Source organism: Marinomonas rhizomae, from assembly GCF_003315485.1.
GTDB lineage: Bacteria > Pseudomonadota > Gammaproteobacteria > Pseudomonadales > Marinomonadaceae > Marinomonas > Marinomonas rhizomae.
In genome coordinates this window covers 115344-171731 of record NZ_QNSE01000010.1, presented here as the reverse complement: position 1 = coordinate 171731, position 56388 = coordinate 115344, and the positions used below count along the sequence as shown (strand labels likewise).

59 protein-coding genes and 2 tRNA genes (2 of these 61 running past the window's edge) are annotated in these 56388 nt (G+C 43.0%); 46 read left to right on the top strand and 15 right to left on the bottom strand.

From position 1 onward, the window contains the following. Positions 1 to 541, bottom strand: partial view of an NAD-dependent succinate-semialdehyde dehydrogenase gene (locus tag DFP80_RS14415; protein WP_113917505.1) — the beginning only. It extends 920 nt beyond the left edge of the window; the window shows 541 of its 1461 coding nt (coding positions 1–541); its start codon is at positions 539 to 541; its stop codon lies beyond the left edge, outside the window. A 241-nt stretch (positions 542 to 782) separates the two neighbouring features. Between DFP80_RS14415 and araD the strand changes: the two genes are divergently transcribed. The 5 genes from araD (at position 783) to DFP80_RS14390 (ending at position 5934) form a co-directional block, all read left to right on the top strand. Further along, positions 783 to 2504, top strand: coding sequence for an L-arabinonate dehydratase (araD, locus tag DFP80_RS14410; protein WP_113917504.1), 1722 nt, complete (start codon positions 783 to 785; stop codon positions 2502 to 2504). Further along, the gene (locus DFP80_RS14405) at positions 2505 to 3272 is read left to right on the top strand and encodes an HpcH/HpaI aldolase family protein (protein WP_113917503.1); all 768 of its coding nucleotides are present in this window, start codon (positions 2505 to 2507) and stop codon (positions 3270 to 3272) included. It begins immediately after the preceding gene. 10 nt (positions 3273 to 3282) lie between these two features. Next, a complete protein-coding gene (locus tag DFP80_RS14400; protein ID WP_113917502.1) occupies positions 3283 to 3831 on the top strand; it encodes a TRAP transporter small permease in 549 nt (182 codons plus the stop codon). Between the two features lie 3 nt (positions 3832 to 3834). After that, on the top strand, positions 3835 to 5121 hold the full coding sequence (locus tag DFP80_RS14395) for a TRAP transporter large permease (protein WP_113917501.1): 1287 nt from the start codon (positions 3835 to 3837) through the stop codon (positions 5119 to 5121). A gap of 66 nt (positions 5122 to 5187) precedes the next feature. Further along, entirely contained in the window at positions 5188 to 5934 is a 747-nt protein-coding gene (locus DFP80_RS14390; protein WP_241560280.1) for a TSUP family transporter, read from the top strand. Positions 5935 to 6031: 97 nt separating this feature from the next. On the opposite strand, the gene DFP80_RS14385 is transcribed toward DFP80_RS14390, so the two are convergent. Beyond that, entirely contained in the window at positions 6032 to 6769 is a 738-nt protein-coding gene (locus DFP80_RS14385) for a GntR family transcriptional regulator (protein WP_113917499.1), read from the bottom strand. A 239-nt stretch (positions 6770 to 7008) separates the two neighbouring features. On the opposite strand from DFP80_RS14385, the gene DFP80_RS14380 reads away from it, so the two are divergent. After that, complete coding sequence (locus tag DFP80_RS14380) at positions 7009 to 8079, top strand: TRAP transporter substrate-binding protein (protein ID WP_113917498.1); 1071 nt, start codon at positions 7009 to 7011, stop codon at positions 8077 to 8079. 144 nt (positions 8080 to 8223) lie between these two features. On the opposite strand, the gene DFP80_RS14375 is transcribed toward DFP80_RS14380, so the two are convergent. Next, positions 8224 to 9114, bottom strand: a complete 891-nt coding sequence (locus DFP80_RS14375; protein ID WP_113917497.1) for a LysR substrate-binding domain-containing protein — start codon at positions 9112 to 9114, stop codon at positions 8224 to 8226. A 103-nt stretch (positions 9115 to 9217) separates the two neighbouring features. Here DFP80_RS14375 and DFP80_RS14370 point away from each other — a divergent pair, with 103 nt between their 5' ends. Both DFP80_RS14370 and DFP80_RS14365 read left to right on the top strand, forming a co-directional pair. Next, complete coding sequence (locus DFP80_RS14370; RefSeq protein ID WP_113917496.1) at positions 9218 to 10429, top strand: Gfo/Idh/MocA family protein; 1212 nt, start codon at positions 9218 to 9220, stop codon at positions 10427 to 10429. 233 nt (positions 10430 to 10662) lie between these two features. Next, entirely contained in the window at positions 10663 to 11604 is a 942-nt protein-coding gene (locus tag DFP80_RS14365) for an AEC family transporter (protein WP_158601366.1), read from the top strand. 97 nt (positions 11605 to 11701) lie between these two features. On the opposite strand, the gene DFP80_RS14360 is transcribed toward DFP80_RS14365, so the two are convergent. Beyond that, a complete protein-coding gene (locus tag DFP80_RS14360; protein ID WP_113917494.1) occupies positions 11702 to 12541 on the bottom strand; it encodes a 2OG-Fe(II) oxygenase family protein in 840 nt (279 codons plus the stop codon). A 101-nt stretch (positions 12542 to 12642) separates the two neighbouring features. Beyond that, complete coding sequence (locus DFP80_RS20695; protein WP_158601365.1) at positions 12643 to 12798, bottom strand: hypothetical protein; 156 nt, start codon at positions 12796 to 12798, stop codon at positions 12643 to 12645. Positions 12799 to 13094: 296 nt separating this feature from the next. Between DFP80_RS20695 and DFP80_RS14355 the strand changes: the two genes are divergently transcribed. The 12 genes from DFP80_RS14355 to DFP80_RS14300 all read left to right on the top strand — a co-directional run bounded on the left by DFP80_RS14355 (position 13095) and on the right by DFP80_RS14300 (position 23595). Further along, on the top strand, positions 13095 to 13667 hold the full coding sequence (locus DFP80_RS14355) for a YqgE/AlgH family protein (RefSeq protein ID WP_241560279.1): 573 nt from the start codon (positions 13095 to 13097) through the stop codon (positions 13665 to 13667). Then, positions 13667 to 14128: a Holliday junction resolvase RuvX gene (gene ruvX, locus DFP80_RS14350; RefSeq protein WP_113917493.1), complete on the top strand. Its 462-nt coding sequence runs from the start codon at positions 13667 to 13669 to the stop codon at positions 14126 to 14128. Before DFP80_RS14355 ends, ruvX begins: the two co-directional genes overlap by 1 nt. 112 nt (positions 14129 to 14240) lie before the next feature. Further along, positions 14241 to 14738 carry a bifunctional pyr operon transcriptional regulator/uracil phosphoribosyltransferase PyrR gene (pyrR, locus tag DFP80_RS14345; protein WP_113917492.1) on the top strand — a complete coding sequence of 166 codons (498 nt, stop codon included), beginning with the start codon at positions 14241 to 14243 and terminating at the stop codon, positions 14736 to 14738. A gap of 238 nt (positions 14739 to 14976) precedes the next feature. Then, complete coding sequence (locus DFP80_RS14340; RefSeq protein ID WP_113917491.1) at positions 14977 to 15978, top strand: aspartate carbamoyltransferase catalytic subunit; 1002 nt, start codon at positions 14977 to 14979, stop codon at positions 15976 to 15978. Position 15979: 1 nt separating this feature from the next. Then, the gene (locus tag DFP80_RS14335; protein WP_113917490.1) at positions 15980 to 17257 is read left to right on the top strand and encodes a dihydroorotase; all 1278 of its coding nucleotides are present in this window, start codon (positions 15980 to 15982) and stop codon (positions 17255 to 17257) included. 117 nt (positions 17258 to 17374) lie between these two features. Next, positions 17375 to 18481: a GGDEF domain-containing protein gene (locus tag DFP80_RS14330; RefSeq protein ID WP_241560278.1), complete on the top strand. Its 1107-nt coding sequence runs from the start codon at positions 17375 to 17377 to the stop codon at positions 18479 to 18481. A 175-nt stretch (positions 18482 to 18656) separates the two neighbouring features. After that, a complete protein-coding gene (locus DFP80_RS14325) occupies positions 18657 to 19385 on the top strand; it encodes a YggS family pyridoxal phosphate-dependent enzyme (RefSeq protein ID WP_113917489.1) in 729 nt (242 codons plus the stop codon). Between the two features lie 94 nt (positions 19386 to 19479). Further along, complete coding sequence (proC, locus tag DFP80_RS14320; protein ID WP_113917488.1) at positions 19480 to 20307, top strand: pyrroline-5-carboxylate reductase; 828 nt, start codon at positions 19480 to 19482, stop codon at positions 20305 to 20307. A gap of 17 nt (positions 20308 to 20324) precedes the next feature. Next, on the top strand, positions 20325 to 20867 hold the full coding sequence (locus DFP80_RS14315; protein WP_113917487.1) for a YggT family protein: 543 nt from the start codon (positions 20325 to 20327) through the stop codon (positions 20865 to 20867). A 167-nt stretch (positions 20868 to 21034) separates the two neighbouring features. Continuing rightward, entirely contained in the window at positions 21035 to 21520 is a 486-nt protein-coding gene (gene coaD / locus DFP80_RS14310; RefSeq protein ID WP_113917486.1) for a pantetheine-phosphate adenylyltransferase, read from the top strand. Positions 21521 to 21587: 67 nt separating this feature from the next. Then, positions 21588 to 21839 carry a YfhL family 4Fe-4S dicluster ferredoxin gene (locus DFP80_RS14305; protein WP_113917485.1) on the top strand — a complete coding sequence of 84 codons (252 nt, stop codon included), beginning with the start codon at positions 21588 to 21590 and terminating at the stop codon, positions 21837 to 21839. A 19-nt stretch (positions 21840 to 21858) separates the two neighbouring features. Beyond that, positions 21859 to 23595: a potassium/proton antiporter gene (locus DFP80_RS14300; RefSeq protein WP_113917484.1), complete on the top strand. Its 1737-nt coding sequence runs from the start codon at positions 21859 to 21861 to the stop codon at positions 23593 to 23595. A gap of 71 nt (positions 23596 to 23666) precedes the next feature. Here DFP80_RS14300 and DFP80_RS14295 read toward each other — a convergent pair whose 3' ends face one another. Beyond that, entirely contained in the window at positions 23667 to 24764 is a 1098-nt protein-coding gene (locus DFP80_RS14295; protein ID WP_113917483.1) for an ion channel, read from the bottom strand. 14 nt (positions 24765 to 24778) lie between these two features. After that, on the bottom strand, positions 24779 to 25252 hold the full coding sequence (gene trmL / locus DFP80_RS14290; protein WP_113917482.1) for a tRNA (uridine(34)/cytosine(34)/5-carboxymethylaminomethyluridine(34)-2'-O)-methyltransferase TrmL: 474 nt from the start codon (positions 25250 to 25252) through the stop codon (positions 24779 to 24781). A gap of 119 nt (positions 25253 to 25371) precedes the next feature. Between trmL and DFP80_RS14285 the strand changes: the two genes are divergently transcribed. The 13 genes from DFP80_RS14285 (at position 25372) to DFP80_RS14225 (ending at position 39373) form a co-directional block, all read left to right on the top strand. Beyond that, positions 25372 to 25447: transfer RNA gene (locus DFP80_RS14285), tRNA-Phe, on the top strand. 83 nt (positions 25448 to 25530) lie between these two features. Then, a tRNA-Phe gene (locus DFP80_RS14280) sits at positions 25531 to 25606 on the top strand. 433 nt (positions 25607 to 26039) lie between these two features. Further along, entirely contained in the window at positions 26040 to 28667 is a 2628-nt protein-coding gene (locus DFP80_RS14275) for an NACHT domain-containing protein (RefSeq protein ID WP_113917481.1), read from the top strand. 80 nt (positions 28668 to 28747) lie between these two features. Further along, the gene (locus tag DFP80_RS14270) at positions 28748 to 28993 is read left to right on the top strand and encodes a hypothetical protein (RefSeq protein WP_113917480.1); all 246 of its coding nucleotides are present in this window, start codon (positions 28748 to 28750) and stop codon (positions 28991 to 28993) included. Next, a complete protein-coding gene (locus DFP80_RS20690; RefSeq protein ID WP_158601364.1) occupies positions 28993 to 29133 on the top strand; it encodes a hypothetical protein in 141 nt (46 codons plus the stop codon). Before DFP80_RS14270 ends, DFP80_RS20690 begins: the two co-directional genes overlap by 1 nt. A gap of 194 nt (positions 29134 to 29327) precedes the next feature. Continuing rightward, a complete protein-coding gene (locus DFP80_RS14260; RefSeq protein WP_113917478.1) occupies positions 29328 to 32501 on the top strand; it encodes an ATP-binding protein in 3174 nt (1057 codons plus the stop codon). Positions 32502 to 32786: 285 nt separating this feature from the next. Further along, complete coding sequence (ugpB, locus tag DFP80_RS14255) at positions 32787 to 34088, top strand: sn-glycerol-3-phosphate ABC transporter substrate-binding protein UgpB (RefSeq protein WP_113917477.1); 1302 nt, start codon at positions 32787 to 32789, stop codon at positions 34086 to 34088. A gap of 99 nt (positions 34089 to 34187) precedes the next feature. After that, on the top strand, positions 34188 to 35066 hold the full coding sequence (gene ugpA / locus DFP80_RS14250; protein ID WP_113917476.1) for a sn-glycerol-3-phosphate ABC transporter permease UgpA: 879 nt from the start codon (positions 34188 to 34190) through the stop codon (positions 35064 to 35066). Next, positions 35063 to 35911, top strand: coding sequence for a sn-glycerol-3-phosphate ABC transporter permease UgpE (gene ugpE / locus DFP80_RS14245; RefSeq protein WP_113917475.1), 849 nt, complete (start codon positions 35063 to 35065; stop codon positions 35909 to 35911). Before ugpA ends, ugpE begins: the two co-directional genes overlap by 4 nt. Positions 35912 to 35913: 2 nt before the next feature. After that, the gene (gene ugpC, locus DFP80_RS14240) at positions 35914 to 36981 is read left to right on the top strand and encodes a sn-glycerol-3-phosphate ABC transporter ATP-binding protein UgpC (protein ID WP_113917474.1); all 1068 of its coding nucleotides are present in this window, start codon (positions 35914 to 35916) and stop codon (positions 36979 to 36981) included. A 7-nt stretch (positions 36982 to 36988) separates the two neighbouring features. Beyond that, positions 36989 to 37765: a glycerophosphoryl diester phosphodiesterase gene (locus DFP80_RS14235; RefSeq protein WP_113917473.1), complete on the top strand. Its 777-nt coding sequence runs from the start codon at positions 36989 to 36991 to the stop codon at positions 37763 to 37765. Positions 37766 to 37779: 14 nt separating this feature from the next. Beyond that, a complete protein-coding gene (locus DFP80_RS14230; protein WP_113917472.1) occupies positions 37780 to 38538 on the top strand; it encodes a DeoR/GlpR family DNA-binding transcription regulator in 759 nt (252 codons plus the stop codon). Positions 38539 to 38545: 7 nt separating this feature from the next. Continuing rightward, on the top strand, positions 38546 to 39373 hold the full coding sequence (locus DFP80_RS14225; RefSeq protein ID WP_241560277.1) for an HAD family hydrolase: 828 nt from the start codon (positions 38546 to 38548) through the stop codon (positions 39371 to 39373). A 7-nt stretch (positions 39374 to 39380) separates the two neighbouring features. Here the strand turns inward: DFP80_RS14225 and DFP80_RS14220 are convergent, their stop codons facing one another. Next, a complete protein-coding gene (locus DFP80_RS14220; protein WP_113917471.1) occupies positions 39381 to 40298 on the bottom strand; it encodes a DUF808 domain-containing protein in 918 nt (305 codons plus the stop codon). A gap of 315 nt (positions 40299 to 40613) precedes the next feature. On the opposite strand from DFP80_RS14220, the gene DFP80_RS14210 reads away from it, so the two are divergent. From DFP80_RS14210 to DFP80_RS14200, 3 genes are all read left to right on the top strand, one after another. Continuing rightward, positions 40614 to 41798 (top strand): GAK system CofD-like protein, encoded by a 1185-nt coding sequence (locus tag DFP80_RS14210; protein WP_113917470.1) that lies wholly within the window; start codon positions 40614 to 40616, stop codon positions 41796 to 41798. 163 nt (positions 41799 to 41961) lie between these two features. After that, the gene (locus DFP80_RS14205; RefSeq protein ID WP_175020617.1) at positions 41962 to 42975 is read left to right on the top strand and encodes a response regulator; all 1014 of its coding nucleotides are present in this window, start codon (positions 41962 to 41964) and stop codon (positions 42973 to 42975) included. A gap of 4 nt (positions 42976 to 42979) precedes the next feature. After that, positions 42980 to 43942: a GGDEF domain-containing protein gene (locus DFP80_RS14200; protein WP_113917468.1), complete on the top strand. Its 963-nt coding sequence runs from the start codon at positions 42980 to 42982 to the stop codon at positions 43940 to 43942. 16 nt (positions 43943 to 43958) lie between these two features. On the opposite strand, the gene DFP80_RS14195 is transcribed toward DFP80_RS14200, so the two are convergent. After that, positions 43959 to 44444 carry an ATP-dependent zinc protease family protein gene (locus tag DFP80_RS14195; RefSeq protein WP_113917467.1) on the bottom strand — a complete coding sequence of 162 codons (486 nt, stop codon included), beginning with the start codon at positions 44442 to 44444 and terminating at the stop codon, positions 43959 to 43961. 191 nt (positions 44445 to 44635) lie between these two features. Between DFP80_RS14195 and DFP80_RS14190 the strand changes: the two genes are divergently transcribed. Beyond that, entirely contained in the window at positions 44636 to 45589 is a 954-nt protein-coding gene (locus DFP80_RS14190; protein ID WP_258546986.1) for a D-hexose-6-phosphate mutarotase, read from the top strand. A 144-nt stretch (positions 45590 to 45733) separates the two neighbouring features. Here DFP80_RS14190 and DFP80_RS14185 read toward each other — a convergent pair whose 3' ends face one another. After that, positions 45734 to 46510, bottom strand: coding sequence for an exodeoxyribonuclease III (locus tag DFP80_RS14185; protein WP_113917465.1), 777 nt, complete (start codon positions 46508 to 46510; stop codon positions 45734 to 45736). 119 nt (positions 46511 to 46629) lie between these two features. Between DFP80_RS14185 and pyrE the strand changes: the two genes are divergently transcribed. After that, the gene (gene pyrE, locus DFP80_RS14180; protein ID WP_113917464.1) at positions 46630 to 47277 is read left to right on the top strand and encodes an orotate phosphoribosyltransferase; all 648 of its coding nucleotides are present in this window, start codon (positions 46630 to 46632) and stop codon (positions 47275 to 47277) included. Positions 47278 to 47318: 41 nt separating this feature from the next. On the opposite strand, the gene slmA is transcribed toward pyrE, so the two are convergent. The 4 genes from slmA to coaBC all read right to left on the bottom strand — a co-directional run bounded on the left by slmA (position 47319) and on the right by coaBC (position 50923). Further along, the gene (gene slmA, locus DFP80_RS14175) at positions 47319 to 47912 is read right to left on the bottom strand and encodes a nucleoid occlusion factor SlmA (RefSeq protein WP_113917463.1); all 594 of its coding nucleotides are present in this window, start codon (positions 47910 to 47912) and stop codon (positions 47319 to 47321) included. A 60-nt stretch (positions 47913 to 47972) separates the two neighbouring features. Then, the gene (gene argB / locus DFP80_RS14170) at positions 47973 to 48881 is read right to left on the bottom strand and encodes an acetylglutamate kinase (protein WP_113917462.1); all 909 of its coding nucleotides are present in this window, start codon (positions 48879 to 48881) and stop codon (positions 47973 to 47975) included. Between the two features lie 322 nt (positions 48882 to 49203). Continuing rightward, a complete protein-coding gene (gene dut / locus DFP80_RS14165; RefSeq protein ID WP_011978451.1) occupies positions 49204 to 49662 on the bottom strand; it encodes a dUTP diphosphatase in 459 nt (152 codons plus the stop codon). 37 nt (positions 49663 to 49699) lie between these two features. Further along, positions 49700 to 50923: a bifunctional phosphopantothenoylcysteine decarboxylase/phosphopantothenate--cysteine ligase CoaBC gene (gene coaBC, locus DFP80_RS14160; protein WP_113917461.1), complete on the bottom strand. Its 1224-nt coding sequence runs from the start codon at positions 50921 to 50923 to the stop codon at positions 49700 to 49702. 137 nt (positions 50924 to 51060) lie between these two features. Between coaBC and radC the strand changes: the two genes are divergently transcribed. From radC to DFP80_RS14145, 3 genes are all read left to right on the top strand, one after another. Further along, positions 51061 to 51735 carry a RadC family protein gene (gene radC / locus DFP80_RS14155; RefSeq protein ID WP_113917460.1) on the top strand — a complete coding sequence of 225 codons (675 nt, stop codon included), beginning with the start codon at positions 51061 to 51063 and terminating at the stop codon, positions 51733 to 51735. Positions 51736 to 51904: 169 nt separating this feature from the next. Then, positions 51905 to 52168, top strand: a complete 264-nt coding sequence (locus DFP80_RS14150) for a CopG family ribbon-helix-helix protein (RefSeq protein ID WP_113917549.1) — start codon at positions 51905 to 51907, stop codon at positions 52166 to 52168. After that, on the top strand, positions 52153 to 52446 hold the full coding sequence (locus tag DFP80_RS14145; protein WP_113917459.1) for a type II toxin-antitoxin system RelE/ParE family toxin: 294 nt from the start codon (positions 52153 to 52155) through the stop codon (positions 52444 to 52446). The genes DFP80_RS14150 and DFP80_RS14145 overlap by 16 nt, the downstream gene beginning before the upstream one ends. Before the next feature lie 333 nt (positions 52447 to 52779). On the opposite strand, the gene DFP80_RS14140 is transcribed toward DFP80_RS14145, so the two are convergent. After that, positions 52780 to 53235 carry an Lrp/AsnC family transcriptional regulator gene (locus DFP80_RS14140; RefSeq protein ID WP_113917458.1) on the bottom strand — a complete coding sequence of 152 codons (456 nt, stop codon included), beginning with the start codon at positions 53233 to 53235 and terminating at the stop codon, positions 52780 to 52782. Between the two features lie 122 nt (positions 53236 to 53357). Between DFP80_RS14140 and DFP80_RS14135 the strand changes: the two genes are divergently transcribed. The 5 genes from DFP80_RS14135 to DFP80_RS14115 all read left to right on the top strand — a co-directional run. Then, on the top strand, positions 53358 to 54275 hold the full coding sequence (locus tag DFP80_RS14135) for a DMT family transporter (RefSeq protein ID WP_113917457.1): 918 nt from the start codon (positions 53358 to 53360) through the stop codon (positions 54273 to 54275). Positions 54276 to 54466: 191 nt separating this feature from the next. After that, a complete protein-coding gene (rpmB, locus tag DFP80_RS14130; RefSeq protein ID WP_024023742.1) occupies positions 54467 to 54703 on the top strand; it encodes a 50S ribosomal protein L28 in 237 nt (78 codons plus the stop codon). 11 nt (positions 54704 to 54714) lie between these two features. After that, the gene (rpmG, locus tag DFP80_RS14125) at positions 54715 to 54885 is read left to right on the top strand and encodes a 50S ribosomal protein L33 (protein WP_011978459.1); all 171 of its coding nucleotides are present in this window, start codon (positions 54715 to 54717) and stop codon (positions 54883 to 54885) included. Between the two features lie 164 nt (positions 54886 to 55049). After that, entirely contained in the window at positions 55050 to 55868 is an 819-nt protein-coding gene (mutM, locus tag DFP80_RS14120; protein ID WP_113917456.1) for a bifunctional DNA-formamidopyrimidine glycosylase/DNA-(apurinic or apyrimidinic site) lyase, read from the top strand. Between the two features lie 237 nt (positions 55869 to 56105). After that, positions 56106 to 56388 carry the start of a BMP family lipoprotein gene (locus DFP80_RS14115; protein WP_113917455.1) on the top strand. The gene runs 710 nt beyond the window's last position, so the window shows 283 of its 993 coding nt (coding positions 1–283); its start codon is at positions 56106 to 56108; the stop codon falls past the right edge of the window.

Sequence of the window (56388 nt, the reverse complement as noted above, 5' to 3'; positions counted from 1 at the left end):
TGATGATCATGGTACAACCCGCTGCAAGCGCTGGGCCTGCTTTACGAGTGATCATGGCGGCAGGGAAGTTCCAAGGCGTAATAGCAGCACATACGCCAACCGGCTCTTTCATTACAAGAATGCGACGATCTGGCGCGTAAGTGGGGATCATGTCGCCATAGATACGCTTGCCTTCTTCTGCAAACCACTCAATAAAAGAAGCAGCGTAGCCGATTTCGCCACGTGATTCTGCTAATGGCTTGCCTTGCTCAGCGGTCATTAGCTTCGCTAAGTCTTCTTGGTTTTCCATTAGTAGGTCATGCCAGCGGCGTAATAATGCAGCACGCTCTTTGGCGGTTTTCTTTTTCCAGATTTTTTGCGCCGCTTCGGCCGCCGCGATGGCTTGCTGTGTTTCGGCAGGACCAACGCTCGCAATGGTTGTTACTAATTCACCAGTCGCTGGGTTGAATACATCTAGCGTGTTGCCTTCTGAAGATTCGATCCACTCTCCATTGATTAAACATTTTGTTTGTAGGAGTGCTTTGTTCTTTAGTTCAAGCATTGCGGTACCTCTTTTTAATGAATGTGTCTTATTTTTAGATTGTTACGGATTGTGTCTGTTTCAAGTCGCTGTTTTTCGCTGCTATTTTGATTCACTATTTTTAATGGGTAATAGGATAGTTCTTGACTTCTCTTATGTCTTATATAAGAGTTATATCATAAGTTTGAAGAAGCCGTAAACAATCATTCTTGGTTAAGCGCTCAAACGATAAAAATAAACACTGAAAGAACAGGACTACATCATGGCAAAACGTATCGAAGACCTACGCAGTCAGCGTTGGTTTGCTCCTGATAACATGCGAGCGTTTGCGCATCGTCAACGAACGCAACAGACTGGTTATAAGCGCAGCGATTTCATGAATCGTCCCGTTATTGGCATTATAAATACGTGGAGTGACATCAGTACTTGTCATACTCATCTTAGAGAACGTGCCCAGTTTGTGAAAGAAGGCATTATTCGCGCCGGCGGTTATCCATTAGAAATGCCTGCCATGTCACTTGGTGAAGTGATGGTAAAGCCAACTACCATGATGTACCGAAACTTCCTTGCGATGGAAACGGAAGAGCTGCTGCGCAGTCATCCGATTGATGGCGCGATTTTAATGGGCGGTTGTGACAAAACCACACCGGGCCTATTAATGGGCGCCATCAGTATGAACATTCCTGCTATTTATATTCCTGCAGGCGCGAGTCTAAACGGTAATTTCAAAGGTGAAAAAATAGGTACGGGTACTCATACCCGAAAATATTGGGATGAAAAACGTGCGGGTAATTTAAGTGATGAAGATTGGCTCGAACTAGAAGCCAAAATGACGCGTTCAGTGGGTACTTGTAACACCATGGGCACTGCGTCTTCATTAACCTCTATGGCCGAAGTGTTGGGCTTTTGTTTGCCGGGTTCGGCAACCATTCCGGCGGCCGATTCTGCTCATCAACGTCTATGTTCCCTTGCGGGTGAACGCATTACCAAAATGGTGTTTGAAGACCTAACACCTAAATCCCTCGCTACCAAAGAAGCCTTTGAAAACGCCATTGTCACTTATGTGGCGCTGGGCGGATCAACGAACGGCATTATTCATTTGATCGCCATGGCGGGACGAGCTGGTATCGACTTACCTATGTCTTTGTTTGATGAATGGGCGCGGAAAGTGCCTGTTATTGCCAATCTAATGCCGGCTGGCGAATACCTAATGGAAGACCTGTTTTACGCGGGTGGCCTGCCTGCTTTATTAACGCGTCTAAAAGATTTTCTCCATCTTGATCAAGGTAACGTGAACGGCCGTACCTTGGGTGAGAACTTGGATGGCGTTGAAATTTACAATGACGACGTGATTCGCTCTCTAGCTAATCCGGTAAATGACCGCGGCACGATTGGTGTGATTACTGGAAACCTCTGTCCTGATGGCGCGGTATGCAAACCGTCTGCAGCTTCCCCACATTTATTAAACCATCGCGGTAAAGCCTTGGTGTTTGAAAACCACGCGCAAATGAACGCACAGATCGATGATCCTGATCTTGATGTGGATGAAAACACCGTTTTAGTGCTGAAAAATGCCGGGCCAATTGGTGGTCCGGGGATGCCTGAATGGGGCGGTTTACCGATTCCGAAAAAGCTTTTGCAGAAAGGCGTGCGTGACATGGTGCGTATTTCGGATGCACGCATGAGCGGTACGCATTATGGCACCTGTATTTTACACGTTGCACCTGAATCTTATGTTGGCGGACCGTTGGCCTTTGTTCAAACCGGCGACTGGATCGCGTTGGACGTAGAAAAGCGCACGCTTAATTTAGAGATTAGTGACGATGAAATGGCGGCTCGGAAAGCGGCTTGGGCACCACCGCCACCTAAGTTTGCCCGTGGTTATGGCGCTATGTTTTCAACCCATGTCACCCAAGCAAACGAAGGGTGCGACTTTGACTTTTTACAAGGTGACGCTGTCATCGATGAACCGGAGATATTCTAAATGAGCAAGACGATTAACCCATTTAAACAGCGTTTACTGGATGGTCAAAAGTTAATTGGTGGCTGGACTTTGTCTGGTAGCCCAACGGTTGCTGAAGCCATGGCGTTTTTGAATTATGACTATTTGGTGGTGGATTTAGAACACAGCCCAGCCAGTATTCATGATACTACGCCGATTTTACGTGCGGTTGAGCAAACGCCAACCGCAGCGGTTGTTCGTATGCCAAGCCACGATCCGATTGCGATTAAGCAAGTATTGGATCAAGGCGGCATGACTTTGTACTTCCCATTTGTTGAATCGGTCGAAGAAGCGAAAGCCATTGTTCAGGCCAGTATGTATCCGCCATTAGGCAAACGTGGTTTTGCCAAAATGCATCGTGCAGCGCGTTATACAACCCGTGAGGATTACCCAGCAGCAGCCAATGAGCAAGTCTGTCTGATCCCTCAATTGGAAACCGTTGAAGCGTTAGAGCTTGCGGTAGAAATCGGCCAGCTTGATGGCGTAAGCGCAGTGTTTATCGGCCCTGGTGATTTGTCGATGACCATGGGCTTGCCTGGTCAAGTTAATCATCCTGATGTGCGCGCTAAAATCGTGGCTTGTGTGACGGCCTGTAATCAAGCGGGGATTCCTGTCGGGACGGTTATGCCTACGCCTGACGATGCAAAATGGGCGTTAGAAGTTGGCTTTAGTTTTGTGTCGATTGCTAATGATCTGGCCAATATGCTGGGTCAGTGTAAGGCGCATTTGGCGCAAATGAAGAACTCGTAAAGGTGTCTCTATGCTTTTATTAACAAGAATAATAACTTTGCTAGGGCAGATAAACTCTGCCTTTGTTTTTGTTTTCAAATACTTAGCAATCACTGCGGTTGCTGTGATGACCGCCTCGATTTTAGTTCAGGTATTTTGTCGTTATGTGCTCAACGATTCATTGCCTTGGTCTGAAGAGTTGGCGCGTTACCTGATGGTTTGGATGACGTTTCTGACGCTGCCTGTGGTCTCTCGTACTAAGCAACACGCGGCGCTCGATATTATTTTGGGGTCATTACCAAGACGCTTGAGCTTGCTGCTGGAGCTAGTGTTGTATGTATTGGTCGGGATTGTCTTGTATTACGCGTTTAATAAAAGCCTAGATTTCGCCTTAAAAGGGACGCGCATGTTAGCCACGGCGCTGCCTATTACCAAAGCTTGGTCATACATGGCGATGCCGATTGGCTTTGGCGTCATGATGCTGGTGTATATCGAACTTTTCTTAATTGGTATTGCGCGCCTTTTTAATGAATCTAATGACGACAATTTTGTGTTGTCTGATAGCGAGAGCGAGGGATAACCCATGGGCATTTCATTTTTCTGGATTTTGCTTTCTGTTATGTTTTTGGGGATGCCTGTTGCGTTTGCTTTGTTGTTTGCGCCGGGTTTGAGTCTATTTCTCGAAGGTAAGGAGATGTTCTATCTCTTGCTGACACAGCGTTTGTACAACGGTATTGATAGCTTTCCTTTGATGGCGATTCCGTTTTTTATGTTGGCAGGTGAGGTAATGAACCGCAGTGGCATAACCTTGTCGCTTGTACAGGTAAGCCAAGCTTTTATCGGGCATCTACGTGGCGGTTTAGCGCAAATTAATATTTTGTCTTCTATGTTGTTTGCAGGCCTTAGTGGTTCGGCTGTGGCGGATTGTTCAGCGCTAGGGAAAATGCTTATTCCAGCGATGGAAAAGAATGGCTACTCGCGTCGCTTTGCCGCCGCTGTTACTGCGGCGTCGTCGGTGATTGGGCCGATTATTCCGCCAAGTGGCATCATGATTTTGTATGCGTTTGTGATGAACGTATCAGTTGGTGGTCTGTTTGCAGCAGGTCTTGTGCCGGGCTTTTTGGTTGGTGTTAGCCTGATGGCAATGACGTGGTTTTTGGCACGTCGTCGCGGCTATAAAGTGGCATCAGAAAAGGCGTCTTGGTCAGAGCGTGGTACGGCGGTTAAGCAAGCTTTTTGGCCGTTGTTGACGCCGGTTATTTTGCTTGGCGGTATTTTGTCTGGTGTGTTTACACCGACAGAAGCGGCAGCGGTTGCGGCGGCGTATGCCTTGGTTGTCAGCTTGTTGTCGAAAACTATGACGGTGAGTAACTTGCCAAGCTTGTTTTACGCTACGGCGAAGTCGTCTGCAGTGATCTTGTTCCTTGTGGGCAGTGCGGTGGCTTTTTCTTCGGTAATTAGTTTGTCTGGTGCGCCACAAAAAGTCGCTGCGATCATGGTTTCTCTTACTGAAAACCCATTGTTGTTATTGCTGATCATTAACCTGCTGCTTTTGTTTGTCGGTATGTTCTTAGATGCTGGCCCTGCGATTCTTATTTTGGGTCCTATTCTTGGGCCGATCGTGACGCAATTTGGTATTGATCCTTTGCATTTTGCCATCGTGATGTGTGTCAACTTAACCATAGGTTTGACGACTCCACCCATGGGCTTGGTGCTGTTTGTTGCTTCCAGCGTGAGTGGTGAGCGAGTCGAGACGATTAGCCGAGAAATGCTGCCCTATTTGGCGGTGCATATCATGGTTATTTTGTTGATTACCTATATTCCAGCATTGACGATGACCTTGCCTCGCTTACTCGGTTTTGCCTCCTGATGGATGGTAAACCACGGTTTTTTGGCATAGTTAAGGACGAAACAAACGAGGGAGGCTTTTATGCTTATGGATAGTTCGAGCCTGCTTTTATTATTGTTTTTTGCGCTCGGCAGTTACATTCAGGCGACGACAGGTTTCGCTTTTGGATTGATTGTCGTGAGCAGCGTGTCTGCATTAGGTTTAGCGCCCATTGAAGTAACAGCGTTTGCGGTGAGTGTGTTAAGTCTTATTAATGCGGGTATAGGGCTTTATGGTGGTGGTTGGCGCAAGATAAATCTGCGTGCTTTTTGGGGATTCACTCTACCTTGTCTCCCTGCTATTTTTCTTGGTGTATGGCTGCTAGGTTATCTTGGTGAAAATGCACTGGGTTGGCTGAAATTTAGTCTGGGTTTGTGCATTGTGGTTAGTAGTTTAGTGATGATGCTACAGGCTCATAGAGTTAGAAAAGAATCCTCAGCTGGTGCCTTTGCTGTCAGTGGTGTCATTGGTGGTGTTATGGGTGGCATGTTTGCCACTTTTGGTCCGCCTATTACCTTCATGATGTATCGACAACCAGATGACCAGGCCAGAATACGAGCAACCTTATTAGGGATATTCTGCTGTACTGCTGCGTTACGGGTGGGATCGGTTGGCATCACTCAAGTCATTGATATCGAGACTTGGTTATTATGTGCGCTTGGCTTTCCCGTGGTGGTCATTGCGACCATAGTGGCTCGAAAGTACCCATTGCCTATTTCAGGTCGAGCGATGCGCTTTGTGGCGTTTAGTTTGTTGTTATTGTCGGGTGTTAGCTTGATGTGGCAGGGTTTATGATCGTAATGCCTAGGTCTTATTGAAGAGAAAAACCATAAAGAAAGAGCGTGCTGGCTTTGTTGTCAGGCGCTCTTTTTGCGTTTGATTTTTCAGCTGATTAATTCAGTTCGACAAGATAGTGCAGGTCTTGGCTGTTAGCTCGGCTGATTCGGTATTCCACGGTGCGTCCATCTAGCGCCCTAGCGGTACGGCCAACTTCTAGGAGAGGTTGTCCTGCCGCTACGTTTAAAACCTCTTGATCCTGTTCGTCAGCTAGGACTGCTTTTAAGCGATCTGTTGCTTTGTGGATCGTGATATTAAAGTGTTGTTGGTAGTAGTGATAAAGTGAATGTGGCAATTTTTCTTCTTTATCTAAATCCGCAAAGTAACGATGGGGCAGGTAGATTAACTCACGAATAGACGCTGAATTGTTAATTGAACGCACACGATGAATTTCAATAACTTTTTCATCTGACGCGAGATCAAATACCGCGCGTAAGCTTTCATCGGGTGTGATTAATTGTGTTTCGAGTAATTGGGCGTAAGGCAGCTCGGGAGTATCACCGTTATCACTTTTAAAATGAAAGAAGTGGAACATCATTTTTTGCAAAGTGTGCTCGGACACAAAGGTGCCAACACCTTGGCGACGAAATAATACGTTATCTTCGGTTAGTGCGTTGAGTGCTTTTCGAACTGTTCCTTGACTGACACCAAGTAGATCCGCCAGTTGAAATTCACTGGGTAAAATTTCACCGGGCTTCCAAGAACCTTCGATAATTCTTTCCGTAATTAACTCTTGAACCTGTTTATACAGAGGTTTGAAGGTTGGTGATGGCTTCGGTGTACTGACTGTCATGGTTGGCCCTGCTGTGTATCGAATCAATTTAGAATACCAGACGTAATAAAAAAATCTGTTCTTTTCTTGTACTTTGTGTCTTATATAAGATATAAAACAAGTTATAACAAGATAAGCGCTCATTTACTATCAATAATCGCATGACGATCCGCTAATAAATGTTCTGTTGGCTTGTTTGACCATTTACATGACTTAAGAATAAAAATACGTGATCCAAGAATAAAAACGGAGCCTTCGAAATGAAAAAAACCGATTTACTAAAAAAGACCACTGCAGCTTTTGTTCCAACATTAATGGCGGCGAGTTTGTCTCTTGCCGCTATTCCTGCGCTTGCGGCGGATTATGACTTCAATATTGTGCATCTTTCGAATACCAGCGATGAAGATTATGATGGCGCTGTGGTGTTGAAAGATTATGTTGAAGCGCAATCTAACGGTCGTATTCACGTTAATATTTATTCTGGTGGTCAGCTATGTGGTAATCCAACAGAGTGTATTGAAGCGCTGCAAGCTAACTTGATTCAGGTGTTTAATACCACGACGGGCGGTTTGTCTAATGTATTCCCAGAGATCCAAGCGCTTGATATTCCTTATATATTCCCAACAGATCGTGTTGCTGAATGTGCCTTGAATAATGAAATGTTGGTCGGGCCAATTCGTAAAGAGTTGCTAGATCGAACCGGCACTATGCGCTTAATGACCATTGGTAATACGGGCGGTTGGCGTAATTTTGCAACAACAGACAAATTGATTAAAACACCTGCTGACGTGGAAGGTTTGAAGATCCGTACGATCAACTCGCCAATTCAAATGCAGCTTGTGAAAGCGATGGGCGGTAGCCCAACGGCAGTGCCTTGGCCAGAAGTGTACACTTCATTAGCAACTGGCTTGGTGGAAGGCACTAAAAACGGCATTACCGATATTATGGGGATGAAGTTTAATGAACATATTAAATACATGACCCTAGATGGTCATGGTTACATGGCGTCCATGTGGTGGATGAATAACGATTCTTTGAAGGATATGCCTGAAGACCTTCAGCACATTATGATGGATGGCTTCGATGCGTTACGTGAAGTGACAACCGTCATGCCGAAACGTCGTCAGATAGAAGCATATAACGAGTTTAAAGCATCTGGCGGTACAGTTTATGCCCCGACTGCAGAAGAAAAAGCTCAGTTCCAAGAAGCGGCGAAACCAGTTCGTGCTTGGTTTGTTAACGAATATGGCGCTAAATGGGTCGAAACCACAGAAAGTGCGGTTAAGTCATGCGAAGCTTCTATTAATGATGCTTACATGGCGCAGAATTAATCCACGATGACCGCGCTAGTGAAATAGTAAATATTCTACTGAACGGTGATTTTCCGTTAGGCCAGTGCTCGCACTGGCTTTTTTTTATCTGTAGTTTTTGAAAGCTTTTTCTGGGGAGATTTTTCGCAAATATGTTGAGCTAGATTAGCTTGGCACTTGTGCTTGAAGGTGAGTGATTAATCTTTCCATTAAGGGCGTTAGGCTGTTTTTACGCCAGATAAAGTGGATATCCAGTTCTGGTAGCTCGCCATCAATTGGACGATAGGTGAGTCCTTCCCGCTGATCGAATTGTGTGGATTCTGGAACAAGTGCGATGCCCACACCCGCGGCGACTAGAGTTCGAGTGGTCTGCGTCAACCGAGCAATTTGCACAATATCAGGCTCGACGCCAGCAGCATGCAGGTGATGCATGATTTGGTCGTACAAAGATGGATGAGCTTGTCTAACAAACGAGATAAACGGCCGCTGGTGTAAGTCACTTAAAGGCACGCTTTCTTTTTGCGCGAGTGGGTGGTTCTCAGGCAAGGCGAGTAGGTGTCTTTGGGTTTCGTAGCCTTGGTTTTCTAGGTCGGTGATGTCCATTAAGGGGTTGAGAAAGATCATTGCCAAATCAATTTTTTCGGTTCTTAGTGCATCTAATGCATGGGTTGTGGTCATTTCTTCTAGATTGAGCGTCACGTCATGATTGTCTTGTTTGAACTGAGCAATGCCTTTGGAAAAATGTGGCGTGCCAGCCGCCCAAACAAAACCAAGAGACAGGTTGCCTGCGGTGCCGTTGGCAATGCTGCGAACTTGTTCTTGTATCTTCTCCCAGTTTTGCAAAAGAGCTCTCGCTTGAGGCAGCAATGCTTCTCCTGCTGGGGTCAGTGAAACTTTTTGGCTGCTGCGCTCAAACAGTACAGCGCCAAGCTCATCTTCAATGGATTTGATTTGTTGTGATAGTGGCGGCTGGGCAATATGCAAGCGAGCGGCAGCGCGTCCAAAATGCAGTTCTTCTGCTACGGTAATAAAATAATTCAGTTTTCTAAAGCGCATGATATCTTTTTCATATTAAGCATGTGATTAATATATATTAGACATAATGATGCGCTTTTCCTATCTTAGCTCTACAAAATAATTCTAAGTTAGGTGAGATACCATGAGCAGAGAAAAAATCGACGGACAACTATTTAGCTACACTGGCCCAGCTTTTCATTACATCAATGAAGAAGAGCGTCACTTCTTCGCCAAAGAGCCAGCGCAGTTTCGTGTGAATCTGATTGGTTGCGGCATGATTGGTATGGAGCACATGCGCGTGGCGACTCGCGTTGGTCGTTCTGCTATTCATGGTGTGTTCGATCTAAACGAGCGCAGCGTTAAAGTAGCCAAAGAAGAATTCGCTAAAATCACCGATGAAGATTTTAAAGTCTACGAAACGCTAGAGGCGGCGTGTAATGACCCAGAAGTTGACGGTATTTTAATTTGTACGCCTAACTTTACCCACCTTGATGTTCTAAAAGTGGCGATCAAATCGGGCAAACACATCTTCATGGAAAAGCCGATGGCGACCAAGTTAGAAGATGCCTACGAAATCACCAAGATGGCGAAAGAATACGGCGCTGTTTTGCAAATCGGTTTGCAGTATCGCTATAAATCTATCTATTCCGAAGCCATTCACGAAGTGCTAGAACGTAAAGCGGTCGGTGACGTGAAGATGATCAACATCATGGAGCACCGTATTCCGTTTCTTGATAAAGTAAATCAGTGGAACAAGTTCTCTAAATTCTCTGGCGGTACGCTGGTGGAAAAATGCTGCCACTACTTTGATTTAATGAACTTGTTTGCTCAGTCTCGTCCAGTACGTGTGTATGCCAATGGTTCCCAGTCTACTAACTTCCGCGACTTCGAATTTAAAGGCGAGAAATCCGACATTCTGGATAGTGCTTTTGTCACGGTAGAATATGAAAATGGCGTTCGGGCTGGCTTCAACCTTTGCATGTTTGCTCCCATGTTTCATGAAGAGCTATTGGTATGCGGTGATGAAGGTCGAGTGAAAGCAGCCGAGATTGAAGATTTCAGTGAAAATGCGCGTTTGCGTACTGAAATGGAAGTTTTCTGTGGTCAGAATCGTCCGTCTAAAACCTCACAGCCAAGCTACCCTAAATTGATCGAAGCGTCTGGCCACAATGGTGCTACTTGGTTCGAACATATTGCTTTCGCTGATCAAATGGCAGGCAAAAAAACCAACAGCGCAACGGTAGAAGAAGGCTTCTGGTCTGTTGTGGTAGGTTGTGCAGCGGAAGAATCCGTAAAAACAGGTAAAATTGTAGAAGTTGCAGAACTGCTTAAATCCAAAGGGATTGATCTTTAGGTGCAAAAACATACTTGTTAACATTGATTTTAAGTCAAAAGGGAGCCGTTGAAGCTCCCTTTTTTATGCTATAAGAAAAATGAGTATATCGAAAAATGGTCTTAGTAAAATCAAAAGCCTGCAAGATTCCACCATTAGTGAATGAAAAATTGGTATAAAGTGTTTTTTCAGTTAATTGATGGAACACTCCATTTATTATAATGGTTTTAGCGTGTTTTTTTTTGAGGGAGTCTATGTTGTTAGATACGCAAAGCGTGATTTTAGATGTGGCCGCGCCAGTGTTGTTAATGATCGTGATGGGTGTGTTTTTACGTCGAATTCAGCTAATCAATGATGGTTTTATTTTAATCAGTTCGCGGTTTGTTTTTCAGGTCTCTATGCCTGCTTTGTTTTTCTTCGGCATGCTCGGAAATAATTTAAGTGGCCTTATTAGTGTTAATTTAGCGGCGTATTTTCTGGCTACGATTGGCTTAACATTTTTGTTTGCGTGGCTAGTCGCTGTAAAATTGAATGTTCCTGAGCGACAGAGAGGTGTTTTTGTTCAAATTGCTTTTCGCGGTAACTGTGGGATTTTTAGCGTCGCGTTAGTGGTTAATATGTTCGGTCAAGATGGGGTTGCGCTTGGCGGTGTTATGTCTGGCTTGAGTGTTTTACTGTTCAATATTCTGGCTGAAATTATTCTTACTCGGTACAGCCATGGTAAATTACAGCTGATTCCGGTATTGAGAAGTTTACTGAAGAATCCTTTGATTTTAAGTATTGTGTTGGGGGTGATAGCAAACCTGATTAGCCTGAAACTCCCTGCCTTTATTGTAAAAACGGGCTCTTTAGTTGGTGGCTTATCTCTACCATTGGCTTTGGTTTGTATTGGTGGTTCGCTGGCGACCAGTGGTTTTTCTTTACCAAAACATTTTTCGATGGCGATTTTATGTAAAGTGGCGTTGAGCCCTATTTTATTTACGGCTTTGGGTTGCTTGCTTGGTTTTAGCCAAAAAGAATTGTTGTTCTTGTTTATCTTTCTTGCCGCTCCAACGGCGGCATCGGCTTATGTTACGGCGGTTGCAAAAGGTGATGATGGTAAATCAACGGCAAACGCCATTGCGACCACAACTTTGGTTTCTTCCATCATTATTGTGGTAGGTATTCCTATTATTATCCGTTTAACTGGCGGGTAGTCGAGCGAAGGTATTTGATTTGAAGTAAGTCGTGACTCACTGCTTTGTTTATCACATTGTTATGAGTCACGACTTTTTTATGAGTTGGAAGTAAATATTAGATAACGCCCAGTTCTACTAATCTCTCATGTAGGTAGCTTTTTGCTGTATGGCGTTCAGATAAAACCACTTCTGGTTTTGGGTGCAAAAACAAAGGCAAAGAAATACGCGATTTGGTTTTATCGGCACCTTCGGGATTAATCACTCGGTGAGATGTGGAAGGAAAATATCCGCCAGACGCTTCTTGAAGCATGTCACCGATATTAACAACCAAAGTCCCAAAGTCACATGGAACATCCATCCAAGTGCCGTCTTTGGCTTTAACCTGTAGGCCTGGTTCGTTAGCGGATGGCAGTATTGTTAATAGGTTAATGTCTTCATGTGCACCCGCACGAATCGCCCCCAGTTCTTCGTCACCTTTAAGTGGTGGGTAGTGCAGTATGCGTAGTAATGTCTGATCGCTGTCTTCCACCATACTAGAAAGGGACTGTGAATAATGCTGCGCTACTTCAGCGGGTGAGTGTGTTTCAACCCAGGCTAATAGCTCGGATGCTAGTGTGTTTGCTTCTGCATAGTATTGTTCTAAAAGTGCTTTTTTATCTTCAGGGCATTGTCCCCATGGATAATAATGAAAGTATTCTTTTATGTCTTTTTTAGTGTGGCCTTTGGCTGTTTCTGAAACGTCAGGTGGGAAAAATCCGTCTTGTGTGCCGACATTGTAGCGATAGTCGTATTTTGACTCGTTATCAAAGAAGGTCTGCCACTCTGTATAAATTGCAGAGACTAAATCTTTTTGAATAGGGTGGTTTTTAAGGACACCAAACCCTGTTTCACGAAGGGATTTTACAAAGTCTTTTGCGGCGGTTGCGCTGGTGTAATCGATTGCTTGTAGTTGCATTTTTGCTTCCTGTGCCAATAGTTGGCGGTGTTGTCTTAATCATTTGGAAAAGCATCTTTACGTATGATGCTGTGGTGTTCTTTAGGACAATACACGGAAAGCTAGGAAGACCAGCCGCTGTGAAAAAAGTAGCGTAAATCAACCGTTTCGGCTTGGTAGTGCTGAATCCATGCCGCTAGACTCATCGCATGTAGACGATCAAACATCTCAGCATGCGCTGATTGTATTTGGACGCTTTGTGATGGTAATAAGGGCATAGCGTGACTCCTAAGCACGAAAAGATGTTCTTACATCCCGTATTAGGGATTATGACTGCTAGTTTACTGTTTGAAATGTGAGTTTTGAAGGGATTCGGTAATAATTTGTAGTTTTGGGGTAGGCAAACGCTCTGTTTGTCCTATACTGCAGAAGTCGGCTGTTTTTATTTGCCGTCTTCTTTTTGCTCTTCTTGTCTATATCTCGCTCTGTTGGCGAGTTTTGTCTTAAGTTCAGGTACTTCTTAGGTTTTAGTAACGAGCGCGATCCTTGCGCTGTCATCAATTAAAGAGGGCTCATGACTATGAATGCATTTTTCGATTCGTTTAAAAATCACTTTTTAATTTCTATGCCACACCTAGACGACCCACATTTTGAACATACTGTTATCTATCTTTGTGAACACACTAAAGCGGGCGCCATGGGGATTATTATCAATCGTCCCTCAAATGTTGATTTTACAGAATTGGCGGATCACCTTGGAATTCAAATTCACAGCCCACGTTTAACATCTGAGCCAATATACACGGGCGGCCCAGTGGAAGCTGAGCGTGGTTTTATTTTGCATACTACCGATAAAGTCTGGAGCAATACTTTGCGAGTGACCGATGAAGTCTCTCTGTCGGCTTCTTTAGAAGCATTAGAAGATATTTCACAGGGGAATGGTCCTGATGCCTTTCGTATCACGCTAGGCTGTGCTGGTTGGGATGCTGGACAGCTTGAAACCGAGATCGCAAATAATGATTGGCTAGTATGTGAGGCGGATTTAGACGTATTATTCCATACACCAAGTGATATGCAGTTTACCGCCGCTACGCGCGTACTGGGAATTGATATGACTAGACTTTCACCGGATATAGGACATGGTTAATGACAGCCTCAGAAACATCGCTAGATGATAACCAGAAGCCCAATACTGTTTGCTCAGTATTGGGCTTTGATTTTGGTACAACACGCATAGGTGTTGCATTTGGCCAGAGCATTACTGGGACTGCCCAGCCGCTTGACCCTCTTAAGGCTAAAGAGGGTATTCCAAATTGGGATGAAATTATAAGCATCGTGGCGGAATGGAAACCAGATGCTTTTGTGGTCGGTTTGCCATTAGATATGGATGGTTCAGAAAATGAGATGTGTCAACGAGCACGTAAATTTGCCAAACGATTGCATGGACGTTTTAACCTTCCTTACCATATGATGGATGAACGGCTATCTTCTTATGAGGCCAAGGGGCAAGTTATTGCTCGTGGAGGTAATCGTAATTTTAAAGAAAATTCGGTAGATGGTTTGGCCGCTCAAATGATTTTAGAGACTTGGTTTGCCGAGTCTTACTAATAAATCACTTATTGATCGGTATTTTATGATGAGGCCTTTAACAAAGTATTGGCAAGCACAGTCGTCGTGCAAAGGTCTCTATGATGAATTTAAGAGCAAGGTTTGAGAGATAATGAAGTTAGATTTAGAGCATTCTCTGGCGTCTATGAAAACGCAATTGGCAGGCTACTGTAAAAAGAACAACATCGAAGATGCCATTGTTGTAGGGATTCATACCGGTGGTGTTTGGGTGGCTGAACGCCTGATGGAAGCGGTGCCAACGAAAGAACCCCTAGCAACGTTGGACATCACTTTTTATCGTGATGATTTCACTAAAGCTGGCTTGAACCCCAAGGTAAATCAAACTTTACTGCCAGCTATTGAAGATCGTCACGTCATCTTAGTTGACGATGTCTTGATGTCTGGTCGTACGATTCGAGCGGCAATGAATGAAATATTTGATTTTGGTCGACCTGCTAGCATCACCTTAGCAATACTTTACGATCTTGGTCAGCATGAGCTACCTATTGCAGCGGATATTGTGGGTGAATGCTTAATGCTTAATCCTGATCAAAGAGTCAAGCTGATGGGGCCAGAACCACTGAATGTTTCTGTGATTGATACCCATTAATATGTATAACAGTGCTTTATTTTTTGTCGAACACGTACGACAATTAACGTATGGATAAGATTGACGGTACAGCGGTTAGAAGACTTAATTCACACCCAAAAAATACGGTGGGACAACCGCTTAGTGTCATGAATGCCCGGACGCAGTTTTTTTGTGCCGGGCATTTTCCTATCTGAACATCCTATTTTAAATAGAGAAAGACGACACCATCGTCTTTGCAGTTTGAGGAAAGCAAACCATGATGCGATCCGAACCTCGGGCATTACAGTTAAATGAACACGGGCAGCTTAAGCACTTTTTAACGCTGGATGGATTGGACAAAGCCATTTTGACGGAGATTCTTGATCGAGCAGATTCTTTTCTCTCAATGGGAGAGCAGTCGGTCAAGAAGGTGCCGCTTCTACGCGGTAAAACTGTGGTGAACTTATTTTTCGAAAACTCTACTCGTACTCGTACCACCTTTGAATTAGCCGCAAAGCGTTTGTCAGCCGATGTTATCAATCTTAATATTGAAACCTCAGCAACCTCGAAAGGGGAGTCCTTACTGGATACTCTGAAAAACCTGGAAGCGATGCAAAGCGATATGTTTATCGTTCGTCATTCTGATAGTGGCGCAGCTCACTTCATTGCTGAACATTGCACGCCAAACGTGGCAATCATCAATGCTGGTGATGGACGTCACGCTCACCCAACTCAAGCTATGTTAGATATGTTGACGATTCGTCGTCACAAAGGCCGCTTCGATGGCCTTAAAGTCGCTATTGTTGGTGATATTTTGCATTCCCGCGTGGCGCGTTCACAACTACAAGCGCTGACTACATTGGGTGTTAGTGATGTGCGTTTAGTCGGACCAAAAACCTTGGTGCCGAGTTTCTTTGAGGAAATGGGAGCAACCATTTGCCATGATTTAGAAGCGGGTCTAAAAGACGTTGATGTTGTTGTGATGCTGCGCTTACAAAAAGAGCGCATGAAAGGCGCTTTGTTACCAAGCGAAAGCGAATTTTACCGCTTGTATGGTTTGACAGAAGAAACGCTTGCCTGGGCTAAACCTGATGCGATAGTAATGCACCCAGGACCAATTAATCGAGGTGTGGAAATATCTTCAGAAGTTGCGGATGGCGAGCATTCTGTCATTTTGAATCAAGTAACCAATGGTATTGCGGTACGAATGGCGGTTATGTCAATGGCGATGAGCGGTCAGTTGCAAAGTGAAGAGCCAGCAGCGAAGGATGAAAAATAACATGAAATTACGTATTCAAAATGGTCGTCTGATCGACCCTAGTCAAGATATTGATGCGGTAAAAGATCTGTTTGTTGATAATCAAAAAATCGTTGCGATTGGTGAAGCTCCAGAGGGTTTTGAAGACGCCGAAGTCGTTGATGCATCGGGGCAGTGGGTCTTGCCTGGCTTGGTTGATCTTGCGGTTTCTCTTCGTGAACCAGGCCTAACTCAGAAAGGTAATATAGCCACAGAAGGCCGTGCTGCTGTATCTGGCGGTATAACCACTTTGGTTTGCCCTCCTGATACTCGCCCAATTGTGGATACCGCGGCGGTTGCTGCACTGATTCAAGATAAAGCAGACGAAGCTGGTATGGCCAATGTGTTTCCGCTTGGCGCGCTAACACAAGGCTTAGAAGGTGCTCAATTAAGTAACATGGTTGCCTTAACGGACGCAGGTTGTATCGCATTGTCGAATCATCGTCATCCAATGGTGAGCACCAAGGTATTGTCGCGCGCACTTGAATATGCAGCAACGCATGATTTGTTGGTAGTGTTTCATCCTGACGAATCGAGCCTTTCGGAAGGTGGTTGTGCTCACGAAGGTTTGATGTCAACGATGCATGGTCTACAGGGCATTCCAGAAGAGGCAGAAACCATTGCGTTGATGCGTGATTTGTTATTGGTTGAAAAAACGGGTGTACGCGCACACTTTGCTCGTTTGTCTTGTGCAAAGTCAGTAGAAATGATCGCCGATGCTAAAGCATCTGGATTAGACGTAACGGCAGATGTGGCCGTACATAACCTATTATTAAATGATCAGGTTTTGAGCCGCTTTGATGGGCATTATCATGTGCTGCCGCCACTACGTAGTGATGAAGACCGCTTGACCTTGATTGAAGGTCTTAAAGCCGGGGTTATTTCTGCCATCTGTTCAGATCATCAGCCACACGAGAAAATGGCAAAAATTGCACCGTTTGCAGCAACAGAGCCTGGCATGGCGAACGTAGAGATTTTATTGCCTTTGACGATGCAATTGATGGATGAAGGCGACTTAGATTTTTCTACCGTGTTGACTTGCCTAACATCAGGACCCGCGGCTTGCTTTGGGCTAGAAGCAGGTTCCTTGTCGGTGGGGAGTTTTGCTGACTTTATTTTATTCGATAGTACTGCTCGTTGGACATGGTCTTATGAAGGGCGCAAGACAAGAGGCCATAACTCACCTTATTTCGGTGATGAACTTGTCGGGCGTGTGACATCGACCTACATCTCAGGTCAACGAGTTTATCAAACTGTTTAAGCCGATTAGTAAGGCTGATTGAGTGTTTTTCTTTCACTTGGCCTTACTATTCCTTTACTTTTTATATCAGCCAGTTAATCTAGTTTGAATTACGGATTATTATGGTTTTAGTATTTTATGCCAATCGACTCTTCAAATTCACTGCTCAAGGAACAGCAGGACTTACGTTCTCGTGTTGCCTATCTTGAAAAAGAGCGAGATTTTATAAAAAATTTGTACAGCGATATGCCTCAAACGCTTCAAGTTATCGCTAAGGGATCTTTGCTCAGTACCTCGCTCAATCGTTTTAAAGATAAAATGCAGACCCAATTGCCCAATGCGTATTGTCTTTTTATTATTTGTGATAAAGAGTGCTTGCAGTGGCGTTTGCAATACACCGATTCCGTAAATGATCAATTACTCAATTCCAATAGCCAGTTGAGCACAGTACCTCAAGCGCTAATTACGTTTGCAGCAAGTCCATCTTGTCCAAAACGTCATGATATTGATATTCAAAATGAGTCAGGTTGGAAGAATTGGTTGCCTTTTCTAAAAGAGCATGCGTTCTCTGATGTGTCCATGGTGAGCGTGTCGGATTGCGATGGCTCGATTTATCTTATGTTGGTGTTGCAACGCGAAGAAGCTCGTCTTGAAAGTGAACTAATGGAGCTTGTCTTAGATAGTTATGCCGCTTGGTTAAGTGCGTTATTTGAAAGGGAAAAAGCAGATTACTTGCTGTTAGAAGATAGCCACAGAGACCCAACGACAGGCTTGTTGCGACGCTATAGTTTTGATAATAGTTTTGGTATTGTTTTAAAGGACTCTCGTCGCCATTTTCAACGTGCAGCATTACTTTCTCTTCGCTTACTGTCTTCTTCTAAGGTGAATGATGTTGACTTAAAGCCTTTGGCGGATGCGATGCGCGAGACGGTTCGTGATAATGACCTTATCGCCCATTATGATGAGCGTGAGTTAGTCATGGGGATTCGTATTCAGCACTTGGAAGACGCTGAAATAGTTGCGAAGAAGTTATTGAAATCACTTGGTTCCGCTAAATTTTCAGGCAATGGTTTAATTCGTGAAGGGGTATCGATTGGTATTTCCTTCTACCCCGAACATTCATCTTTAGAAACACTTCATCAAGCCGCTTTATTTGCCGCTAACTCTTTGCTAAATACATCAGGCTATCGCCTTGAATTTCATGGTGAATGTTATGAATCGAGCGCGGACTTTTACACTTTGTAAGTACTGCTTAAATCCATTCTTTTGAAGAGCTTCTGGTAAGCTTTTTTCTGCCTTTTAAAAAGATGCTATGATGCGCTTCCATTGCGTTTCTCTGCTACGACACAGATATTTACTGCAGAGAGTGCAGTGTTAGGTTTACCCGTTACATCTTGAAAACAGCGGAGCGTGGCGCAACATGTTGATTGAAGACGAAAATAACGAAGCACGAAATATTAAAGCAAATTTAGCGCGAGTTTCTCAGCAGGTTGAACAATGTGTGCAACAGTATAAGCGAGAGCCAGGTAGTGTCCGATTGTTGGCAGTTAGTAAAACAAAGCCATTATCTGCACTTGAGGCTGCCTACGTAGCGGGTCAGAGAGCTTTCGGCGAGAACTACGTACAAGAGGCGGTGGATAAATTTCACGCATTATCGCATTTGCCGGATATAGAATGGCACTTTATTGGGCCTATTCAGTCCAATAAATCTCGTTTGATCGCAGAAACTATGCACTGGGTTCACTCTATAGATCGTGACAAAATCGCCCGTCGTCTTAGTGAGCAGAGACCTGACAACTTGCCACCGCTTAACGTCTGTATTCAGGTAAATATTAGCGATGAAGACAGTAAGGCCGGAGTGTCCCTAGTTGAATTAAATGACATGGTGGCCTTGGTTGCAGAGCTACCAAATTTACGCCTTCGCGGCTTAATGGCTATTCCTGCCCCACAAGATAACCATGATGCACAATGTGCGGTGTATGACCCATTAGCAAAGGCTTTTGTTGAATTATCCCAATCCGATAGCATGGTAGATACCTTATCTATTGGTATGTCTGGAGATTTACCCGCGGCCATTCAATCCGGCAGCACCATGGTTCGCGTTGGTACGGCTATTTTTGGAGAACGAAACTATTCCACTACAACGTGATGCAATTAATGTGTGAAGGGTTTTAACCGTAGAAAATTTTTGAATAAGTAGATGACATTTTGTCTGCTCGAATAATGAAAGAATAGGATATAAAATGACACCAAGTATCGCCTTTATTGGCGTGGGAAATATGGCGAGTGCGATTTTTAGTGGCATGTTGGCAACAGGCTATCCAGCTGACAAAATTATGGGTACGTCTAGAACACCTGAAAAACGTCATTACTATAATGAGCAATATGGTATTGCCATGTTGGCGGATAATGATTCGGCGGTGGGTCAGGCTGATATAGTCGTGTTGTGTGTTAAGCCTGCTCAAATGCAGTCTGTAGTAGAGGGTTTTTCATCACAGGTGCGTGAAGGCCAACTGTTTATTTCAGTTGCAGCCGGAATTGAATTAGATTCGTTGGCTCACTGGCTAGGTAAGCCGGTTGCTGTGGTTCGTAGCATGCCAAACACGCCATCGCAGATCGGTGCAGGTATGACAGGTTTAATTGCTAATCAATATATTAATGATGAGCAAAAAAGCCAGGTAAGTGAGTTGTTTTCTAGCATTGGTAACTCAGTTTGGGTGGAAAATGAAGTTCACATGCATACTGTGACGAGCTTGTCTGGCAGTGCGCCAGCGTATTTTTTTCGCTTTATTGAAGCCATGGTTAAAAACGCTAAAGAACAAGGCTTAGACGAGGCAACAAGTCGTGAATTAGCCAGTAATGCAATGTTTGGTGCGGCGCGTATGGTCATGGAATTAGATGAGCCTATTGAGCAGTTACGTAGAAATATCACTTCGCCAAAGGGAACCACTGAGCAAGCTTTGTTGTCTTTCGAAGCCGCTGATATTGATAAAATAGTCGCAGATGCAATGATGGCCTGCGTTAACCGATCGAAAGAAATGGCGGCAGACTTTGCAGCCAAGAAAGATTAATTAAGGACATAGACGCTATGTATTCCGATCCATTTGTTATGCTCGTCAAGGTTATTTGTAACCTTTACTTATTTATTGTGTTGCTGCGCTTGGTGCTTCAGCTAACACGTGCAGATTTTTATAACCCAATTAGCCAAGGTATTGTTAAGGCGACTAGCCCACTGATTTTGCCTTTACGAAAAGTGATTCCTGCCATTGGTCGTTTGGATACCGCTTCTCTGATATTGGCGTTTGCTGTTCAGTTTTTGACTGTTTTCTTTGTCGTGATGATTAAAGGTGCGGTTATTTCACCTACTAGCTACGCTATTTATACGTTTGCAGGTACCTTGTATCATTTGTTGGATTTGTATTTTTGGGCGATGCTGATTTCAGTTATCCTTAGTTGGGTCGCACCGGGGGCAAATCACCCAGGAGCCATGTTGGTTGGACAAATTACCGCCCCCTTATATCGGGCTGTTCAACGTGTAATCCCGACGCTAGGTGGCCTAGATTTATCGCCAATCTTTATCTTCCTGGCTATCTCTTTTTTGAAACAAGTACTGGCACCATATAGTATTTAATATAATAAATATGCTCGATCTTCGGCGGGATATATCTTGTTGCGATTTGGCGAATTGAGAACAGGGGCGTATTCCTATATGATGCGACCCCTAAAACGGGAATTAGCATAGACAAAAGTTGTTAGCTACCTGACTCGTTCTCCCTATTAATTTTTTGGATGAAAGCTATGAGTACGATTGCGGTTTATCCGGGGACTTTTGACCCTATTACAAACGGCCACACGGATTTGGTTGAACGCGCATCAAAACTATTTGGTAAGGTTATCGTAGCGGTTGCAGCGAGCCCTAAAAAGCGTCCAGCGCTATCTCATGAATTGCGTATATCATTGGCAAAAGAAGTATTGGGTCATTTACCTAATGTGGAAGTGGTTGGTTTTGATAACTTGCTAACCGAGTTTACTCGCTCTGTCAGTGGCAAAGTCGTCATTCGTGGCTTGCGAGCTGTATCTGACTTTGAATATGAGTTCCAGTTAGCCAATATGAACCGTGCAATTGCGCCAGATGTAGAAAGCATCTTTTTAACGCCTTCTGAGAAGCACTCTTATATTTCATCTACATTAGTGCGTGAGATTGCGTCTTTAAATGGTGATTTTGGTCAGTTTGTTAACCCAGAAGTGAAACGTGTTCTGCAAGAACATTATAAAACGATTTAGTTTCTGTTTTTTTAAGTCCTGCTGCTTATACACTTTGTAAGTAAGGCAGCGGTTTTAGGAGAGAATAATGTCTCTTATTATTACCGATGAATGCATCAACTGTGATGTGTGTGAGCCAGAGTGCCCTAACGAAGCTATTTCTCAGGGTGAAGAGATCTATGTGATCGAGCCATCTAAATGTACAGAATGTGTAGGTCATTTTGATGAACCCCAATGTCAGCAAGTATGCCCTGTTGACTGTATTCCGCTGGATCCTAACCGCAAAGAAACGGAAGAGCAGTTAATGGAAAAATACCTAACGCTCACAGGTCAACTTTAATTAATAGGTAGTTACTACCATCGATACAAATAGTTATATCTTCTTAGCCGGAATACTGTTTTTAGTCAGTATTCTGGCCAGCTCATTTACTGTTCGTGTTGGCTTACCTTTACTGCTGGTTTTTCTTGGAATGGGAATGTTAGCGGGTGAAGAGGGAATAGGCCGATTAGACTTCGACAATCCAAACCTTGCCTTTTTTGTTGGCAATCTCGCTTTAGCTGTCATTCTTTTGGATGGCGGTATGCAGACCAAAACCAGTACCTTCCGAGTTGCCTTATGGCCGTCTTTATCGCTTGCTACCTTAGGCGTTGTGATTACAACGGCCTCCGTCGGCGCATTTGCGGCTTGGTTGCTAGAAGTGAAACTGATTTATGGTTTATTGCTCGGTGCCATTGTTGGCTCGACTGATGCGGCAGCGGTGTTTAGTTTATTGCGTAATAGTGGCGTTAAGCTGAACGAACGAGTTGGTGGCACATTAGAAATAGAATCCGGTGCCAATGATCCAATGGCTATTTTGTTAGTGGTCATGCTTACTGGGCTTTTGCAGAGTGCAGAGGCGTTGAGCGTTTGGGCTTTCTTAGGGCAAATGGTTCAGCAGTTTGCGGTTGGTGGCGTATTGGGTTTACTCGGCGGAAAATTGTTACTCATGGTTTTACGTCGAGTACCACTAATTGAAGGTTTGTACGCACTCCTTATTATTTCATTTGGTTTGGCTGTATTTTCGGGTGTTAATCTGATTGGCGGCAGTGGTTTTCTTGCGGTGTATCTTGTCGGTTTGACGGTAGGAAACGGGAGAATTAAACAACAAGATGCCATCTCTCAAGTTATGGATGGGTTGGCTTGGTTGGCGCAAGCCGGTATGTTCTTGTTGCTGGGTCTACTTGTCACCCCATCAAGCCTTTTAACTCATGGATGGCAAGCCGTTGCCATCGCCACTTTCCTAATTTTTGTGGCTCGCCCTTTGGCTGTCATGGTGTGTTTATTGCCATTTGATTTCCGTTTGCGTGAGCGTATTTATATTAGTTGGGTCGGTTTGCGTGGCGCAGTACCGATTGTCTTAGCGCTTTACCCTGTTATCGCGGGTCTTTCTAATTCCGAGTTGTTGTTCGAAATTACCTTTACTGTGGTGCTCATCTCTTTGCTACTGCAGGGATCAACTGTTCCGCAAGTGGCACGATGGTTAAAGATTATCGTTCCGCCAGCGCCAGCGCCGACAACACGCTTTTCTTTGATTAATGACACAGACTCGAACCACTCTTTGGAGTTGTATGAGTTCTTAGTACAAACTGAAGGCGTTAAAATTCCTGCAGCGATAGTGCAAAATGTGCCAAGTTCAACGGTATCAACGCCTCAACTCGTATCACTTGTTAGAGACAAAAAGCCGATTGTCGTGAACGCTGATACAGAATTGAAATCCGGCGATAAAATTTGGATGTTGTTGCATCCTGGTGACGTTAACGATGTCGCGCAGATTTTTTCCCATAAGGCGTCTGCGTCTTTCTTGTTGCAAAATTTCTTTGGTGAATTTGCTATTCGTGGCGATGCGTCCTTGATTGATTTGGCCAAAGTGTACGGTGTGCCGCTTGATGGTATCGATGAAGCTGACACCGCCGCTGAATTGTTGCAGCGCCAACTTGGTAAAAATCTTGTTGTTGGTGACCGAGTGCGTTTTGGTAATATTCGCCTGACAATTAGGCAAATGGATGGTAACCAAATTGAAGTTATTGGGCTTAAACTGCAAGATAAGCAAGCCTGAGACCTTTACACGACGGCGCTCGTTGCATCGCGTAAAGGTTTCTTAAACCCTCATTTCTAAGGCCTTATTCGTTAAAAAAACAGACCGATTTCAGCCAATGATGGGATCTCTTGATCGTCGTTAATAAGGACAATCAGTCCCTGGGCATCGATGACTGAATAGGTTTGCGGATGAGTGATAATCTCCCCATTTTTGTTCACGTAACCAAGCGCAGTACCAACATCTTTTTGAATCAAGGTTGTGACGATTTTGGCCCACGTCACGCCAGTTATTTCGATATCAAGTCGAATCGTATGGTCTCCTTGATGTCGAAATAAATCTTCCAATACTTGCTCTGTCCCCGGAGCAATCATTGAACGCACTAACATCTCAGGATACGCCCTCACAGGCCGTATAACAGCGTTTGCGCCTGCGGCTTTAAATCGTGGTCGATTAGAGTCATTAATCGCTTCAGCCATCACAAAAGCTGATGTGTTTAATGCTTGTACTCGATGCAAAGCATCAAAGGTTAAGCTATCAGAATGACTGTCTTGAGCATCTTGGCAAAGCACAATGATGTATTTCGCTTTATGTGTACCTGCAGACTCCAGCATGCCATTTTCTAACGCATCGCCAGTGTGATGAACTACACCTTGTGATCTTAGGTCAAGTGGTAAACCTTCAGGAAATGCATTAGTGAGGATTTGAATCGGAATGTCCGCGAGCTCGGGTGTTTGGCTGATCTGGCCAACCAATAAGCCTAAATAGCGTTCGGCATCGTACTTTGGAGTATTGATAATAAGTATATGATTTTGCATGTCGTCCCATCTCATTCGGCCTTTGATGCGCATTTCTTTGCGCGTTAGCCTGATTTCAACATAGTCACTGGCGATTTGTGCGAGTAGAGTAATTCCCATGCCATAAATTAATACGATGGTAGAAAATTGCCCCCAAAACGTTGCGGCAGAAATGTCCCCGTAACCTGTGGTACTGGCTGACGTCATGGTTAACCAGAAGGCTTGCCACCAATTTAAGTCTTCGAAGAAGACCATCGCCAAGCTGTGTAGCGCGATTACACCAGCCAAAAACAGAAGGCGTTTTTTTAAATCGCCTGTTTCATGCAAGTGTACTTTTTTACGAAATTGGCGGCGGCTATTTTTTTTCTTTAAAAGTAGAGAAAGAGAATTCATCGTACCTCGGTTGGTTATTCGCTATCAGCTGGCATGGCATAACCTAGCTGACGCCAAGATTCGTATACCATTACCGCAACAGTGTTTGATAGATTTAAGCTACGAGAATTGGCTTGCATCGGCAAGCGTAAGCGTTGAGCTGGCGGCAAAGCTTCAATAAATTCTGCAGGCAAGCCGCGAGTTTCTGGGCCGAAAACCAACACATCATTTTCAGCAAAGCTTGCTTCACTGTGGGTATGGCTGCCTTTTGTCGTTAACGCGTAAACAGTGCCTATCTCGTTTTGGTCAACAAATGCCTGAAAGTTAGGGTAGCGTTTTAGGCGCGTGAACTCATGGTAATCTAACCCAGCCCGACGTAATTTTTTATCTTCAAGCTCAAAGCCAAGTGGTTCGATCAGGTGAAGATGGTAGCCAGTATTGGCGCACAATCGAATAACGTTGCCTGTATTAGGCGGAATTTCTGGTTGGTAAAGTACAATATGAAGCATTGGTTTATCTCCTTGATATAGGAAGATAATACCAGACGATCAGAAGAAACTAAGTTTTTAATTTTTTTTCAAAAAAACTATTGACCAAAAAAAAGGTTTCTCTATAATACGCCCCACTTGCCCAGATAGCTCAGTCGGTAGAGCAGAGGATTGAAAATCCTCGTGTCGGCGGTTCGATTCCGTCTCTGGGCACCATGATTAAAAAAAAAGCCTGCTAATTTAGCAGGCTTTTTTTTGGTCGAAATGGCTCGCACATCTCCATAGTCATTTTTCTATTTGCCCAGATAGCTCAGTCGGTAGAGCAGAGGATTGAAAATCCTCGTGTCGGCGGTTCGATTCCGTCTCTGGGCACCACTTTCTAGTATTCTTCAAACTGTCTTCAAAATGCTTCGACACTGCTCTTAAGTCAAACTAATTAGCCTTGTTAACCGTCAATTTTCAATAAATCCTTTAATCTGATCTCTCTTTTTAGCTCAAAAGTCTTCTTGTGCTATCTGCTGGGAGTGTTGGGGGCAGATCAAGAAACTAGGTTTACACATCTATTTGATTTCACTGAGGATTTGAATGGTATGTATAACGTGGCACCCCGAACAGGTTAGCTTTTGATCTGACCCAAAACTTTCAGGCTCCGTCCAGTTAAACTTAGGGGTTTCACGCTACGGCGTTGGATTTTGTCAACAACCTTAAGCGATAGGATGGTAGGAAAAGATATTAATAAAATGTTTTCAAATGGGGGAAAATGAAACATTATTTAGCTAATTAACTTTACATAAGGATCATCTCTCAAATGGAAACCATGGATCAAAAGTACTTAAAAGCGCTGAGGGCAATGGAGGAAAATGATTTTACAAGAGATATTATTAAGCCTCTTTTTGAAGCTATGGGTTATACACGAGTTGATTTTTATGGAGGTGTATACGAGAGAGGTAAGGATTTAATTGCTCAAAAAGAAAACCCTCCCGAGATAGAGCCACAAATAACGTTTATTCAGTCAAAAAAAGTAGGTGATATTCAAAATGTAAAGGAAGGAGCCAAGCTCTCGCAGCTATTGCATCAATTAAGACAGTGTTTAACAGATGAAATTCCTCACATAGAGGGACGAAAGGTTCGGGCTGATTATGTATATCTGGCGTGCCCAGAGGAAATATCTACTCGCTTGATGGATGAGATATTAAGTCAGACTAGAGCTGGGGACGGGAAAAAAGTCAGTTTTTTTGATGGGCCAAAAATAATTCAAAGTATCAATAAATATGCCCCAAATCTTTTCTCCATTTTGAGCGAGAATGATGATGATTTATTTCTTCATCAACATACACATCTTATAAATAATGAACTTCTCTCTGCATTAAATAGTAATAAAGAAGTAAGTATTGATAATTACTATAGTGATTTAGGTTTTTTTGTAGGTTCTGTTGATAGTAATTTGTTATTTGATTTTAAGTTAAATATTCCAACTGATTTATTTTCTACTGGAAATATCGATGAATGGTATGAAGTTAAAAATGAAGTTTTATTGTTTGAAAGTATATTCAATTTTTCTTTTGGTTTTATCATTGAGGATGTTGAAGATATTGAGGATAAATATTTCCGTGATCTCGAACGATATAACACTGAAGAAAATAAAGAAAATGTTTGTGTTTCCATGGATAAAAAAGAAGAATACGAACTATGGCTCTCTGAATTAATTGAAATCCAAGAGGCGTTTGTTTCAGCTTTCAGTGGTGAAGATGAAGATTGGTTGGTGACGACTTCAGAGATTGATCGTGCAATATCATCGTTTAAGAATAAATCAATTTATAAAAAAAACGAATATTTTACAGACTCATCTCTTATAAATAAAATTTCAGATAGAAGGCTGAGGAATCATTTAATTAAAATTACTCCCATAGTAAAAAAATTAAAAGATGCTTTGATAACTATAGATGAACTAAATAGTTTGATAGTAGTCAGGCCGACTTTTAAATTCACTTTAAATTCGTGTTTTATCCGAGCTGAGTTAGATAGAAGAACTAGTGAATATCGTAGTTATTTATCACTTATTAATGCCGGCAGTGGTTTATTTAATCTTAAAAGGTTTTTACATGAAACTAAAATTTCATTAAATTATATTGAATTTATAAAACGTTTTTCTCCTCTAATATCTGGAGTTATTACGTTTGAAAATAATGAAAATGAGGATAGGGTTTCTATTTCTCCACACGATATACTATCTACTGGAAATGATATTGCAGTTTATGGAGGTGCAGGTGTTGGTAAGACAACAACACTCCAAGCATATGTTGCATTTTTTTCAGAGATAGAGAGTAAACGTTTAGTGTATATCCCTCTTAATAGAGTATTAGAGGAGTTTATTAAAAATCATGACTTTGAAGATGAAAAAAATATAACTAAAAATGTAATTCAAAAAATAATTCTTTTAAGTAAAAAGCAACAGATTAATGACGATGCCATTAATAAAATCAGTACTATATTATCGAGTAAACCTATTGCTTTGATTTTAGATGGTTTGGATGAGGTTTATTCAAGTGTTAAGTTTATAACGAAAGCAATATCTGATTTTAAGAAAGAGTATCCCGCTGTTCAGATAATAATTTCAAGTAGAGATTGTGTAAGTTATATAAAAGAGATTGATTTTTTAGGTATAACTCTTTTGCCGTTTACAAAAGAGCAGTTGTCAAAATTCATTTTAGGATGGATGGAAGATAAAGTAAAAGCAAAAAAGTTGATAAAGGCTATTAAGGAAAAGGATATATATGACTATATAAAAACTCCTCTGTTAGCAACAATAGCTTGTTCTTTAATGGAGAAAGGTATCGATGCCCCAACATCTGAGTTCGAAATTTATAATGAAAGACTAAAGCTTTTTACAGGGGAATACGACCTCCATAAAAAAGTAAGAAGACAAAATCAAAAGTCTGAATTTTTGATAATGTGTGCGAAAAAAATTGCATTTTCAATGCATAAATCAGGCATTAGATCTTCAACGCTCAAGTCAATAAAAAGTAGATTGAGGTCTGAGTTGTCAAGTAGTTATAGCAATGATTTTATAACTGAGTGCGTTAAGGAGCTTGAAGATCCATGTAATATCTTAATTAAAGATAGGCTTACAGGGGAATATTCATTTGGACATTTTAGATTTCAAGAGCATTTGGCTTCTTGTATATTAGGGACTGATAGAAATATTGATTTGATAGAACTTACAGGAGATGAATGGTGGAAGGGCGCGTTAAGCTTATATGCTCAAGGAAATGAATTTTATGATTTAATTGATGGGGTTTATGATAAATTTGGGTGTGTGACTCCTTCATTAAAAACATTAAGGTTAATGATTAAGTCATCTCCAAAAGAAAAGAAGAATTCATACAATGAGCTTTTAAATGGTCATTTAGAATCAGATAGACTTGAAGGTTTTTAATCTTCAAGTTGTAATGTCTGGGGACAGATGAAAAACTATCACTCTCTTTTGATGCTGAGTTAGTGATTGGTGATGACTGGATGCCACAGCGTGTAACAGGGCTTTATCATGAACCTCCTCATACTTTCATGAAAGTTGAATCACCTACGACATATGACGAAGACGATTTTATAACTATAGAAGAGCAGAAGGCCACCAGAGCAGCCGTTATGATGGCTTTACAGGAAGCAAAGAAAATTGCTGAGAACTCAACCTGTGATGCATCTATACAAAGTGCTCGAACGATCATTACATGGCTAGAGCCAATCTTAGGTAAGAAGAACTAATGAAAGAAGAGCAAGAGGCCGAATACCGCACCAAACTTGAGACCTTGCGCCAAGCTCTGCAAGCTGGAGAAGATAGCGGTGAGAGTGCGCTCACACACTCACAAATTATTGCCAAAGCAAAAGCTGAGCTAAATGGCTAATAAATACACATATTCAAAGCTTGTTGAACAAGACCTGATTGATATTTACCTCTATACCGCTTAAAAAGGCCATAAGTTCGTAACTCCCTTTCCCCCCACCAACTTGCTTTTTATTACATAACGTAACCAATATTAAATCTTCAAAACTCGCTGTTTTCGCTATGCTTAAACCATCTTTGATGGAGCAAATGAACATGATGAGAGTTATGTCGATTATAGCCTTAACTGCGATGGGATATTTTATCCTTGGCGTTGTGGGGTTGGCTGTTGCGATTTCGCCTGGTTACTCAACGATTATTTGGCCTGCTTCTGGTTTGGCGGTGGCGGCGTCGATCTTTTTTCCTAAGGCAGCCCCATTTGGTATTTTCTTAGGCTCTTTGATGGTCAACATGGGGGCGACTTGGGTAAATCATCATGTAGTTGCCTGGTCTCTTCCTGCTCTTATTGCTTTTGGCTCAACGTTACAGTCTTTTGTTGGCGGCTATTTAATTCGTCGTTTTGTTGGTATGCCTTTTCATTTTCATCGCACCGGTTTAGTCGTGCGGTTTATCTTTTTAGCCGGTATTTTGTCTACCTTGATTGGGGCTAGTATTGGTGCCGTTTCTTTACTTTCTTTTGGTGTCATTGGTAAAGATGAATTTATAACAAACTGGCTGGTTTGGTGGGGCGGCGATATGATCGGCGTCTTAGTAATGGTGCCTTGGCTTGCTGTATGTTTCCCCAAATATTTTGGTAATCGATTCGAACGCCCTTGGCGTTTGTTGGGTGGCTTCATTTTTGTGTTGGTGATTGCTGCAGTATTGTCTTGGGGAAGTGTTTATTCAGAATGGAATAAGCAATCAAAAGAGTTTCGTTCTAATGCTGAACTTTTAGAAGTGTTGCTCAATAATCGGATTAAGAACAGCGTTGATATGTTGCACAGTTTTGTGGGGTTGATCAAAGGCAGTGACCATATTGAAGCGAAAGAGTTTGCCTTGTTTGCTAATAGCGTGATGCAACGAGATGATTCTATATTGGTCGTCAGTTTGAACTTTGCTGTACCAGGTGAAAAGTTAGCCAGTTTTGAGCGTGATGTTCAAAAAGATTATCCAAATCAGGTATTCCAAGTAAAAGAGAAAAACGACGCTAACCAGCTGGTCTTGGTAACGCCTAGAGAGCAGCATATAGTCGTCACTTATATTAGCCCTATGGAGGGGAATGAGCAGGCATTGGGTTATGATGTGTATTCTCAAGATGACCGACGTTTTGCCCTAGACCAAGCCATTTCTCTACGTAAGGCTTATCCGACAACTCCTCTTAAACTAGTGCAAGGCTCTAATGCCGTTTTATTGTTCATGCCATTTTTTGAGCAGGAAAAAGGTGATTTTTTAGGTGTTACAACCGCAGTGATAGAGCTGGAGGTTTTAACTAATACGATCGTCGAACGAGGTTTATTACCTAATACCGATTTGTATTTGGTAGATTTAGATAGTGGTTCTAAGTCGCCAACGCTTGTGACTAAAAATATGACGGCGAGCCTGACCGCTAAAGAAGTGGTTGATCACTACAGCGCAGGCGATTTTAGCCATGCTGTTCGTTTTGATATTGATGTTGGCGGCAAGTCTTGGTCGCTCTTTCAAGTCAGTGACCGTTACTTTTTTAAACAACCTTGGATTGTGAAGTTTGTACTGGCTTGTGGTTTTTTGTTTACAGGTTTGTCTGGTTGGTTTTTATTGATTGTGAGCAGTCATACAGCGCAAGTAGAGAGTCGAGTAAAATTAAGAACGCGTGATTTGCAGTTGGCGAATGAGCATTTAAGGGCATCGGAGCTAGAGCAAAGCAAGGCGAAAGAAGAGGCCGAAGAAGCGAACCGTGCTAAGAGCGAGTTTTTGGCAAATATGAGTCATGAAATTCGTACGCCGTTGAATGGTGTTATTGGTTGTTTATCTCTGCTGCTGAATACGAAGCTACAATCTGAGCAGGCGAATTTAGCCAAAATATCCCAGCAGAGTGCAGAGTCTTTGCTGGATATTATTAACGATATTTTAGATCTGTCTAAGATCGAAATGGGGAAGTTGACACTAGATAAACAAGAGTTTGAATTGCGGGCGTTAATTGAAGAAGTGACCAGTATTTTTGTTTTAAAAGCGGAAGGAAAGGGCGTCGTGTTGAATTCTCCCACGGCCCCTATTCCTGAGGTGGTGCTGTACGGAGATAGGTTGCGCATTAAACAAGTGTTGGTGAATTTAATGGGTAATGCGGTCAAATTCACCCAAGAAGGTGAAGTGGCGTTGCGGTTTTTGATTGAACCTCTAGTCGATGACAATATTGTGTTGAACATTACTATTGAGGATTCTGGTATTGGCATTTCTGCAGAAAATCAGAATCATCTCTTTCAGCGTTTTAAGCAAGCAGACGGTTCAACGACACGTCAATTTGGAGGTACAGGACTGGGCTTAGCCATTAGCAAAGAAATAGTTCAAGCCATGGAAGGGGAAATAGGCTTAAGCTCGGTGGAAGGTCAAGGATCATCTTTTTGGTTTCGCATACCCCTTACGCAAGTTTCTCTTGTGGAGCAAGTTCCCTTGATAGCGAATAACGCTGAAAATGGCTTGAAAGTGACCTTGGTTTATGGAAATAAAACTGGCCGTGAGTATATTGCAGCATTGCTGGATTTATTTGGAGTCAATTACAATGCTTTCGCTGGCATTGAAAATGCTCTTGAAGATAAAGAGAGAATAGGAAATTGCCTGTTAATTGACTCCGATGTTTTAACTGTGCAAGCAGAGGTTGCTGAGTTAAGCGAATTCTGTAAAAAGAATGCCGTACAGCGTGTGTTAGTGCAAGGGCGTTCGAGTATGGAGTTTGATAGAGAAAAATATGAAGCTTCTTTAATGAAGCCTGTTTTTCATCAGCCATTACTAAACGTTCTTGAAAATTTAGAACCTTTAATCAAAGGAGACTCTGCGTTGGCTGTGAAAAAAGTAGAGAGCACCCCGGACGCCCCGTTAACATTTAAAGGCAAAGTGTTGTTAGTGGAAGACAATTTAACGAATCAAATTGTTGCTCGTGGTTTGTTGAACTTGTGCGGCGTAGAAGTTGTTGTGGCGGAAAATGGACAAAAAGCGGTCGAGCAAGCTCAAGCAAATCAATTCGATATGATTTTTATGGACTGTCAAATGCCGGTAATGGATGGCTATGAAGCCACACGAACCATTCGCAAATTTTCCGGACAAAAAACGCCTTGTGACATTACGATAGTTGCCCTTAGTGCTAACGCCATGAAAGGGGATGAGGATGACTGTTTCGCCGCAGGCATGAATGATCATATTGCTAAGCCCATTTCACAAGATAAATTAATTGCAATACTGACAAAATGGCTACCTTAGCGAATAGTATTGATATAAAAAAGCTAAGCCATACGTGAACCCAAAGCATTCGATCATACGGAGTGCTAGAGTCATTTTTTTCATGATTTTTACCTAACTCCCTTCCTTTTAATTGGTCTTTTGATGGTGCAATTTTTTCCTGTTTTCTGATATCTGTTCTCTGAAAGGTTTCATTTGAATTGTAATTGTATTTCAAATGAAACCTAACTATCATCAAAGTGAAACATATTCTTTCTATATTCGTTCTTTCTTTTCTAATAAAAACTCATTGTGAGGAACACGGAAATGCATAATTTGAAGTTAGCGTCAGTGGTTGTTGGTCTATCTATTGCGAGTTCAGGCTTTGCTGCCACAGAAATAGAATGGTGGCATGCAATGGGTGGCGCAAATGGCGAAAAAGTAAATGAAATCGCCAAAGCGTTTAACGATTCGCAGGACGCTTATGAGGTGAAGCCCGTTTATAAAGGCAATTACACAGAGACGATGACGTCAGCTATTGCCGCGTTTCGAGCGAAACAGCAACCCGCTATTGTGCAGGTTTTTGAAGTGGGCACAGCGAGTATGATGGCAGCAAAAGGCGCCATTTATCCTGTATACAAGTTAATGCGTGAGTCTGGTCAGGCGTTCGACGAAAGTGCTTATTTGAGCGCTGTTACAGGTTATTATACCAACAGTGATGGTCAAATGCTGTCTATGCCATTCAACAGTTCTACACCTGTACTGTATTACAATAAAGACTTGTTCAAAAAGGCTGGCATTAGCCAGGCGCCTAAAACGTGGCAAGAAGTAGAAACTACAGCGAAGAAGCTACAAGCATCAGGCGTCTCTTGTGGTTTCACGACGGCTTGGCAATCTTGGGTACAGCTAGAAAACCTAAGTGCTCGTCACAATGTGCCATTTGCTTCTATGGATAACGGCTTTGGTGGTTTGAAAACCGAGTTGAAATTCAATGGTCCACTGCAAGTTGCTCATGTAGAGAAAATGGGTGAATGGCAAAAGAATGGTATTTTTAGCTACTCGGGTCGTACCAACGATGGTGCGGCGAAATTCTATAGCCAAGAATGTGCCATGTTTACTGAGTCTTCTGCAGGTTACGCAGGCATAAAACGTAATGCGAAATTCGACTTTGGTGTTGCTGAACTTCCTTACTGGGAGGGCAAGGTAAAACAACCTTCTAACACTATCATTGGTGGTGCGTCTTTATGGGTCCTTCAAGGTCACTCTAAAGAAGAGTACAAAGGTGTGGCTTCTTTCCTAAGTTATTTATCAAGTGCATCAGTTCAGGCTGACTGGCACCAGTTTTCTGGGTACTTACCAATCACCAAAGCCGCCTATGATTTAACCAAGGGTCAAGGTTTCTATGCTGCGAATCCTGGTACGGAAACGGGTGTCATCCAAATGACTACAGGTACTCCAACAGGAAATACCAAAGGTTTACGCTTGGGTAACTTTGTACAGATTCGTGGCATCATTGATGAAGCATTAGAATCTGTTTGGAGTGGCGATGTAGATGCTCAAACCGCTTTAAATACGGCAGTTGAACGTGGTAACACGCAACTTCGTAAGTTTGAAAAAACGAACGATTAAGCAAAATAAACGCCCTTATGTATAAAGCATAAGGGCGTTTTTTTATCGCGTGGCGTATTTTTCTTTTTAATTTGTCGTTTTCTTTTTTTGGATTGTCCGATGACAGTTACCTTTCCCCAAAAAGGCCTACCTTGGCTACTGCTGTTGCCTCAGCTGTTGGTTACCGCTATTTTCTTTCTTTGGCCTGCTGAGCAAGCCTTGGAGCAAGCGTTTTACCAAGAAGATGCATTTGGTCTGAGTCGTGAGTTTATTGGCTTGGAAAACTTTGCGGATTTATTTACAGACCCTTTGTATTACCAGTCTATGTTAACCACTTTGGTATTCAGTTTTTCTGTTGCTATTGTCGGGATGTCTTTGGCGCTGTTGTTGGCCGTGATGGCGGATCGTATTATTCGTGGCAAGCTGGCGTATCAAACCTTGTTGATTTGGCCATATGCCGTCGCGCCTGCGTTGGCGGGTGTTTTGTGGTGGATTCTGTTTGATCCGAGCATGGGGCCGATTGCCCTGTGGTTGAAGTCGGCAGGTATTAATTGGAACCACTACCTCGATGGTAACCAAGCGATGATATTGGTGGTGATAGCTTCTACTTGGAAGCAAATCAGTTACAACTTTTTATTCTTTCTTGCGGGTTTGCAAGCCGTACCCCGTTCGCTTATTGAAGCGGCGGCGATTGATGGAGCAAGCCCTTTCAAGCGTTTTTGGACGATTGTCTTTCCGCTTTTGTCGCCGACGACGTTTTTCTTGTTGGTTGTGAATCTTGTGTACGCTTTCTTCGAGACTTTTGGTGTGATTGATGCGACCACCAAAGGCGGTCCAGGACAAAGTACAACGACCTTGGTATATAAAGTGTTTGATGACGGCTTTGTTGGTTTAGACCTTGGTGGATCGGCGGCGCAGTCGGTTGTGTTAATGGCGATTGTCGGTTTGATGACGGTGATTCAGTTTCGTTTTATTGAGCGTAAGGTGCAGTACTCATGATCGAAAATCGACCTTGGTTAACCTTTGCAAGTCATGCGACGTTATTAACGGGGATTGCTTTAGTGGCGTTGCCTGTTTGGATGGCGCTGGTGGCATCAACACATCCTGCCTCGGCGTTTGGTGTTGGTCATATTCCTTTGTGGTTTGGCGATGCGGGCGCAGAAACATGGGGAACGGTGTTGTTTGAAAAAGCCGGTAACGGCGTGGATACGCCTGTCTGGTTTATGATGCTGAACTCTTTGATTATGGCGCTGGGCATTACCTTCGGCAAGATCGCCATTTCGTTGTTGTCGGCTTACGCGATTGTGTTCTTTCGCTTTCCGTTCCGTAATCTGTGTTTTTGGATCATTTTCATGACCTTGATGCTACCTGTTGAAGTACGGATTGTGCCGACGTATGAGGTGGTGGCGAATCTTGATTTGCTCAATAGTTACACAGGCTTAACCTTGCCTTTAATCGCCAGTGCGACCGCGACCTTCTTGTTTCGTCAGTGTTTTTTAAGCATTCCGGGAGAGCTGGTGGAAGCCGCTCGAATAGATGGTGCTGGGCCATGGCGCTTCTTTTTTGACATCTTGCTGCCCTTGTCTAGAACCAATATTGCGGCCTTGTTTGTGATCTTATTTATTTACGGTTGGAATCAATATCTATGGCCTTTGTTGATTACCACAGACGACGCTTATTACACCTTGGTAATGAGTATTAAGCGCATGTTGTCGGTAACTGATGGTGATATCGCATGGAACCAAATTATGGCAACCACCTTGTTAGCGATGTTGCCGCCGGTTGCGGTGGTGATTGGTATGCAGAAGCTGTTTGTTAAAGGCTTAGTGGATTCGGAGAAGTAGTAATGACGGACGTTATTTTAGAGAAAGTAGGTAAGACCTATCCTAATGGTTATCATGCCATTCCAAGCGTGGATTTATCGATTGAAGAAGGCGAGTTTATTGTTTTAGTGGGCCCGTCTGGCTGTGGTAAATCGACTTTATTGCGTATGGTGGCGGGCCTGGAGAGTATTTCCACTGGCGAGCTGCGCATTCGTGGTGAGCGTATGAATGAGAAAGAGCCAGCTGAACGTGACATCGCCATGGTGTTTCAAAATTATGCCTTGTATCCGCATATGTCCGTGTATGACAACATGGCTTACGGTTTGAAAAATCGCGGTATGGCGAAAAAAATGATCGAAGAAAAGGTCAGTGATGTAGCCGCTATGCTGGGTTTGACAGAGTTGCTACAGCGTAAACCGCGTCAATTATCTGGCGGTCAGCGTCAGCGTGTCGCCATGGGGCGGGCTATGGTTCGTGATCCAAAAGTGTTTTTGTTTGATGAACCTTTGTCTAATTTAGACGCAAAATTACGTGTGCAGATGCGTGTCGAGATTCGTCAGTTACAGCGCAAATTGGGCACGACGACCTTGTATGTAACCCATGATCAAGTTGAGGCGATGACCTTGGCGGATCGCTTGGTAGTGTTGAACAAGGGCAAAGCAGAGCAAATTGGTACGCCGATGGATTTATACAATAAACCGGCAACACCTTTTGTGGCGGCCTTTATTGGTTCTCCTTCAATGAATTTGGTCGACGCCAACCTTACCGAGCAAGGTATTCACCTATCAGAAACACTTACTTTGCCACTTTCTCATCAGCACCGCGGTGATATTGTTTGGGGGATTCGTCCTGAGCATTTGGAAGTGAGTGATGAACGGAATGCCGATTTCGCTTTGCGTATCCAAGCGGTAGAATCCTTGGGGGCAGAGACGTTAATTCATGGCAAAATAGAGACGGAATTTGGTAATGGCGAGCCTATGGTGGTGCGTTTGTCTGGGCCTCATTTACCTGAGGTGAATAGCCTTATGTGGTTAACGGCACCTATGTCCCATTGGCACTTATTTGACGCTAAAACTCAACAACGATTGTGAGATCGATATGACAAATGACAATGTTTCTACTGGTTATATTGTGAAAGACAAGGTGCTCAATACCAAAGTAATGGGGCACCGTGGTGCTGCATTATTGGCACCTGAAAATACCTTGGCGTCTATCCGAGCGGCTGCTGAAGCGGGGGCGACTTGGGTAGAAATTGATGTGTATTTAATTGCCGAAGGTGGTTTGGTTATTTTTCATGATGATACCCTTGATCGCTGTACTAATGGATCAGGCGTGACTCGTGATGCTAGGCCTGTTGATGTTGCTGAATTGGATGCGGGCGCTTGGTTCTCTGATAAGTTCATTGGGGAAAAAGTGCCTACTTTGTTGGAAGCCTTGGAATGTATTCAGTCGCTGGGTCTTGGTTTGAATCTTGAGATTAAGCACGATAGTTCTGATGTGGAAAATATTGTGCCTGCAGTCATGGCAATGTTGCGAGACCATTGGCAAGACAATGACAAGCTGATGATTTCTAGTTTTAACCTTGCAGCGTTAGAGCTATGTTACGAGATTGATACACAGCGTCATCTTGCTCCTTTATATGAAGCTATTCCTGATAATTGGCAAGAACAGCTAGCGTCTATTAAGGCGTACAGCTTGAATTGTGATTACTCGCGATTAACCGAAAATCAGGCGCGGGCTATTAAAGAAGCGGGCTATAAATTGTTATGTTATACGGCCAATGATCCTGAAAAAGTGGAAGCGCATTGGGAGTGGGGAATGGATGCGGTGATTACCGATGATCCGACTCAGTTCTCATCACTGTTGGCAGAATAAATTAAGGGCGTTGTGTGGGATTAAATGAAAGGCAAAACCAGATATTAAACTGGGTACAGCAAGAAGACGCCCTATTGGTTGAAGAGATGGTGGCACGCTTTAATGTGTCATCGCAGACCATACGTAAAGATATTAATCAGTTGGCTGAGCGTCACCTTGTTCGTCGCACTCATGGAGGTATTGCGCCTGTCTCCAGTACCGAAAATCTGCCTTTCGACCATCGCCAGTTTTTGAACAGTGATGCGAAAGAGGCTATTGCCGCCGAGGCTGCTCAGGTTATTCCCGATGGCGCTTCTGTGTTTTTAGGCATTGGCACCACGGTTGAATACGTGGCGAAAGCTTTGGTGTCGCACACTAACTTGCAGGTTTTTACCAATAACTTAACCGTGGCGAGTATTTTGGGCGATTATCCCGAGGTTCGAGTGCGCGTCTTGGCGGGGAAATTACGACATCGTCATCATGATTTGGTTGGCGAAGAAACCTTATCTGGATTGCGTCAATATTATTTTGACTACGGCGTATTAGGTTGTGGCGGCATGGATGAAGAGCAAGGTATATTGGACTTTGACCCTGAAGAAGCGTCGGTAAGTCGTGTTTTGGTTGAGCAAAGTCGTCACAGTTTGTTAGTTGCTGATCAACATAAGTGGGGGCGAAAAGCGATGGCGCGAGTACAGCCTTTTTCTTCGATAGATTGGCTTTTTAGTGATCGGCTAACGGAGCTTCAAACCCAATTACTCACCTCTCATGGTGTTCAAATTAAACTCTGTTGTTAGGACGAATATGTCGATATCTTCTTCGTTAGACTCTTTTGGTTTAGCGCTTTCCTCTATGGATAAAATTGCCTGTAATAGTTTACGTTTTATCTTAACGGACTTTGACGACACGCTGACATGGGAAGGTCAGTTGCCTGTTGAAACTCTACGGGCACTGGCGCAACTCGAAGCGAATGGCATTAAGGTGATTCCAGTCACTGGTGGCTGTGCTGGTTGGTCTGACATGATCGCTAGAGCGCTTCCTGTTGATGGTGTCATCACTGAAGGCGGTGCCTGCTTTATTGGCCGAACAGCAGACCGGCATCTGACGTATTCTTTCTGGCGTGATGAGTCAGTGATGCGAGCAGAGCAAGCGAATATATTGACTCAGGTTAATCAGGCTTTAGCTCAATTCCCACGTTTGCGTTTGGCAAGAGATCAGGCTTATCGGCTCACTGATGTGGCAATTGATTACGCTCAAGATGTTAAGCCAGCAGCGGTTGCAGACAAAGATGCTTGTTTGGCGGCTCTGATTGATATGGGGTTAAATGCTAAGGCTAGTTCGATCCATATCAACGTGTGTTCGCAAGGTTACGATAAGTTTTCCATGGCGCAACGTGTACTGAGCGAAACGTACGGACTGAGTGAGGTGCAACAGCAAGAGCAAGTGCTTTATGTTGGCGATGCGCCTAATGATGAAAGTATGTTTGCGCGTTTTCCATTAAGTGTCGGTGTGGCAAATATTACCGAGCATTTGTCGATTATGCGCCATCACCCTCGTTATCAGACGACCCAACCAGGCGGTTTAGGCTTCGCTGAATTGGCAGAGTTCGTTTTGTCTGCTAGACAGGCTTAGGTGTTTTTTAGGCTTTTTTGAGAAAAATCCTAGTGAATAATGAGGCAATGCCAACGGCTAGGCCGCCCAGAATTAAGCCAACCGAAAAACTAACTCCGGTGTTTATCAAGCTCGTTATAAGTGGGAGTTGAGCTATTTCACCTGACACGGCCATGTCGGCAATATGATGTAATGTCGGCAATCCATGAACAAAAATACCGCCGCCTACTAAGAACATAGCAAGGGTGCCGACAATAGTTAACAGTCGGATCAGCATTGGTGCGCCTTTCAATATGACTAAGCCTAGCGGTTTAACGAAGGTGTTTTTTGATTGATTGAGGTGTAAGCCAATATCGTCAAGCCGTACAATTAATCCCACCAAGAAATATACACCGACAGTGACAATAAAAGCGATCAAGCTGACGACGATGCTTTGTGTTAATAAACTTTGTCCCGTCACGGTACCAAGGGCAATGACGATAATTTCGGCTGATAACACAAAGTCGGTTCGAATGGCGCCTTTCACTTTGCTTTTTTCTAGTGAGAGTAGCTCTTTTGCTGAACTTGCTTGTTTGACGTTTTTCCTTAAGGCTTCTTTTTCTTCATGGTTATCTTTAAATGTATGAAGGACTTTTTCCGCACCTTCAAAACACAGATACAAACCGCCAGCCATTAGTAAAGGTTGAATCAACCAAGGTATAAACGCGCTGATGGCGAGAGCTAATGGCACTAGAATTAGTTTGTTAAGAAAAGAGCCTTTGGCCACAGCCCAGACGACAGGTAATTCACGATCTGCTTTGACGCCAGATACTTGTTCAGCGTTTAAAGCAAGGTCGTCACCTAACACGCCAGCGGTTTTTTTAGCCGCGACTTTAGAGAAAACAGCGACATCGTCTAGCAGTGTAGTGATGTCATCAAGAAGCGCTAATAAACCTGTCATTGCCATGATTGTTTTCCCTATGAAAATAAAATGTCTAGATTGCTTACTCGCAGTCACCTAAGCGCTTGGAAATACTGTCAGCAGCTTGTTTGACTTGTACTTTCATTCTTTCATAGACATCGTCATCATCTAAAGCCGCAAGGTTAATAGTTTCCATGGCACGTCCTATGAGTAATACGTGCTATTGTTTATTTTGTTTTATATTTTAGCATTTGGATTGAATGGAAGATAATATCCAACTATTTAAATGCATTGTCACAATGCTTTGTTTTTTGATTTGCTAATATAGTGATGTTTTTATTTTTTTAGATGAGGATTTGTATGACAAGCTCTATGCGTATTTGGCGTCGCATGATGATGCCTGATCTTGTCCGCGTCCATCGTTATCAGAGCTTGCCTGAGCAGGGCCCAAAAGTACTGTTTTTTAGTGGCGGCTCGGCGTTGAATAAAATCAGCCGAGTGTTCAAAGAATACACGCATCACTCGGTGCATTTAGTGACACCTTTTGATTCTGGTGGAAGTTCTGCGCGTCTGCGCGCTGAATTTGATATTCCTGCTGTTGGGGATTTGCGTAGTCGTTTGATGGCATTGGCTGATGAAACGGTAATGGGGCAGCCTGAAGTGTATGACTTGTTTACGCATCGCCTTCCTCAGCAAGCGGAAGCAATAGCATTAAGAGAGCAGTTGCAGTTGCTGGTGCTGGGTGAGCATCCATTAATTGAATGCATTCCTAATCCGATGAAAGCCTTGATTCAAACGCATTTGGCGGTAACTCAAGATTGTATCCATGCTGATTTTGATTTACGTGGTGCCAGTATTGGTAATTTGATTATGGCTGGTGGGTATTTAAATAATCATCATCAATTGGACCCAATTGTTTTTTTGTTTTCGCGTTTAGTAAAAGCCTTAGGGGAAGTGAAAACGACTCTGGATGCAAGCTTGCATTTGGGGGTTGAGCTCGATAATGGCGATATTGTTTTAGGGCAACACAGAATTACGGGAAAAGAAACCAATGAGTTGCCGAGCCCAATAAAGCGTATGTGGTTAAACAAAGGCTTACGCAATATTGCTCCTACTAATTGTCATATCGCGGATGACCGTAAAGACGCCATCGAGGCGGCCGATTTGATTTGTTATCCACCCGGTAGCTTTTACAGTAGCCTTCTCGCTAACCTTTTGCCTGAAGGGGTGGGACGCTCGATTTGTCAAAACCCTAACCCTAAAGTGTATTTACCTAATTTGGGTACGGATCCGGAACAGCAGGGGTTGTCATTAATGGAGCGAGTAAAACGTTTAGTTTCTACTGTTATGGCCGATACTGAGATGGAGGCCCCATATTCTGCTCTGGATTATCTATTACTTGATGACTCGTATAATTATGGTGAACTAGACAGTGAGTTATTGGGTGGCCTAAATGTCGTGGTTATAAGAACGCCATTAATTACTGAGAAAAAGCATAAGTACGATGAGCGTTTAGTAGCGAAAGCGTTATTGTCATTTGTATAAATGACCTGCTTTATTTTATTTAAAGAGCTGCTCTTTGATTTAGAGCACCAAATATAAGTAAAAATGTTATTGGTTACGTGAAATAACATTTTTGTAGTTTTAGTAACGCTATCTTAAGTGTCATAGTAAGTACTATATAGTACCGATCAAAAAGAGAGTGGTAATGAGTACACGAGTACTGATTTGTGATGATTCAAAGATTGCCCGCAAGCAATTAGCAAGGATATTACCGACCGACTGGGATGTTGAAGTCGGATTTGCTGAAGATGGACAGGAAGCCCTGGATATTTTGTCCTCTTCGACTTTCGATATTTTATTCTTAGATTTAAATATGCCGGTAAAAGACGGCTATGAAACCCTTGAAGCGTTGCAGTTTTATGAGCAGTCTCCTGCCGTAATTGTGGTGTCTGGTGATGTGCAGCCTAGGGCTATTCAGCGCGTCAAAGATATGGGGGCAATTGCTTTCCATAAAAAACCTGCGTCTGCAGAAGATTTGCGCAATTTATTGATTTCTTTAGGGCTTTTTTCTGTCGGTGGAGATCTACAGAAAACGGTTATTGAGCAGCCTACAGCCGCAGAGCAATTTACTCTTAATGATTGTTTGCAAGAAGTGTCAAACATTGCCATGGGCAGTGCTGCTAGTGTTTTGGCGGAAATGTTGAATGTTTTTATCAAGTTGCCAGTTCCAAGGGTGAATATCTTGGAAGTAGGCGAATTGCGAATGGCATTGGATTACAGTGTTAAAGAGGACAGCTGTTCCGCCGTATCTCAAGGGTTCGTTGGTTCGGGTATCGCTTTTGAAACCCTGCTTATTTTTAGTGATTCTAGCTTCCCTGATATGGCTAAGCTTCTGAATGTAACAGATGCAATTGATAGTATTGTAGAAGTGGAACTGTTGATGGATGTGTCATCGGTTTTAGTTGGACCTTTTATTGCTGCATTTGGTAAACAGTTGAATATCGACTTTAGTCATAGTCACCCGGTTTTATTAGCGCAGCATGCTAAAGTATCTGATTTGGTGAATGCTAAAAAAGCTAAATGGAAGCGAACACTAGCCGTTGAAATTGTTTATGAAGTTGAAAACTACCAAATAAGTTGTGATTTGATGATGCTATTTACGGAAAGTTCTGTCTCAGAATTGGAGAATTTGCTGTCCTATTTGGTTGAGGAAGAGTAAATAAATGAGCAGTAACGCAGAAGAGATGATGGAACTGCATTGGCTATTCGATATGCTTCAACATATTGACGTAGGCTTGGTGGTATTGAATGAAAAGTACGAAGTTAAACTGTGGAATAGCTTTATGGAGAACCACAGTGGCATGAGTTCGTCTATTGCCAAAGAGAGATCTTTATTTAGCATTTTCCCAGACATTAATAATAATTGGCTGGAACAAAAATTAGACAATGTTATTGCCTTGCGAACTCCAATTTTTATTTCATGGGAGCAGCGACCTCACCTTTTTCCTTTTAAAAGCTACCGCCCGATTACTGGGGTGGCTGATAAAATGTATCAGAACGTTGCCTTACGCCCGATTACCAATGCTGATGGCTCTGTAAAATACGTCTGCATGGTGGTGTATGATGTGACGGATGTGGCGACAAATAAACAGTCTTTGTCTAATGCTAACAGTCAATTGGATTATCTAAGTAAAACGGACCCGATGACTCAATTGCACAACCGTGGCAGTGTAGATAAAAAACTGCAAAGTGCTTTTGAAACCTTTTTGAATGCTGGTGGATCGCATTCTTTAGTAATGACAGATGTCGATTTTTTTAAAAAAGTGAATGATAAGTATGGCCATCCGGCGGGTGACTTAGTGTTGCAAGCTGTGGCTAAAGCGCTGTCCTCTAGTGTTCGGAAAACGGATTTTGTAGGGCGGTATGGTGGTGAAGAGTTTGTTATTTTGTTGCCAAATACGGATGTAGCGGGCGCCTTGTTTTTTTGTGAATCTGTGCGTAAAAAAATTGCGGACATGAAGATTAAAACAGCCAATGATGTCATCTCTGTCACCATGAGTTTTGGTATTTCCGCCGCAAGCAGCGTAGACAAAGCTCCGTGTGACTGGATTAGCCGCTCTGATGAAGCGCTATATAAAGCAAAAGAAAACGGCCGTAACCAGTCTGTTGTGTATTCAACAGAGTAATTACTCCGCCTAGTGGTTACTTTTGTTTTGAAGGATAAAGCTCTTTCAGTGTTTCTGTTGTTCTATCACCCTGCAGGCATAGTCCTTCAGGGTCGATAAGAACACGTCCATTCATTGCTTCCCGCCCTAGCAACATTCTATAACCCATGCTGTCACGGTTGGTTAGTGTGACTTCTACTTCCCATATTTTTCCACCAAGAGATAAGGGGACTCGAATGACTGGGCGGCTTTCTTTGTCTCCGCTAGAACTTTTAATGACTCTTTGATCAACAAGCTGGGCCTCACAATGTAGGGTAGCGTTGCGGTTTTTTTGCAGAGGGTGAACTTCAAAACTAACCCAACCTTCATTATCACGGGAAAAACGTACAATGTTGATCGCATGCATAGAGGATGTTTTAGCACCAGAATCAACTCGAGCTTTAATGGCTGGAATATTAAGCGAAGGAAATGCGCACCATTCGTCGCAGCCAATGATCATTTTGGGTTCGTTCTGTTGATTCATAAAAAATATAACACCTTTTAAAGTGAAAGCGGCATTTGTTAACGACAACGAAAACATGCCCTAAGTTGCTGTGTTTTATAGCGTAAAAGTGCGATCAGGTTAAGCCTTTATTGATGCGCAACAAGGTTATCTGCTTTGTTGTATTGTCAGTATAAGCTCAAACTATTGTAATCATGGCGTCTAAAGTTAATATGGGCGTACATAATTACTTAATGGAGTTATTGATGAATGGCCGACTGATGCAAGAGTTGGAAGAGTTGGGTGGTGAAATACGCCCAGCAAGCTTAAGAAAATGCGATGAAATCGTCATAGAGCAACCAGGCTTTAGTGCGGTTATTGCCTTATGGGGCGGGCATTTGGAGAGCTTTATTCCTGCTGGTCAAGAGGACCTATTATTTCAATCTGCTAATCTAGGTGGTGATGGCCGTTTTGGTCGTCGACACTTTGGTGTTCCTGTTTGTTGGCCTTGGTTTGGTGCCAATGAGGCACAGGCAGATTTCCCCGCGCATGGCCTTGCCCGCTATTTCCGTTGGGAATTTATTGAGGCGGGGCGTTTTAAAAATGGTGATGTGAAAATTGTCATTCGTCTAGCTTCAGAAAACCATCCATTGATTGAAGAAATGTGGCCGTTTGCTTTTGAGCTACGACAAGTTTTTCGTTTTTCTGATAAGGGCTTTCGAGTGAATTTCTCGGCAGCAAATTTATCCGATAAACCTATGCCAATTAGTGAAGCACTGCATACTTATTTTAATGTATCAGATAACCAAAAAGCAGAAGTTCATGGTTTAGATCAAGTGAGCTATGTTGATAAGTTTGATGGCGCTAGCCAGAAGTTGCAGCACGGAGTCGTGGCACCCTGTGATTATATGGACAGAGTGTATACTTCTGCGCCAGAAAAATGCGAAATTTTCGATGCAGGGCTGCAAAGAAGGCTAGTGATTAGCACCGAAGGGAGTAGTAGTACGGTATTGTGGAATCCTGGTGCAGAAATCGCCAAACAGCGCACTGATATGGAAGATGACGATTATCGTCACTTCGTTTGTGTGGAGGCCGCTAACGCGCTGAGTGATGCTTATACTATTCCGGTGGGGGGAATTCATCAGCTTAAGTTAAAAGTGAAGAGCAAGCCTCTGGTGGATGAATAGCCACCTTAATTAACTAAAGAGAACGCTTCCTTTATAAAAAAGCCCGCTGGCACTGACTGTTTTAATATTAAACGTCATGCAAAGCGGGCTTTTTTGGTTTTTGAATCTTAATAAAGATTTGTGTTATCTCGGATGAGGTAACAATTAATCAATATTGTATTCCATGATTAATGGCGCATGATCTGAAAAGCGCTGGCCTTTATATATTGTTCCACCTTGAATTAGGCCTTTGATACCTGGAGTAGTGATTTGATAGTCTAAACGACCACCTTCATCTAATTTCCACGCACGCTCATAATCAGGCCACCAAGTGTATTGCTTGTCTTGTTTATTGACTTGTCGGAAGGCGTCAATATATTCAAGTTCATTGAAAATTTCATTTATCCACTTACGTTCCTCTGGCAAGAAGCCAGAGTTGCGTTGATTGACGAACCAACTGCTGACATCAATCGGTGAACGTGCAACATTGGCGGTTCCGCAGAAAATAAATTCACGACGTTTACGGCGAGTTTTAATTAGGTGGTTCTTAAAACCTTCCATAAAGCGGTATTTGTGTTCTTGAAGCGCCTCCTCATGGTTTGAACCATGAGGTGTTAAGAAAGCGCCGATACTTACTTTATCGAAATCCGCTTGAATAAAGCGACCTTCGAAGTCGCACTCAGGGAATCCCATACCTGTCATAATGGCTTTAGGCATGGTTTTACAATAGATAGCGACACCTGCTTGTTCTGGATTGTCCATCGAGTCAAAGAAGTATGTGTTGTACCCTGGTGGAAAAAACACACTATCATTTAGTGTGCGTTCATCTGCCTGTATGTCTTGTAGACATACAACATCTGGGTCCTGACGAACCATCCATTCAAAGAAGCCGCGTTCTGCTGCTTGTCTTATACCGTTTACATTAAGGCTGATGACCTTCATTTCTGGTCCCTACAATTCCTAGCCGTGTGTTATATTAGCGCCTATCCAATGTTGGCATGGCTTCGCTCGTTCTTGGCGGCGCTTTGTTGTGTATTATTTACTATCTTTCTGGAGTTGGCATGAAACCTTACCAAAGAGACTTTATCGAATTCGCTATCGAGCAAAATGTGCTACGTTTTGGCGAATTTACGCTTAAATCAGGTCGCGTTAGTCCGTACTTTTTTAACGCTGGCTTATTTAGTTCTGGCCAAGCGCTAGCTAAGCTAGGGCGCTTTTACGCAACCTCATTAATGGAAGCAAATGTTCCATTTGATGTTCTATTTGGCCCTGCCTATAAAGGCATTCCATTGGCAACAACCACAGCTGTTGCGCTCTATGACCATCATAATGTAGACACACCATACGTTTTCAACCGTAAAGAAGCAAAAACTCACGGTGAAGGCGGTTCCCTAGTAGGGGCTCCGTTAGCAGGTAACGTCATGATTATCGATGACGTTATTACAGCGGGAACCGCCATTCGAGAAGTGATGGCTATTATTCAACAAGCCAACGCCCTTCCGGCTGGTGTTCTTATCGCCTTGGATCGTCAAGAACGAGGCCAAGGTGAATTATCTGCTATCCAAGAAGTCGAACGTGACTTCGGTATGCCTGTTATTAGTATCGTATCTTTAAATGACATCATGACGTATTTGGCAGAACAGGATTCTCCTGAATTTGCTAAACACCTTGATGCCGTTAAAGCATATCGTCAGCAATACGGCATTTAATGCTAATACAAATGCTAAGGTTTGAGACTTTACCTCAAGCCTTAGCGATTTAGCATCAAGTTCTGTGCCAACACTGTCCATTGCTCTGACCAAATTTCCATTGGCTTAACTTTAAACTCGCTACGAACGTAATGGCGTATTTTTCCTTCGATAATAGCAATTAGGAAATTCGCACAAGGAGTAACTCCCATAGCTGGTCGTAAGCCCTGTTTCAAATCTGCTTCACGAATGACTTGTTTTAGCTGAGTTTCAATACGATCAAATACTTGGGTAATACGAACTCGTAAACGCTCAGTTTCACCAGCCAAGGCATCAGCCGTTAGTAAACGACACATGCCAGGGTTTTGTTCGGCGAACCCTAGTACTAATGTGACTATCATTTCTATTCGAGTAATTACATTGCTCTCTTCTTGTACAATTCGGTTGATACGAGTGAAGAGGCTTTCTTCAATAAACTCTATCAAGCCCTCAAACATCTTGGCCTTACTGGGAAAATGACGATACAAAGCGGCTTCAGATACGCCAACTTGCTTTGCCAAAGCCGCTGTAGTGATGCGTGCACCTGGGCTACTTTCTAGCATTTGAGCAAGGGCTTGCAATATCTGTGTGCGACGATCGTTTTTCTTATTGCTCATTTTTATGTCCAGTTTCTAACCAGTGTTGTTTATAAATCATATCAACAAAAGCGAAAGCTCTTATTCTTCATCCTTGGTGTTTGATATTAATGTACCAACACCCGTGTCGGTAAATATCTCCAATAAAGTAGCATGAGGGACTCGGCCATCAATAATATGCGCGCTCGTTACACCTGAATTTACTGCGGATAGGGCACAGCTAATCTTAGGTAACATACCACCGTAAATAGTACCGTCAGCAATCAAAGCATCAACTTGCGCTGTGCTTAACCCTGTTAGCACATTACCTTGTTTGTCTTGTACGCCTGAAATGTTTGTCAGCAGCATCAGCTTTTCTGCACCAACGGCTTCCGCTACTTTACCAGCAACTAAATCGGCGTTGATGTTGTAAGAGTTTCCTTCATCATCAACGCCGATTGGAGCAATAACCGGAATCAGATCGCTGTTTTCAAAGAACTTTAGGAAGCTGGTGTCGATGCTGGCAACTTCGCCAACATGGCCAATATCCACTTGTTCCGGTGTGGTCATGCCTTCCGCTTGGTGTTTGACGAATAGCTTTTTCGCTTTAATAAAGCGGCTGTCTTTACCTGTGATGCCAATGGCTTTACCGCCAGCTTCACAAATTAGGTTAACGATCTCTTTGTTGACTTGACCGCCAAGGATCATTTCCACCACATCCATCGTTGCCGTATCGGTCACTCGCATACCATTGATGAATTTTGATTCAATGTTCAGTTTAGCAAGCATGTCGCCAATTTGCGGACCGCCACCATGAACTACAATAGGGTTAATGCCAATGGCTTTCATTAAAACAATATCGCGTGCAAACCCAGCTTGTAGGTTTTCATCTGTCATGGCATTGCCGCCGTATTTAATAACCAGCGTTTTACCAGCAAAACGTTGAATGTAAGGAAGCGATTCGCTTAAAACCTTTGCAACATCTAAAGCAGACTCACGAGAAAAAGCCACGGATTATGTACTCCTGTAAATAAAAATGGGTCGCACAAAAAAAGGTAAAAACTTGATAGGTGTCTTGTTCTATCAATGAAACAATATACTTGCCAAGTATGGCTAAACGGTGACAGCTAAGGCTGGCAACGAGTGTAAGCAACCACTTAGGTTTGAAATAATAGCGTGATCTTGAAGGATTAACTATAGAAATTTGTATGAAACTTACGAAGTTTAGACTTATGAAAGTTAATTTTGTTTGTGTGACGAAAGAAGGGTGAATGAATGTGGTAACGAACTCAAAAAAGGTGAATTAATCTCACCTTTTTTGAGTGTTTTTTGCTTATTTTGTGCCTGTGTGACCAAAGCCGCCTTCGCCGCGTTCGGTGCTTTCGAATTCGGTTACGATATTGAATTCAGCTTGAACCACGGGCAGTAGAACTAATTGCGCAACACGCTCACCCGGTTCAATGGTAAATGTTGTGTTGCCACGGTTCCAACAAGACACCATTAGCTCGCCTTGGTAATCAGAGTCGATTAAACCCACTAAGTTGCCTAATACAATCCCATGTTTATGGCCTAATCCAGAGCGTGGCAAAATGGTTGCCGCTAAATTCGGATCTTGGATGTAAATAGACAACCCTGTTGGTAATAGTGTTGTTTCTCCTGGTGCAAGGTCGATCGCTTGATCAAGACAAGCACGCAAGTCCAAACCAGCAGAGCCCTCTGTTGCATAAGTTGGTAATGGGATCTCTTTGCCGATTTTGTCGCTCAGGATTTTTAATTGAATAGCTTGTTTCATTGTTATCTTCTCTTTTTCTCTTGATGCATGATGTGGTTTAAGGCGCAGACTTAATGTGCTGCTGAATAAACTCAACGAGTTGATTGGCTAGTTCACTTTTTGCGGCTTTATCTGGCGACCAAGTGTTGTCCTTTGTGATCACGGTGACTTGGTTTTCATCTTGATTAAAACCGATGTCAGTGCGCGAGACATCATTGGCGACAATAATATCCAGACCTTTTCGCTCTAGTTTGCTTTTCGCGTATTCGATGACATTTTGTGTTTCAGCAGCAAAGCCAACCATGGTTTTGGCACAGTATTGTTGAGCGAGTGTGGCGATGATATCTGGATTTTTAACTAAGGTCAGGGTGACTTCATTTGTATCAGATTGCTTCTTCATTTTTTGATCACTGGCAGCTTTCATCTTGAAGTCGGCAACCGCAGCGGCTCCAATGAAGACATCAGCTTGCGTGCTCATGCTTTGTTCGCACGCGGTTAGCATCTCGTCAGCACTTTTTACTGCAATGACATTCGCTCCTATTGGTGATGGTATCTGAACGGGGCCACTTATTAGCGTGACTTTCGCCCCACGGGCAATCGCGGCTTTGGCAAGAGCGTAACCCATTTTTCCTGAGCTGTGATTACTGATATAGCGAACGGGGTCGATGGCTTCCATCGTCGGGCCTGCGGTAATGACCCAGTGCTGACCAGTGAGATCTTGTTTAATAGGCGAACTTTGGAAATGCGTAATAACAGCATCAAAAATATCATTCGGCTCGCTCATGCGACCAGGCCCGATATCACCACAGGCTTGCGCACCATCGGCAGGTCCAATGTTTAAAACGCCTCGCTTATTGAGCAAGTTCGCATTGGCTTGTGTTGCAGGGTGACGCCACATGGCTTGGTTCATTGCAGGGGCAAGCAAGACAGGTGACTCTGTGGCTAAACACAAGGTGCTTAATAAGTCGTTTGCCATACCTTGTGCATAACGCGCCATAAAATCAGCAGAAGCAGGTACAATGACGATTAAGTCGGCCCACTTAGCCAGTTCAATGTGTCCCATACCCGCTTCGGCATTTGGATCTAATAAGGTGCTACGAACAGTGTGGCCGGAAATCGCTTGGAGTGTCATCTCAGTCACAAAGGCCTTTGCTCCTTCGGTTAAAACGACTTGGACTTCTGCACCGGCTTTGGTTAATAAACGAATTAACTCGATGCTTTTATAGGCTGCGATGCCGCCTGTAATACCTAATAAAATGCGTTTTTGAACGAGATTTGACATAAAAAACTTCTCAATTCGATCTGTGGTAGATAAGGTTAGCAAGTAAGGCAGGAAGCCTTCTGCGGTGAATGTGACATCGCCGCTACCATTTGCTTGTCTAAATTAGAGCAAGATTATCATGTATCAAGGAGTAGATCATGAGTATTAAGCATTGGCCGGAACAAGAAAGGCCGCGTGAAAAATTAATTCAGCAAGGTGCAGGTGCATTAAGTGACTCCGAACTGTTAGCAATTTTTCTTCGTACGGGAACTCAAGGCATCAGCGCCGTCGAGCTAGCTCGGCAAGTGCTGATTCAGTTTGGTGGTTTGCGTTCTTTGTTGTCAGCGAGCCGTGAAGAGTTTTGCCAAGGCTTTGGCTTAGGTGATGCAAAATATACTCAACTGCAAGCTGTACTGGAAATGTCCAAGCGCCATCTGCAAGAGCAGCTAATGCGCGAAACCGTGTTTACCAGCGCGGAACATGTTAGAACTTACCTTTCTTCCCAGCTACGTCACTCTCCGCGAGAAGTTTTCGCGGTGCTTTTCTTAGATACCCAACATAGATTGATCCGCTACCAAGAGCTTTTTATGGGCACTATCGATGCCGCCGCGGTTTATCCTCGTGAAGTTGTGAAGGCAGCACTACAATATAATGCCGCTGCGGTAATCCTCGCCCATAATCACCCAAGTGGCGTAGCCGAGCCTAGTCAGGCTGATATCAGTATTACCGATAAAATCAAACGCGCGCTAGATCTTGTTGATGTGCGATTGCTCGATCACTTTGTGGTTGGCGATGGATCGCCTGTGTCCTTGGCAGAAAGAGGGTTGGTGTAGGTTTGTTTTGACCTAGGTTAAGGAGCTTATTTGGTTGCTTTATTCGCTTTAAATGCACTTTCAAGTCACTGTATTTCGAACAAACACACGAAGAAGAAAAATGGAGGTCGGGAAGAGTGTTGTGCTATCGTTGTTAAATAGTGTACAACAATCGCGAACAGGTGATCTTATGTTAGGAGTTCGATTAGACAAGCAGCTTGAAAGTCGTTTAAGTGCTTTGGCTGCAAAGACTCAGCGTTCCAAAAGCTTTTTGGCCAAAGAAGCATTAACGCGCTATATAGAAGAGGAAGAGCGCAAGCAGCGCGAAAATGAGCTGACAATGGCGCGTTGGGAAGAGTACCAAGAAACAGGGGGCGCGATAAGTAATGACACTATGACTGAATGGCTAGAATCTTGGGGAAGTAATCAGGAGAAAACATGCCCTGTGAAATAGTCTGGTTACCGAGTGCATCTAGAGATGTTTTTCGTCTTAGAAACTTTATCAAATCAGAAAACCCTCGATCGGCACAGCGTGCTGCCAAACGAATTATGGAAGGTGTGAACCTTCTACAAGAAAGTCCTGAAGCGGGTGTGCCAGTGGAAGACCTTGTTGATTATAGAGATTTGATCTTGGCTTTCGGTGCAGGCGAATACGTCATCCGTTATCGACAGGAAAAATTGAATCGAGTTGTTATAGTACGAGTTCGGCATAGTAAAGAAGAAGCTTACTAAGGTTGATACTTTTACCTATGACTTCGTTTGTAATGCTTGGAAAAAGCACCTTAGCTAAACGGCAGCTACGCAGAGCCTTTTATAGCTTCCCGACTTATAAAACCTACTAGTGGTAAAGGCTGTGGGTCATGTTGTTGCGACTATTATTCAGTCGAGCTGCACTTTCCTCGTGATTAGTAGCAAATAGAATATCGGGGCTGTTAGAAAATGTAATATATCAATATTTTAGAGAATAAATTTAATTTGAATTGAGCCTTAATCTCAAGCTCATATAAGGAAAGTTACAAGTGTCTTCTGAATTCGTTGTTAGTAAAGAGGTTGGCGTGACCGTTTTTATGGAAGAGGTATATCTAAACCAACTTTGACATTGGCCATCACAACATTTGAATGAAATTTAAGGATGCTTTCATCATCTAAAAACAGCTCTTGTGTGATGATGTCGTATCTATGCATGCTTTTGGCTGCAATAACTAAAATGAAATCATTCTTGCCTGCAACATAATAAGATTGCTGCACTTCTGGGTAGTTTTTTGTCTTCTTTTTGAAGTTGTTGATGGCTGAGGTCCCGTCTTGCACTAATACGACTTCAACAATTACTAATATGTGACCACTTAATTCAGAGGGATTAAGTATGGCTATTTCTTTTTCTATCACACCGGATTGTCTTAACGCTTTTAGCCTTCTTTGTACGGCCGTAGCAGAGAGTCCTATTTGTAGTCCTATGTCCTCAGTCGTTTGGCGGTTGTTATTTTGTATTATTTTCAAAATTTGATAGTCAAAAGAATCCATGCGCAGAAAATCCTCAAAAAATTAAAATATATGCAGCTAATACGCTAATTTTTTGTGTGTTTAGCAGCGTGTTGGTTTCAGTGTGCACTTAAAATGGAGAAAAACCAATGAGGAGTGGTGTGATGGAAATTAAAACGAAAGATATTATTTTGGGGGTATGCACGGGGTTGGTTGCGTCATTAATTTGGGGTAGCTGGCCTGTAATATCGAAATTGGCACAAATACAAAATATTACTTCTATAGAGATTACCATTTTACGCTTTGGTTTTTCAGGTGTGATCTTATTGCCTGTTTTATTTTATTGCTCGGTTTCATTGCGGTTGCTTTGTACTAAGGGGCTTATTTTGGCTATTGGAGCCGGAATGCCCTATGTTTGGTTGGCGATGGAAGGAATAGCTCTTTCGTCTAGTGCGCACTTTGGGATTATTGCGCCGAGTTGTATGTTGGTTTTTTCGACAATGGGTAGTGTATTTTTGTTGTCGGAAACCTTAACTCGTCAGCGCTTAATTGGTGTTTTGATGATTATCTTGGGGGTGTTGTTTGTAGGTTTGAGTAATTTTGGCCGAATGGACGCTCAAGTTGCTTTAGGGGACTTAATGTTTGTAGGATGTGGTGCATTGTGGGCTAGTTTTACTTTGTTTAGTAAATATTGGGGGCTGAAGGCGTGGGTTGCAACGGCGATGGTTTCAGTGGTGTCTGGTTTGGTTTGTTTGCCTCTTTATGTTGTTAATCAGGATGCCTTATTTACGCATTTATCTATCTCTACGCTGTTGGTACAAGGAGCTTTTCAAGGGGTATTAGTGGCGATTTTTGCTCTGTATAGTTATTCCAAAAGTGTTTCTCTTTTAGGTGCTGCGAAAGGGGCTGTGTTCGCGGCACTTGTGCCTCCTTTTGCACTTTGCTTAGGTGTTATTATTCTGCATGAAGTGGTTACTTGGATTGAGGTGACGGGAATTATATGTGTTGTCTTAGGGATGTTATTTGCGTTGGGGTTGATGAAAGTGCAATCTTTTAGAAAAAGATTGCCTGCAAAAGCATAGTTAAGATGGATGTGATTTTGTTGGGTTGATCATTTTTTTAACAAAAGAATTGCTCAATGGGTTGGCTTATGGGAAAATGCGCGCCGCTATATCCTCGGTATGGGATTTTTTTGATTCATAAGGAATCATGCTCCGCCTGAGGAAGTGAAACACTTCCAATAATCTTTCTGGATAGCAAAAGGTATTTAATTATGTCTCGCGTATGTCAAGTTACTGGGAAACGTCCTATTACAGGTAATAACGTTTCTCACTCAAAACGCCGTACTAAGCGTCGTTTTCTTCCTAACCTTCATTGGCACCGTTTTTGGGTCGAAGGTGAAAACCGTTACATCCGTTTACGTGTATCTTCTAAAGGTATGCGTATTATCGATAAAAAGGGCATTGAAACAGTTCTTGTTGAAATGCGCGCTAACGGCGAAAAAGTATAAGGATCTGAATCATGGCTTCTAAAGGCGCTCGCGATCTAATTCGCATGGTATCTTCTGCTGGTACTGGTCACTTTTACACAACTGACAAGAACAAGCGAAATACTCCGGACAAACTTGAAATGAAAAAGTTTGATCCAGTTGTACGTAAGCACGTTATGTACAAAGAAGCGAAAATTAAATAATTTTTGCTTTTTGTCAAAAGGAACCGACTCATTGAGTCGGTTTTTTTGTATCTAGTAGAAGCTAGTTGTTCATTTGGTCAATGTTTTCTGCGGCAATTAGTAGCTGCACTTTATTTTTTTACTCAGTATTGTCTGTATGTATTTAGTCATCATTGAGGTGAACCATGCCTGAATTACCAGAAGTAGAAACCACGTTACGTGGCATCGAACCCAAATTAGTGGGGCGCACTCTTGCTAGGGTCGATATTCGCCAGCCAAAGCTACGCTGGTTAATCACGCCTGAGCTAAGCTCAGAAATGGTAGGTGAGGAAATTACTCATCTTTCTCGTCGTGGCAAATACATTGGTATTCATACCTTAAAAGGTACTTTGATTGTTCATCTAGGAATGTCTGGAAGCTTATATTTCGTGCCAGCTGAGACGCCGCCGCTGTTTCATGATCATGTGGATTTTTGTTTTGCCGATGGTGATGTGTGGCTGAGGTACACTGATCCGCGCCGATTTGGTGCTATCCTGTGGACAGTAGAAGACTGGAACGAGCATGAGCTTATTAAGCATTTAGGTCCAGAGCCGCTGTCAGAGCTTTTTAATGCCGATATGCTGTATGTTCGGGCGAAGGGACGCAAGGTGCCAATTAAGACCTTCATCATGGACAGCAAAGTTGTTGTCGGTGTGGGGAATATTTATGCGAATGAAGCACTGTTTAAAGCTGGCATTCGCCCTGATCGTTTGGCAGGAAAAATAAGTAAAGCTCGTTTGGCTCGCTTGGTAGAGTGCATTAAATTGGTGCTAGCAGCGGCTATTAAACAGGGCGGTACAACATTAAAAGATTTTGTTGGTGGTGACGGAAAACCTGGTTATTTCAAACAGGAATTGGCCGTTTACGGTAGAGCGAATAAGGCGTGTGTCGCATGTGGTACAACACTGAAGGAAGTTCGTCAGGCTCAGCGTAGTACGGTTTTTTGTTCAAAATGCCAATCTTGAGCGTGGCGTATTTTCAACATGAGAATGGCGGCACAAGAATTGCTGTTTAGTCAGTGTGAATCCAAGAGCTGACCAAATCGGCATAGATAAAGTTATTTTTATTGCCAATATGAGTAAAAATATTGCTTAAAATGTGCAGATTACATTGCGGTATTCCGCTAATCGGTTTATTTTTGACCAGTTAGGCAGAGTTTATAATAAAGCCTAGATTACATTACATATATAAGAGGAATTGGAATGAAAGCTGTCTTTCTAGCGTCCGTTACAGCGCTTGCTATCTCATCAACCATAGCTCACGCTGCAACAGAGCCTGCGGTTGTGTATGACCAAGCAGGCAAATTCGATAAGTCTTTTAACGAAGGCGTCTACAATGGCGTGAAAGAATACACGGCTGAGACAGGTATTAAGGTTCGTGAATTTGAGCCTAAGAATGAAGCTCAGGTAGAGCAAGGCTTACGTCGCCTTGCAAAACGTGGTTATTCTCCTATCGTTACTGTTGGTTTCAACATGACGTCTGCTG

What these genes read in the sequence shown, in the direction of transcription:
- araD (WP_113917504.1), top strand. Translation starts at nt 783, where the DNA reads ATGGCAAAACGTATCGAAGACCTACGCAGTCAGCGTTGGTTTGCTCCT.
- DFP80_RS14405 (WP_113917503.1), top strand. Translation starts at nt 2,505, where the DNA reads ATGAGCAAGACGATTAACCCATTTAAACAGCGTTTACTGGATGGTCAA.
- DFP80_RS14400 (WP_113917502.1), top strand. Translation starts at nt 3,283, where the DNA reads ATGCTTTTATTAACAAGAATAATAACTTTGCTAGGGCAGATAAACTCT.
- DFP80_RS14395 (WP_113917501.1), top strand. Translation starts at nt 3,835, where the DNA reads ATGGGCATTTCATTTTTCTGGATTTTGCTTTCTGTTATGTTTTTGGGG.
- DFP80_RS14390 (WP_241560280.1), top strand. Translation starts at nt 5,188, where the DNA reads ATGGATAGTTCGAGCCTGCTTTTATTATTGTTTTTTGCGCTCGGCAGT.
- DFP80_RS14385 (WP_113917499.1), bottom strand. Translation starts at nt 6,769, where the DNA reads ATGACAGTCAGTACACCGAAGCCATCACCAACCTTCAAACCTCTGTAT.
- DFP80_RS14380 (WP_113917498.1), top strand. Translation starts at nt 7,009, where the DNA reads ATGAAAAAAACCGATTTACTAAAAAAGACCACTGCAGCTTTTGTTCCA.
- DFP80_RS14375 (WP_113917497.1), bottom strand. Translation starts at nt 9,114, where the DNA reads ATGCGCTTTAGAAAACTGAATTATTTTATTACCGTAGCAGAAGAACTG.
- DFP80_RS14370 (WP_113917496.1), top strand. Translation starts at nt 9,218, where the DNA reads ATGAGCAGAGAAAAAATCGACGGACAACTATTTAGCTACACTGGCCCA.
- DFP80_RS14365 (WP_158601366.1), top strand. Translation starts at nt 10,663, where the DNA reads ATGTTGTTAGATACGCAAAGCGTGATTTTAGATGTGGCCGCGCCAGTG.
- DFP80_RS14360 (WP_113917494.1), bottom strand. Translation starts at nt 12,541, where the DNA reads ATGCAACTACAAGCAATCGATTACACCAGCGCAACCGCCGCAAAAGAC.
- DFP80_RS20695 (WP_158601365.1), bottom strand. Translation starts at nt 12,798, where the DNA reads ATGCCCTTATTACCATCACAAAGCGTCCAAATACAATCAGCGCATGCT.
- DFP80_RS14355 (WP_241560279.1), top strand. Translation starts at nt 13,095, where the DNA reads ATGACTATGAATGCATTTTTCGATTCGTTTAAAAATCACTTTTTAATT.
- ruvX (WP_113917493.1), top strand. Translation starts at nt 13,667, where the DNA reads ATGACAGCCTCAGAAACATCGCTAGATGATAACCAGAAGCCCAATACT.
- pyrR (WP_113917492.1), top strand. Translation starts at nt 14,241, where the DNA reads ATGAAGTTAGATTTAGAGCATTCTCTGGCGTCTATGAAAACGCAATTG.
- DFP80_RS14340 (WP_113917491.1), top strand. Translation starts at nt 14,977, where the DNA reads ATGATGCGATCCGAACCTCGGGCATTACAGTTAAATGAACACGGGCAG.
- DFP80_RS14335 (WP_113917490.1), top strand. Translation starts at nt 15,980, where the DNA reads ATGAAATTACGTATTCAAAATGGTCGTCTGATCGACCCTAGTCAAGAT.
- DFP80_RS14330 (WP_241560278.1), top strand. Translation starts at nt 17,375, where the DNA reads ATGCCAATCGACTCTTCAAATTCACTGCTCAAGGAACAGCAGGACTTA.
- DFP80_RS14325 (WP_113917489.1), top strand. Translation starts at nt 18,657, where the DNA reads ATGTTGATTGAAGACGAAAATAACGAAGCACGAAATATTAAAGCAAAT.
- proC (WP_113917488.1), top strand. Translation starts at nt 19,480, where the DNA reads ATGACACCAAGTATCGCCTTTATTGGCGTGGGAAATATGGCGAGTGCG.
- DFP80_RS14315 (WP_113917487.1), top strand. Translation starts at nt 20,325, where the DNA reads ATGTATTCCGATCCATTTGTTATGCTCGTCAAGGTTATTTGTAACCTT.
- coaD (WP_113917486.1), top strand. Translation starts at nt 21,035, where the DNA reads ATGAGTACGATTGCGGTTTATCCGGGGACTTTTGACCCTATTACAAAC.
- DFP80_RS14305 (WP_113917485.1), top strand. Translation starts at nt 21,588, where the DNA reads ATGTCTCTTATTATTACCGATGAATGCATCAACTGTGATGTGTGTGAG.
- DFP80_RS14295 (WP_113917483.1), bottom strand. Translation starts at nt 24,764, where the DNA reads ATGAATTCTCTTTCTCTACTTTTAAAGAAAAAAAATAGCCGCCGCCAA.
- trmL (WP_113917482.1), bottom strand. Translation starts at nt 25,252, where the DNA reads ATGCTTCATATTGTACTTTACCAACCAGAAATTCCGCCTAATACAGGC.
- DFP80_RS14275 (WP_113917481.1), top strand. Translation starts at nt 26,040, where the DNA reads ATGGAAACCATGGATCAAAAGTACTTAAAAGCGCTGAGGGCAATGGAG.
- DFP80_RS14270 (WP_113917480.1), top strand. Translation starts at nt 28,748, where the DNA reads ATGCCACAGCGTGTAACAGGGCTTTATCATGAACCTCCTCATACTTTC.
- DFP80_RS20690 (WP_158601364.1), top strand. Translation starts at nt 28,993, where the DNA reads ATGAAAGAAGAGCAAGAGGCCGAATACCGCACCAAACTTGAGACCTTG.
- DFP80_RS14260 (WP_113917478.1), top strand. Translation starts at nt 29,328, where the DNA reads ATGATGAGAGTTATGTCGATTATAGCCTTAACTGCGATGGGATATTTT.
- ugpB (WP_113917477.1), top strand. Translation starts at nt 32,787, where the DNA reads ATGCATAATTTGAAGTTAGCGTCAGTGGTTGTTGGTCTATCTATTGCG.
- ugpA (WP_113917476.1), top strand. Translation starts at nt 34,188, where the DNA reads ATGACAGTTACCTTTCCCCAAAAAGGCCTACCTTGGCTACTGCTGTTG.
- ugpE (WP_113917475.1), top strand. Translation starts at nt 35,063, where the DNA reads ATGATCGAAAATCGACCTTGGTTAACCTTTGCAAGTCATGCGACGTTA.
- ugpC (WP_113917474.1), top strand. Translation starts at nt 35,914, where the DNA reads ATGACGGACGTTATTTTAGAGAAAGTAGGTAAGACCTATCCTAATGGT.
- DFP80_RS14235 (WP_113917473.1), top strand. Translation starts at nt 36,989, where the DNA reads ATGACAAATGACAATGTTTCTACTGGTTATATTGTGAAAGACAAGGTG.
- DFP80_RS14225 (WP_241560277.1), top strand. Translation starts at nt 38,546, where the DNA reads ATGTCGATATCTTCTTCGTTAGACTCTTTTGGTTTAGCGCTTTCCTCT.
- DFP80_RS14220 (WP_113917471.1), bottom strand. Translation starts at nt 40,298, where the DNA reads ATGGCAATGACAGGTTTATTAGCGCTTCTTGATGACATCACTACACTG.
- DFP80_RS14210 (WP_113917470.1), top strand. Translation starts at nt 40,614, where the DNA reads ATGACAAGCTCTATGCGTATTTGGCGTCGCATGATGATGCCTGATCTT.
- DFP80_RS14205 (WP_175020617.1), top strand. Translation starts at nt 41,962, where the DNA reads ATGAGTACACGAGTACTGATTTGTGATGATTCAAAGATTGCCCGCAAG.
- DFP80_RS14200 (WP_113917468.1), top strand. Translation starts at nt 42,980, where the DNA reads ATGAGCAGTAACGCAGAAGAGATGATGGAACTGCATTGGCTATTCGAT.
- DFP80_RS14195 (WP_113917467.1), bottom strand. Translation starts at nt 44,444, where the DNA reads ATGAATCAACAGAACGAACCCAAAATGATCATTGGCTGCGACGAATGG.
- DFP80_RS14190 (WP_258546986.1), top strand. Translation starts at nt 44,636, where the DNA reads ATGGGCGTACATAATTACTTAATGGAGTTATTGATGAATGGCCGACTG.
- DFP80_RS14185 (WP_113917465.1), bottom strand. Translation starts at nt 46,510, where the DNA reads ATGAAGGTCATCAGCCTTAATGTAAACGGTATAAGACAAGCAGCAGAA.
- pyrE (WP_113917464.1), top strand. Translation starts at nt 46,630, where the DNA reads ATGAAACCTTACCAAAGAGACTTTATCGAATTCGCTATCGAGCAAAAT.
- slmA (WP_113917463.1), bottom strand. Translation starts at nt 47,912, where the DNA reads ATGAGCAATAAGAAAAACGATCGTCGCACACAGATATTGCAAGCCCTT.
- dut (WP_011978451.1), bottom strand. Translation starts at nt 49,662, where the DNA reads ATGAAACAAGCTATTCAATTAAAAATCCTGAGCGACAAAATCGGCAAA.
- coaBC (WP_113917461.1), bottom strand. Translation starts at nt 50,923, where the DNA reads ATGTCAAATCTCGTTCAAAAACGCATTTTATTAGGTATTACAGGCGGC.
- radC (WP_113917460.1), top strand. Translation starts at nt 51,061, where the DNA reads ATGAGTATTAAGCATTGGCCGGAACAAGAAAGGCCGCGTGAAAAATTA.
- DFP80_RS14150 (WP_113917549.1), top strand. Translation starts at nt 51,905, where the DNA reads ATGTTAGGAGTTCGATTAGACAAGCAGCTTGAAAGTCGTTTAAGTGCT.
- DFP80_RS14145 (WP_113917459.1), top strand. Translation starts at nt 52,153, where the DNA reads ATGCCCTGTGAAATAGTCTGGTTACCGAGTGCATCTAGAGATGTTTTT.
- DFP80_RS14140 (WP_113917458.1), bottom strand. Translation starts at nt 53,235, where the DNA reads ATGGATTCTTTTGACTATCAAATTTTGAAAATAATACAAAATAACAAC.
- DFP80_RS14135 (WP_113917457.1), top strand. Translation starts at nt 53,358, where the DNA reads ATGGAAATTAAAACGAAAGATATTATTTTGGGGGTATGCACGGGGTTG.
- rpmB (WP_024023742.1), top strand. Translation starts at nt 54,467, where the DNA reads ATGTCTCGCGTATGTCAAGTTACTGGGAAACGTCCTATTACAGGTAAT.
- rpmG (WP_011978459.1), top strand. Translation starts at nt 54,715, where the DNA reads ATGGCTTCTAAAGGCGCTCGCGATCTAATTCGCATGGTATCTTCTGCT.
- mutM (WP_113917456.1), top strand. Translation starts at nt 55,050, where the DNA reads ATGCCTGAATTACCAGAAGTAGAAACCACGTTACGTGGCATCGAACCC.